Annotated in this window: 45 protein-coding genes, 1 tRNA gene and 2 pseudogenes (1 of these 48 running past the window's edge); 27 read left to right on the forward strand and 21 right to left on the reverse strand. The window is 47.0% G+C overall.

Translation table 11 applies throughout. From position 1 onward, the window contains the following. Window positions 1-761 (forward strand): transposase (locus WC647_13245; GenBank protein ID MFA6223274.1); only part of this gene is annotated, 761 nt, incomplete at its 5' end. Window positions 762-822: 61 nt separating this feature from the next. Here WC647_13245 and WC647_13250 read toward each other — a convergent pair. The 3 genes from WC647_13250 to WC647_13260 form a co-directional block, all read right to left on the reverse strand. Next, window positions 823-1,428 carry a tetratricopeptide repeat protein gene (locus tag WC647_13250; protein MFA6223275.1) on the reverse strand — a complete coding sequence of 202 codons (606 nt, stop codon included), beginning with the start codon at window positions 1,426-1,428 and terminating at the stop codon, window positions 823-825. 2 nt (window positions 1,429-1,430) lie between these two features. After that, complete coding sequence (locus tag WC647_13255; GenBank protein ID MFA6223276.1) at window positions 1,431-1,790, reverse strand: helix-turn-helix domain-containing protein; 360 nt, start codon at window positions 1,788-1,790, stop codon at window positions 1,431-1,433. Window positions 1,791-2,271: 481 nt separating this feature from the next. Beyond that, window positions 2,272-2,499 carry a hypothetical protein gene (locus tag WC647_13260; protein MFA6223277.1) on the reverse strand — a complete coding sequence of 76 codons (228 nt, stop codon included), beginning with the start codon at window positions 2,497-2,499 and terminating at the stop codon, window positions 2,272-2,274. Window positions 2,500-3,192: 693 nt separating this feature from the next. Between WC647_13260 and WC647_13265 the strand changes: the two genes are divergently transcribed. Continuing rightward, window positions 3,193-4,983: a hypothetical protein gene (locus tag WC647_13265; GenBank protein MFA6223278.1), complete on the forward strand. Its 1,791-nt coding sequence runs from the start codon at window positions 3,193-3,195 to the stop codon at window positions 4,981-4,983. A gap of 380 nt (window positions 4,984-5,363) precedes the next feature. Continuing rightward, the gene (locus WC647_13270) at window positions 5,364-6,950 is read left to right on the forward strand and encodes a PAS domain S-box protein (protein ID MFA6223279.1); all 1,587 of its coding nucleotides are present in this window, start codon (window positions 5,364-5,366) and stop codon (window positions 6,948-6,950) included. A gap of 21 nt (window positions 6,951-6,971) precedes the next feature. Here the strand turns inward: WC647_13270 and WC647_13275 are convergent, their stop codons facing one another. After that, on the reverse strand, window positions 6,972-7,505 hold the full coding sequence (locus WC647_13275; protein ID MFA6223280.1) for a hypothetical protein: 534 nt from the start codon (window positions 7,503-7,505) through the stop codon (window positions 6,972-6,974). A 297-nt stretch (window positions 7,506-7,802) separates the two neighbouring features. On the opposite strand from WC647_13275, the gene WC647_13280 reads away from it, so the two are divergent. The 8 genes from WC647_13280 (at window position 7,803) to WC647_13315 (ending at window position 16,972) form a co-directional block, all read left to right on the forward strand. After that, window positions 7,803-8,330 carry a V4R domain-containing protein gene (locus WC647_13280; GenBank protein ID MFA6223281.1) on the forward strand — a complete coding sequence of 176 codons (528 nt, stop codon included), beginning with the start codon at window positions 7,803-7,805 and terminating at the stop codon, window positions 8,328-8,330. 18 nt (window positions 8,331-8,348) lie between these two features. Then, window positions 8,349-10,706, forward strand: a complete 2,358-nt coding sequence (locus tag WC647_13285; GenBank protein MFA6223282.1) for a response regulator — start codon at window positions 8,349-8,351, stop codon at window positions 10,704-10,706. Between the two features lie 665 nt (window positions 10,707-11,371). Further along, window positions 11,372-12,409: an efflux RND transporter periplasmic adaptor subunit gene (locus WC647_13290; GenBank protein ID MFA6223283.1), complete on the forward strand. Its 1,038-nt coding sequence runs from the start codon at window positions 11,372-11,374 to the stop codon at window positions 12,407-12,409. Between the two features lie 107 nt (window positions 12,410-12,516). Then, window positions 12,517-13,020, forward strand: a complete 504-nt coding sequence (locus tag WC647_13295; protein ID MFA6223284.1) for an ABC transporter ATP-binding protein — start codon at window positions 12,517-12,519, stop codon at window positions 13,018-13,020. Beyond that, window positions 13,017-14,210, forward strand: a complete 1,194-nt coding sequence (locus tag WC647_13300) for an ATP-binding cassette domain-containing protein (GenBank protein MFA6223285.1) — start codon at window positions 13,017-13,019, stop codon at window positions 14,208-14,210. Before WC647_13295 ends, WC647_13300 begins: the two co-directional genes overlap by 4 nt. Beyond that, window positions 14,207-15,367 (forward strand): ABC transporter permease, encoded by a 1,161-nt coding sequence (locus WC647_13305; GenBank protein MFA6223286.1) that lies wholly within the window; start codon window positions 14,207-14,209, stop codon window positions 15,365-15,367. Before WC647_13300 ends, WC647_13305 begins: the two co-directional genes overlap by 4 nt. 11 nt (window positions 15,368-15,378) lie before the next feature. Beyond that, entirely contained in the window at window positions 15,379-16,488 is a 1,110-nt protein-coding gene (locus tag WC647_13310) for an ABC transporter permease (GenBank protein MFA6223287.1), read from the forward strand. A 277-nt stretch (window positions 16,489-16,765) separates the two neighbouring features. Beyond that, on the forward strand, window positions 16,766-16,972 hold the full coding sequence (locus tag WC647_13315; GenBank protein MFA6223288.1) for a dodecin family protein: 207 nt from the start codon (window positions 16,766-16,768) through the stop codon (window positions 16,970-16,972). A gap of 215 nt (window positions 16,973-17,187) precedes the next feature. Here WC647_13315 and WC647_13320 read toward each other — a convergent pair whose 3' ends face one another. Then, window positions 17,188-18,279: an SDR family oxidoreductase gene (locus WC647_13320; protein MFA6223289.1), complete on the reverse strand. Its 1,092-nt coding sequence runs from the start codon at window positions 18,277-18,279 to the stop codon at window positions 17,188-17,190. A gap of 553 nt (window positions 18,280-18,832) precedes the next feature. Between WC647_13320 and WC647_13325 the strand changes: the two genes are divergently transcribed. The 5 genes from WC647_13325 (at window position 18,833) to WC647_13345 (ending at window position 23,660) form a co-directional block, all read left to right on the forward strand. Further along, entirely contained in the window at window positions 18,833-19,108 is a 276-nt protein-coding gene (locus WC647_13325) for a hypothetical protein (protein ID MFA6223290.1), read from the forward strand. A 213-nt stretch (window positions 19,109-19,321) separates the two neighbouring features. Next, window positions 19,322-20,524: a glycosyltransferase gene (locus tag WC647_13330; protein ID MFA6223291.1), complete on the forward strand. Its 1,203-nt coding sequence runs from the start codon at window positions 19,322-19,324 to the stop codon at window positions 20,522-20,524. 69 nt (window positions 20,525-20,593) lie between these two features. After that, window positions 20,594-20,836, forward strand: coding sequence for a transposase (locus WC647_13335; GenBank protein MFA6223292.1), 243 nt, complete (start codon window positions 20,594-20,596; stop codon window positions 20,834-20,836). 334 nt (window positions 20,837-21,170) lie between these two features. Further along, window positions 21,171-21,626: a PAS domain S-box protein gene (locus tag WC647_13340; protein ID MFA6223293.1), complete on the forward strand. Its 456-nt coding sequence runs from the start codon at window positions 21,171-21,173 to the stop codon at window positions 21,624-21,626. Between the two features lie 63 nt (window positions 21,627-21,689). Next, window positions 21,690-23,660 (forward strand): PAS domain-containing protein, encoded by a 1,971-nt coding sequence (locus WC647_13345; protein ID MFA6223294.1) that lies wholly within the window; start codon window positions 21,690-21,692, stop codon window positions 23,658-23,660. Between the two features lie 457 nt (window positions 23,661-24,117). Here WC647_13345 and WC647_13350 read toward each other — a convergent pair. From WC647_13350 to WC647_13370, 5 genes and pseudogenes are all read right to left on the reverse strand, one after another. Further along, window positions 24,118-24,711: pseudogene (locus WC647_13350) on the reverse strand (site-specific integrase). A gap of 15 nt (window positions 24,712-24,726) precedes the next feature. Further along, on the reverse strand, window positions 24,727-25,233 hold the full coding sequence (locus tag WC647_13355; GenBank protein ID MFA6223295.1) for a hypothetical protein: 507 nt from the start codon (window positions 25,231-25,233) through the stop codon (window positions 24,727-24,729). A gap of 10 nt (window positions 25,234-25,243) precedes the next feature. Continuing rightward, entirely contained in the window at window positions 25,244-25,882 is a 639-nt protein-coding gene (locus tag WC647_13360) for a hypothetical protein (GenBank protein ID MFA6223296.1), read from the reverse strand. A 158-nt stretch (window positions 25,883-26,040) separates the two neighbouring features. Then, window positions 26,041-26,439 (reverse strand): annotated as a pseudogene (tnpA, locus tag WC647_13365) (IS200/IS605 family transposase). A 478-nt stretch (window positions 26,440-26,917) separates the two neighbouring features. After that, window positions 26,918-26,993, reverse strand: a tRNA-Lys gene (locus tag WC647_13370). Window positions 26,994-27,195: 202 nt separating this feature from the next. Between WC647_13370 and WC647_13375 the strand changes: the two genes are divergently transcribed. After that, on the forward strand, window positions 27,196-28,287 hold the full coding sequence (locus WC647_13375) for a DUF362 domain-containing protein (GenBank protein MFA6223297.1): 1,092 nt from the start codon (window positions 27,196-27,198) through the stop codon (window positions 28,285-28,287). A gap of 172 nt (window positions 28,288-28,459) precedes the next feature. Here the strand turns inward: WC647_13375 and WC647_13380 are convergent, their stop codons facing one another. Continuing rightward, complete coding sequence (locus tag WC647_13380; GenBank protein MFA6223298.1) at window positions 28,460-28,891, reverse strand: hypothetical protein; 432 nt, start codon at window positions 28,889-28,891, stop codon at window positions 28,460-28,462. A gap of 304 nt (window positions 28,892-29,195) precedes the next feature. Between WC647_13380 and uvrA the strand changes: the two genes are divergently transcribed. Next, a complete protein-coding gene (gene uvrA, locus WC647_13385; GenBank protein ID MFA6223299.1) occupies window positions 29,196-32,051 on the forward strand; it encodes an excinuclease ABC subunit UvrA in 2,856 nt (951 codons plus the stop codon). 77 nt (window positions 32,052-32,128) lie between these two features. Here the strand turns inward: uvrA and WC647_13390 are convergent, their stop codons facing one another. Beyond that, window positions 32,129-33,808, reverse strand: a complete 1,680-nt coding sequence (locus WC647_13390; GenBank protein ID MFA6223300.1) for a long-chain fatty acid--CoA ligase — start codon at window positions 33,806-33,808, stop codon at window positions 32,129-32,131. 174 nt (window positions 33,809-33,982) lie between these two features. On the opposite strand from WC647_13390, the gene WC647_13395 reads away from it, so the two are divergent. Further along, complete coding sequence (locus WC647_13395; GenBank protein MFA6223301.1) at window positions 33,983-34,450, forward strand: hypothetical protein; 468 nt, start codon at window positions 33,983-33,985, stop codon at window positions 34,448-34,450. A gap of 20 nt (window positions 34,451-34,470) precedes the next feature. Here the strand turns inward: WC647_13395 and lpxC are convergent, their stop codons facing one another. The 8 genes from lpxC to WC647_13435 form a co-directional block, all read right to left on the reverse strand. Beyond that, on the reverse strand, window positions 34,471-36,579 hold the full coding sequence (gene lpxC / locus WC647_13400) for a UDP-3-O-acyl-N-acetylglucosamine deacetylase (protein MFA6223302.1): 2,109 nt from the start codon (window positions 36,577-36,579) through the stop codon (window positions 34,471-34,473). 669 nt (window positions 36,580-37,248) lie between these two features. Next, on the reverse strand, window positions 37,249-39,795 hold the full coding sequence (locus WC647_13405) for a response regulator (protein ID MFA6223303.1): 2,547 nt from the start codon (window positions 39,793-39,795) through the stop codon (window positions 37,249-37,251). Beyond that, the gene (locus WC647_13410) at window positions 39,792-40,850 is read right to left on the reverse strand and encodes a chemotaxis response regulator protein-glutamate methylesterase (protein ID MFA6223304.1); all 1,059 of its coding nucleotides are present in this window, start codon (window positions 40,848-40,850) and stop codon (window positions 39,792-39,794) included. Before WC647_13410 ends, WC647_13405 begins: the two co-directional genes overlap by 4 nt. A gap of 16 nt (window positions 40,851-40,866) precedes the next feature. Continuing rightward, window positions 40,867-43,257 carry a hybrid sensor histidine kinase/response regulator gene (locus WC647_13415; protein MFA6223305.1) on the reverse strand — a complete coding sequence of 797 codons (2,391 nt, stop codon included), beginning with the start codon at window positions 43,255-43,257 and terminating at the stop codon, window positions 40,867-40,869. An 11-nt stretch (window positions 43,258-43,268) separates the two neighbouring features. Beyond that, window positions 43,269-45,341 (reverse strand): methyl-accepting chemotaxis protein, encoded by a 2,073-nt coding sequence (locus WC647_13420; protein ID MFA6223306.1) that lies wholly within the window; start codon window positions 45,339-45,341, stop codon window positions 43,269-43,271. A gap of 47 nt (window positions 45,342-45,388) precedes the next feature. Then, a complete protein-coding gene (locus WC647_13425) occupies window positions 45,389-45,955 on the reverse strand; it encodes a chemotaxis protein CheW (GenBank protein MFA6223307.1) in 567 nt (188 codons plus the stop codon). Window positions 45,956-46,011: 56 nt separating this feature from the next. Then, window positions 46,012-47,445, reverse strand: a complete 1,434-nt coding sequence (locus tag WC647_13430) for a CheR family methyltransferase (GenBank protein ID MFA6223308.1) — start codon at window positions 47,443-47,445, stop codon at window positions 46,012-46,014. A gap of 92 nt (window positions 47,446-47,537) precedes the next feature. Then, window positions 47,538-48,008: a chemotaxis protein CheW gene (locus WC647_13435; GenBank protein MFA6223309.1), complete on the reverse strand. Its 471-nt coding sequence runs from the start codon at window positions 48,006-48,008 to the stop codon at window positions 47,538-47,540. 403 nt (window positions 48,009-48,411) lie between these two features. On the opposite strand from WC647_13435, the gene sucC reads away from it, so the two are divergent. The 7 genes from sucC to WC647_13470 all read left to right on the forward strand — a co-directional run bounded on the left by sucC (window position 48,412) and on the right by WC647_13470 (window position 55,001). Next, entirely contained in the window at window positions 48,412-49,584 is a 1,173-nt protein-coding gene (gene sucC / locus WC647_13440; protein MFA6223310.1) for an ADP-forming succinate--CoA ligase subunit beta, read from the forward strand. 16 nt (window positions 49,585-49,600) lie between these two features. Further along, window positions 49,601-50,473: a succinate--CoA ligase subunit alpha gene (sucD, locus tag WC647_13445; GenBank protein MFA6223311.1), complete on the forward strand. Its 873-nt coding sequence runs from the start codon at window positions 49,601-49,603 to the stop codon at window positions 50,471-50,473. Window positions 50,474-50,508: 35 nt separating this feature from the next. Beyond that, window positions 50,509-52,062 (forward strand): acyl-CoA carboxylase subunit beta, encoded by a 1,554-nt coding sequence (locus WC647_13450; protein ID MFA6223312.1) that lies wholly within the window; start codon window positions 50,509-50,511, stop codon window positions 52,060-52,062. Window positions 52,063-52,089: 27 nt separating this feature from the next. Continuing rightward, window positions 52,090-52,485 (forward strand): cobalamin B12-binding domain-containing protein, encoded by a 396-nt coding sequence (locus WC647_13455; GenBank protein ID MFA6223313.1) that lies wholly within the window; start codon window positions 52,090-52,092, stop codon window positions 52,483-52,485. Between the two features lie 170 nt (window positions 52,486-52,655). Continuing rightward, window positions 52,656-52,835 (forward strand): Rho termination factor N-terminal domain-containing protein, encoded by a 180-nt coding sequence (locus WC647_13460; GenBank protein MFA6223314.1) that lies wholly within the window; start codon window positions 52,656-52,658, stop codon window positions 52,833-52,835. Window positions 52,836-53,123: 288 nt separating this feature from the next. Next, on the forward strand, window positions 53,124-53,966 hold the full coding sequence (gene panB / locus WC647_13465; protein MFA6223315.1) for a 3-methyl-2-oxobutanoate hydroxymethyltransferase: 843 nt from the start codon (window positions 53,124-53,126) through the stop codon (window positions 53,964-53,966). A gap of 108 nt (window positions 53,967-54,074) precedes the next feature. Continuing rightward, the gene (locus tag WC647_13470; GenBank protein ID MFA6223316.1) at window positions 54,075-55,001 is read left to right on the forward strand and encodes a ketopantoate reductase family protein; all 927 of its coding nucleotides are present in this window, start codon (window positions 54,075-54,077) and stop codon (window positions 54,999-55,001) included. A 91-nt stretch (window positions 55,002-55,092) separates the two neighbouring features. Here WC647_13470 and WC647_13475 read toward each other — a convergent pair whose 3' ends face one another. Further along, window positions 55,093-56,052, reverse strand: a complete 960-nt coding sequence (locus WC647_13475) for a hypothetical protein (protein MFA6223317.1) — start codon at window positions 56,050-56,052, stop codon at window positions 55,093-55,095. Window positions 56,053-56,900: 848 nt separating this feature from the next. Between WC647_13475 and nrdD the strand changes: the two genes are divergently transcribed. Continuing rightward, window positions 56,901-57,671, forward strand: partial view of an anaerobic ribonucleoside-triphosphate reductase gene (gene nrdD, locus WC647_13480; protein ID MFA6223318.1) — the 5' end (the start) only. It continues 1,335 nt past the right edge of the window; 771 of the gene's 2,106 nt are visible here — the first part of the coding sequence; the start codon lies at window positions 56,901-56,903; its stop codon lies beyond the right edge, outside the window.

Consider the following 57,671-nt stretch of genomic DNA (forward strand, 5'->3'; position numbering starts at 1 on the left):
TCATCAATGTGATTGAAAAGGTTTACACCGCCACGGATTCTCGAGGAGTTTTTGTGCTTGATCGTGGAGGAGACCGGGATGCGCTTTACAGACATCTACTCAAAAAAGAGACCCCTTTTCGTTTCATTATACGCCAGAGAGGAGACCGTCATATTTTAGCTGGTTCTAAACGACAGACGCTAGAATTGGCTCAGACGCTCAAGACTCCTTACCAAGAGACGGTGATAAGAAATAAAGACGGTAAAGAGAAGGTATACATAATCCACTTTGGGTTTCGCAGTGTGCGCTTACCAGACTATCCCGACAAGCCATTGTGGTTGGTAGTGGCGAAAGGATTTGGAGATAAGCCCTTGATGCTTCTGACCACTGAACCGATGAGGCGTAACCGGGCAGTGATATGGAGGGTTGTGCAGGCCTATTTGACGCGGTGGCGTGTCGAGGAAACGATCCGTTTCATTAAACAGAGTTACAGACTGGAAGATATCAGGGTGTTGACGTATCAACGAATCAAAAATATGGCCGCATTGGTATTGGCGGTATGTTTCTTCGCTGCGGTTCATCTTGGTCGCAAACCTAAACTGGAGATCCTGGCTCTTCATGCGATAAACGCCGCCCAACGCATTTTTGGAATCCCTGATTTTCATTACTATGCAATTGCTGATGGCATTAAAGAGATCCTTAGCAAGGCTGGTCAAGGCGCAATTTTTCATGAAAAGAAGAAGGGAACGCCTAATCCTCAACTCTCACTCGGGCTAACCTAAATTTTTTGGGGAAAGTCCTGGACCGTTTTATGGTCTTCAAGCGGCTCCTTTTGCCGATTTTTTAAGGGATCTCCGCTTTTTCTTGTAGAGTTGCTTCCGCAATAGCCAAATCTTTATTGGCCTCATTCATGAAACCGAGCTGTACCCTAAGTTTGGCCCTTTCACGATAATAATCAGAGTTCTGGGGGTCAAGTTTTATCGCAGCGCTAAGATGGAGGAGAGCTTCTTCGAAATCTCCATGCTTTCCAAATTGTATGGCCTTTTGGATATGAAGGGGAGCGTTTTTGGGATCAGTGTCATAAACATATGGTGTTTCATGCGAAAAACGGCTTTCAATATGAGCCGAAGCCGCTGTTACAGCAAAATAAATCAAGTCGGCAGTCTGAATACCTTTGATAATGATAGCAGAGGACTTGGTTTCCACGAATCTTCTATACTCGGATTTTTCTTGGCCCCAGAACAGAGTATATTTCGACGCTCCAGGGACCGGTGGCCAGGAAACCATCAAACCCTGATCCACCGGTTCAAAACTTAATTCATTAGGTGGGTTAGGTGGGATTGTGCAGACTGACTCGCCGGGTTGATCGGCGCACGAAACGATTCCAAACAAGGTGGCTAGAAGAAACAAAGCGTAAAAGAGTGAATTATGGTTACGAGCGGAAAACAAGTTCAAAAAACCCTATGAGGGGAAAACAGTTCCCTACGGACGGCAATGTGTCTTTTAAGGGCTAAAAGAGGGTTCCTTTCCTCTTCGAGGGCCAGTAGAACCGCATGGCGCCACTTTTTCGCCACTCCATTAATGAGAGTTTTGTACAACTCTTCCTTATTATTAAAATATTTATACAATGTCCCCATCCCGAACTCCGCCTCTTTTGCGATGTCATGCATGGAGACATCGTGATACCCCTTTTCTGAAAACAGTCTTAGCGCTGTTTGGAGGATCTCGGCACGTTGTTGCAAATTTTTTCGTTCCCGGCGGGGGAGGTTTTCCGGCTGTCCATCGAGTTGATCAAGTAGGGAAAAGGCCATAGTTTTCTCCTTCGGAACGCACGTTCTGAATGTGACGTCAGATTCTAACGTTACCGCTGGCGGTTGTCAAGACGAAACCCACTGTTTACATGAAAACAACCGTTATTGTCGGGTCTATGGCAAAAATGAATAAACCAATTTTCAGAAGAAGCTTGCTGAAAGTAGGCTTCTTTACGACATTGTTGAACGGAACTGGTACCCTCCACCCCGTTCGAGAGCGGCGGCCCCCTTAGCGCAGCTTCACGTTACCGCCGTAGCCCTGCTTCTGGATTTCGACGACCTTGTTGTGGTCGTCCACGAACACGGTTCGCATCCAGTGGTCCTTCAGCTTGGATGGTTCCACCAAAGCATGTGAGACAATGAAGACCTTGTCGCCAGGCCGGAAATGCCGGGCCGGCGCGCCATTTAAGCTTATGACGCCGCATGAGCCATAGGAGCCGTAAAGCCGATAGTTAAGGGAGCTATTATCAGGTGAAGGCGTTTAAGCCATGAGCTTCGCATTTTGTGTCTCCTTTTTGTTTATCGAGTTTGTCGGGTGTGGGAATCCAGTGATTTCACTCAGGTCGTATATTCCTGTGACGCCAAGATGGGAATAGGTTTCCACGGTTCCACATTTAACCTTGAAGCCCGTTATATGGCCGCAATCTATGTCGACCCCTCTCGGGGTATGAGACGAATAACAATGTTCTCGCCCTCCAGATCGGTTCACTTTCGACCGCCAGCATTTTGCCTTTGTATCCTTTTGTGCGTTGAAGATAATCTCGAAACCGCCCATGACATCCTCAGATCGGGATTGGGTACTAAAATCGCACCACAAACGAACACAATTGACCTACAATAAGACGCCAGATCAATGTATAACCCCTTGATAAAACACACATCAGGAATTTAGTGGTCCGATTGTCGGGTACATTTACTCGCCTCACTTCTGTTATAAATGCTTTGTAACTCACAGAAGGTTTCTTGTCGATACGTAACTAACCAATTAACTTAGGTTTTTATGACGATTGTTCTGTTTAGTCCAGTTGGCACGAAATATGAATTACGTTCGGCCTGGGTAAAACTATTCCTAATTTCCCTAATCTGAAACGTTTTTGAGTTCGCTGGATCATGCTTGGTAACTGTGGCCATATTTTTGGAATTACCGTCCCTAGCCAATTTTTGACAGAACTACTTGGTATTGAAGAAAAAGTAACGTTTTTATCCGTAGCGAACTAAATAACAGCGCAAAGGAAAAAGTTATGAACATTTCGCAAAAAAAGCCGTCGCCGGAGTGTACAACACCTAGTCTGAACGTACGAAAAGAACTGAAACCGGACGAGTAGGGCACGTCAGACGGGAAGATATGCAAATTGCCTCCAGTAGCAGCGCTTTTTTCGCTGTTTAGAGGAAAAGCTGCTCAGTGTTTGTTGTTCCTGCCCAACAGGCTGCAGGCAAAAACCAACCTCATTTCCAGGGAGACATTACCGTGACCATGAAAAAAGGACTAGTCGGCCGTACATTGGGAGCCTTGCTCGCGCTTGCTCTCGGGAGCTGTTTCAACTATTCGTACACATGGGCTCGCGATTCGGACCCCACGCCCGTATCTCAACAGGAACAGATCGGAGCAATCAAACGGATACTGGGGAGCGTATCCATCAGGAGAGTGGGCGAGAGCCGCCCTCAACCTGTCAAGGAAAACGACCCTGTATTTCTTCAAGACATTTTGCGCACGGATCGCGCCGGCAAAGCCTGGTGGCGATCGGGTCGTAAGGGGTCGCCCCAACAAGGCGACGCATCACTCGGTAATAGTTCATCGCTTGAGTTCGTCAGATTTGACCAGGAGGGATCGTCGTCTGACTTTTCCGGGGAAGTCGCCCAGGGAATGGTCCGATTCATAAGAGACCTGCCGAAATCGACGCCGCGGTCTCACTTTATTATCTCCACTCCTACGGCTATCATTGAAGTCTTGTCCACCGATCGACCGGCGGATTTTGTCGTGGAAGTAAGTAATGACCAGAAGCTTACTACAGTGTACGGAATCTGGGGGGCGGTCAAGGTCAGACAGCTATTCGCGGAATACGTTCAAGAGCGCATTGTGCGGTCGTGTCAGAGAGTCGATGTGGAGGAGGACAAGGAACCTCAGCCAGTGATTAGCGTTTCTCCGGAAACCTTAACTGAACTGATCCGAAAAACCACTATACCCAAGACCTTGCCGGAAGAGGTTCCTTCGTGTCGAGATTCGACTGTGGTTGAACCACCGGTGATTGACGAAGAACCGCCTTATGTCTTTGGACCACCGGTGATTGACGAAGAACCCCCTGATGACGTGCGATGTCCATGCCCTCCCGGCCAGGAGCTGGTCGGAGGCGCCTGCGAAGGGTGCCCACGGTGGAAAAAATACAGTCGTAGAACCTGCAGTTGTGTTTCCCGATGCAGGCACGACAAGCAGTGCCGCCGGTGCGAAACATGCCGGAATGGTTATTGTGAGCCAATCCACAAGAAATGCCCTCCCGGCCAGAAGTGGGACAGGAAGACCTGCGCTTGCGTGGGAGAATGTCGTCCTATTCACTGCCAAGAAGGCTTCTGGTTTAACCCGCAGACCTGTCGCTGTGAACGGAAGCAGCCCTGCGACAAGAAATGTCCTCCTGGTCAGACGTTGGACGAGAAGACCTGCACTTGCGTGGGATGTCGTCCTATAGACTGTCAAGAAGGTTTCTGGTTTAATCCGAAGACCTGCCGCTGTGAACGGAAGCAGCCCTGCGACAAGAAATGTCCTCCTGGTCAGACGTTGGACGAGAAGACCTGTACTTGCGTGGGATGTCGTCCTATAGACTGTCAAGAAGGCTTCTGGTTTAATCCGAAGACCTGCCGCTGTGAACGGAAACAACCTTGCGACAAGAAATGCCCTCCTGGTCAACACTTAGATGTTGCCGCCTGCAAGTGCGTAGGGGACACGACTGTTCCCACGAAAGGCTGTTCTTCCGACAGCGAATGCGGGCCGCGCTCAGTGTGTCGGCACGGCAAATGCGTACCGAAGGAAGGTCATGTGGACATACCCTCCAAGCCTGAACGTGAACGACCGGTGGAACGTGTACATCCATCCAGGCCCGAACGAGAACAACCAGTAGAACGTTTCCACCCATCGAAGCCTGAACGAGAACAACCGGCGGAACGCGTGCAGCCGTACCAGAGGAAGGACCAAAGACAGTGACGAGCCACAAGAACGCGGAATTACCCGGACACCTCACTTAAGTCTGGACTGGACCATGTTCTTGACTGATTGTGGCAAGGCACGCGAGTCGTAGCCCCGCTCCCCGCAATGACACGTGAGGCAATGTCATTGCGGGCCAAAATGAACAATCTCCTCTGTCGCTCAAATGCAGCGACTTTGTGCGTGGATCCCAAAGCACGTACGTGAACAAAAGTCCACTTTGTACTCGTTCAGACATTTCCCTAGAAAAAAGTTGTTGATTACTATACAAGCAAAAAATTGACAGTTAGGTTGTCTTTACCAGATGGTTGACACCGAAAAATCTTACGCTCAAAATTCGGCCCATCACATGCCTAGCTTCCCCTCAGGAGAAGACTGCCGTGCAAGACCAAAACAAGACCACGCAACAGCTTATTGATGAATTGGATAAGATGCGTCTGAGGGTAGCGGAATTAGAGACTGTTCAAAAGTCGCTGAATGAAAAGGGATCACGATATCGTCAGATAGTTGATAATATAAGCGAAGCTGTTTTTGTAATTCAAGACGGTTGGATCAAGTTCGCGAATGATAAGACTTCAGAAATCACCGGATATTCGAGGGAAGACGCCTCATCCTTCGCCGCCATAACCACCTTTGTTCATCCGGATGATCGAGAAATGGTCGCTCAATATCATGCAAGTCGACTACGGGGGGCTGAAACCCACTACCGGTATGCTTTCAGAGTTGTCCGCAAAGATGGAAACGTACGGTGGACAGAGATGAATTCATCCTCAATAATTTGGAAGGGGAGACCGGCGTCACTCTGTCTCATGGCTGACATCACCGAGCGCAAACAGGCGGAAGTCGAGACCTCGCGGTTAGCCTATATCGTCGAGTCCTCAGATGACGCCATCATTGGTAAAACCTTGAACGGCGATATCGTTAGCTGGAATAGAGGCGCAGAAAGGCTGTATGGCTACAAGGCAAACGAGGTTGTTGGACAACCCATTTCCATCTTGGTCCCGCCTGAACAATTCGACGATCTTCCTAATATTCTGACAAGGATAAGGCGAGGAGAGGACGTCCGTCACTTTGAAACCAAGCGTCGAACGAAAGATGGCAGGATCGTAGAAGTGTCCTTATCCATCTCCGCAATCAAGGACACAGAGGGCTGCATTCTTGGCGCATGTTCCATTGCCCGCGACATTACCGAGGCCAAGCTATTGGAGGAGGAGCGGTTGGGTATGCAGCGCAAGCTTCTCCGCAGTGAGAGGCTCGAGAGTCTCCAGGTAATGGCCGGAGGTATCGCACATGTTTTCAACAACCAGTTAGCGGTGGTCCAGAGCAACCTCGAGTTGTGTCTTACAGATCAGACTCTCGATTCTGAGACCCGATACAGCATCAATATGGCTTTAAAATCGGCCAAACGATTGGCGGAACTCACTCACCAGATACTGATCTACACGGGCAATGCCTTCAACGTCTATGTAGATGTGGACATAAACAAGTTGGTGAAGAGAAATGTCGCCCTTCTCAAATTGCGCATGCCAAAAACTACGACACTCCATTTGAAAATCCATAAGAATCTTCCATTTATTCGCGGGGACGTGGATCAAATAGAGTTGGTAATCATGCATCTGGTCAACAACGCCTCCGAGGCTATTGGTGATACTGCGGGAGACGTGACAATCAGAACCGGTGTCATGGATTGCGATGAAGAGTATCTTAACGTTAGCCGAATTGAAGAGAAACCTGCGCCGGGTCGGTTCGTGTTTCTGGAAGTTACAGACACTGGCTCTGGGATGGATATCGAAACTCAACACAAGCTTTTTGATCCGTTCTTTACAACCAAGTTCGCTGGTCGAGGCCTTGGGATGGCCGCAGTGATCGGGATAGTAAAGGTTCATCATGGAGCTATAATGGTAGATAGCGAAGTTGGGAAGGGCGCTACAATACGTGTTTTGTTTTCAGCGGCGGTTTCAGCCTAGATGTTATGAAGGCGCCGGATTTTATGACCCATGGGGGACCGTGCGGGTCGAATCACAAACTCGATCAACTCTAAGTAACACAACTCCATTAACTAATTCGGTTGATATAAGAAGGTGTATGTCCGCATTCTCCGCACCTGCCATTCGGTGAAGGCATGCCGGCACCTTCACATGAGTTATTCCAGTTTTGAATGTGTCCGTGACTGTTCTCCTGATGGCGCAGGCGCTGCAGTGAGCAGTCTTTCCGCATCCTTCAGGCAGTCTGGCGTGTTCACACTCGAACACATCACCTCCCTTGTAGCCTTCTATGGCGGGCAATTCCTTTTGGAGCAATTCACGTGCCCGTCTGTTGGCGGTTTTAACATTTACATCCCCGTTAACCACCAGAATAGGATCTCCGAGACCATCAAGATATTCCTGCAAGGGCATGCCGAGCTGGGCGAAGAGATGAAACGCGCATTGCTCACAAATCCCGTGAGAAACATCATGTTGAGAATCAAAATTGGTTTCCACCACTCCGAGATCTTTACCACACCAAGCGCAGACTTTTTTCATGCCAGACCTACAATCAAGGCGCCAGGATAATTATTAGTGAGTTGGTTGGATTGTGCCCATCAACCATGACGTTCTCTCTAATCTTCGCTGGAGTCTCCTGGGACAAAGCGTCTTTCAGTTAAAAATACTATATACCACGGGGCAACCTTTAGAACTCATTATCATACTATCCTGAAGCGGCAAAAAGTACTTTGGCAAACAGCTCCGGGAAATGATAACGTAATCATAGAAGATCTGGCAATGTTCAGATGTGAAGGCGATCTCTATTCCCCCCTCTTTTGAATAGGAGGTTCCGTAATGTTTAAGGAAGAACGCGCCGAATATCAATTTCAATGGAAAGATCTCGGAAATATCGAAGAAGGTCGTCCGAACCTTGGTCCTTCCACTCTAGTGTCTGTTTACAGGTTGATGCAATATACTTTGAGGGATGTTCTGATTACCAGGTATGGAGTTGAGACCGCTAATGAACTTTTCGTGGAGGCCGGCAAACTTGCCGGCGCGGAGTTTTCCAAGAATATGCTCGATTTAAGCGTGGACTTTGAGGGGTTCGTGGCGCAACTTCAGGAGAGACTGAGAACGCTCAACATCGGTATCTTGCGAATTGAAAAAGCCGACATATCCAAAATGGATTTTGTGTTAACCGTCTCGGAGGATCTGGATTGTTCAGGTTTACCAATTGTGGGAGAGACTGTCTGTGATTACGATGAGGGATTCATTGCGGGAATCTTGACCGCTTACACCGGAAAGGATTTTGAAGTAAAAGAGATCGACTGTTGGGCTACCGGTGACAGAACCTGTAGGTTTACAGCAAGACTGAAGCAATAGACTTGTATAGAGGTACAGTTGTCCTTACTGGACAATATTAGTCAAGCGATACTCCAATTGACCCGTGGCGAGATTCCAGACACATTGAATGCTCAAGGGCCTCAGGTGTCTGAAGATGTGGCGCGACTTGCCGACGCTGTTAATATCCTAATTAAGAATTATGCGGACTCCCAGCATTTCTTGATGTCACTCTCCGAGGGACGTCTCGATGTTGAACCCCCTCGTAGAAATTTTCTCATTTCCTCATTCAAGCAACTCCAAGCTCACCTGAAACATTTAACCTGGCAGACCCAACAAGTCGCTCGAGGTGATTTGAATCAAAGAGTCGACTTCCTTGGTGATTTCTCTGTTGCTTTCAATTCCATGATCGATGCGTTGAAGGAGAAAAGGCTTATAGAAGAGGACCTCAAGAAAGCCAATCAATATTTGGATTCGGCAAACAGAGAACAAAGACGGCTGCTATCTACAGCAGCAACAGCCATATTAACGTTTGACTCTGCCGGCATAGTTACTGGAGTTAACGAGGAGTTTTGTCTAATTACAGGGTATGCGACAGACGACATCATAGGTAAAACATCCACTGTTCTTGGCGAAGAAATGAGCGCCGGGCCTTTTAGCCTGTTTAGATTGGGGTCAAAGGATCGTCTTGTCCGACACCAGTGTTCCATACGAACCAAAGATGGACGTGTCTTGACTGTTTTGGAAAATGTCTCTGTAGAGAGAGACGATGAGGGAAGGATTATAGGAGGAATAGAATCTTTCATAGATGTCACTGAATTGATCGAAGCCCGGAAGCTTGCGGAACAAGCCTGTGTAGCCAAGAGTGAGTTTCTGGCGAACATGAGCCACGAAATTCGGACTCCAATGAATGGAATCATTGGCATGACCGAACTCGCTCTAAACACTAAAATAACGGAGGAGCAGCGAGATTACCTTGAGTCGGTGATGATCTCGGCTAATTCTCTCCTTGGATTGATCAACGATATCCTGGATTTTTCCAAAATTGAAGCCGGCAAGCTGGAACTGACTCCGATGCAATTCAGTTTGCGGGATTGTATAGCGGACACCATGACCACTATGGCGATAGGCGCCGACAATAAGGGGCTAGAATTAGTGTACAGTGTTCCTACCAATATTCCCGACGCTGTTATCGGAGATCCTGGACGACTTCGGCAGATTCTCGTCAACCTGATTGGCAACGCCATCAAATTTACAGCGGAGGGAGAGGTTGCCGTCAGCGCCAAATTGGAAGTCGAAACAGATGAGGAAATTTGTATACACTTTTCCATTGCCGACACTGGTATAGGGATCCCGTTTGAAAAGCAAGAGAAGATATTTAACGCTTTTGAACAAGCTGATGGCTCGACTTCAAGGGTATACGGTGGCACTGGCCTAGGCTTGTCAATTACGGCCCGATTGGTCGAGATGATGGGGGGTCGAATCTGGGTCCAGAGTGGAACGGATAAAGGAAGCGTTTTTCACTTCATGGTCAGGCTGTTACCCTCGACTGAACCTGCGTCTAAGCGCATTCCGTTAGATGCCTCAAGCCTTAAGGGTGTTAACGTGTTGGTTGTGGACGATAATGCTACTAACAGACGCATCCTCGAAGAATCTCTCAGAGCCTGGGGGATGAACGTAACCTCAGTTGATGGAGGGAAATCGGCTCTTGAAGAGATGAAAAGGAGTGAGATCGCGGGGAGCCCCTTTGCAATCGTTTTGGTTGATTACATGATGCCGGAAATGGACGGATTTGAATTAGCTAAAAAAATCAAGGCTGACCCGAGTATCGCCAATACAACAATGACAATGCTCACGTCGGCGGGACAGCGTGGTGACGCCGCCAGGTGTCTGGAGCTGGGAATATCAGCTTACTTGCTCAAACCGATTAACCAAAAGCAGCTCCTGGAGACAATGTGTGGTTCATTACAGAAAACCGCTGTTACCAAAACCAGGCCTTCCTTGTTGACACGTCATTCAATCCGCGAAAGCAAACGGAGCCTCAATATTCTGTTAGCTGAAGACAACTTGATAAACCAGAAATTGGCTGTTAGCTTGATACAAAGGATGGGGCATAAAGTGTCTGTCGCACAGAACGGTAAACAGGCGCTTGAGGCAATTGAAAGAGAGAAGTTTGACATCATACTGATGGATGTTCAGATGCCGGAAATGGACGGTTTGGAGGCCACCCAAGCTATTCGTACAAAAGAGCGGTTGATCGGACAACAACGTATTCCCATCATAGCCATGACAGCATATGCTATGGCAGGTGACCGAGATCGATGTCTTGACGCCGGTATGGATGGATACGTTTCCAAGCCCATAAATACTCAAGAACTATTTGAAACGATTGAAAATATGGAACTACACAATAACTGAGTGATATATGCAAAAAAACAGTCAAGTTAAAAGAAAACGTTGTCGGCTTCGGGCGCGAAATCGTTTTGGGGCCGACCCCGAACTCAGACCTAATTGCTCGTGCAGCGGACAAGCGTGCTAAGTACCACTGCCAGAGTTGATTTAAATACAAGAAGGCGGTGTCCCTGCAGCAAGGGTCCAGCAAATCGTAAATCTGTATGCCCTTGTCCTTGACTAAATAATTCTAACCATTCGGTGTGTTGATTGTTATTACTGGTGGGCCAACCCTAAAAGGTAATTATTCCAGCATATTAAGGAGTTAATTTATCGTCCAGAGCATCCCTTTAATGTGATACGTAAAGGTATAGATGTATCTACTGGAAGTTTTAAAGCTTGTATGACCTGATATTTCCTGAACGGCCTTAATGTCGCCCGCAATCTGGTATCTTTGGGCGGCAGATGTGTTTTTTATGCTATGAAAACGACATTCGTTGTCAATACTCCGAAATCAAACAATTGAGAGAAAATGTCTAACGGTTTGTGACAGAACGGAGTGACATTTGTTTTGACTGTTTTGAAGCAGCTTATGCGCCTAAGCCAGCGTCCATTTTTTCTAGACGATTAATGGGATTTATCGAACCACTAGGCAAGATAAAAATATGGCATAATTCCAGCGAAGGTCAATTATGAGTAAAAAAGTTATCCGAATCTTTGCCCTGTCGACCCTGATAGTAATCGGTTTGGGGGGAGGTTTCTGGTGGTGGCGTCTCCACGGGCAGCCGACCCAAACAGGCCAATTAGTCCTTTATGGCAATGTGGACCTTCGTGAAGTGAATCTGGCATTTAACGGCAGTCAACGTATTGCCTCGATTTACGTCAAAGAGGGGGACAGGGTTACCAGCGGCCAATTACTAGCCGAACTTGAAACGCAGCGTCTAGAAGACGCTGTCAAACAGGCCGAGGCTCTGGCGGCGCAACAGGGTGAAGTTCTTAAGAGACTTGAGGCCGGCAGCCGGATCGAGGAGATCCGCCAGGCGGAGGCTAACGCCAACAAAGCCCGAGTCGACGCAGATAACGCCCAACGGACATGGGAACGCATACGCGACCTCTTTCACGAACATGCCGTATCCCAACAACAGTCCGACGATTCCGAAGCGGCCGCGAAAGCTGCCCAAGCCACCTCGAAGGCTGCCCAGCAGGCTCTAAACCTGGCCTTGGCCGGTTCACGCGTCGAAGACATTGAAGCGGGGCGAGCGGCGTTGAGCGCTGCTCAGGCCAACATGGCACTGCGCCGGCAGGAACTAAAAGATGCTCGGCTTCATGCGCCGACCGACGGTATCATCCGCGACCGGATACTTGAACCGGGTACCATGGTGACGCCTCAAAATCCAGTCTTGATCCTTGCCCTGACCAACCCACTCTGGGTCCGGGCATATGTCTCCGAGCCGGACTTGGGCAAACTTCGCCTCGGCATGAAAGCCACGATCACCACAGATAGTTATCCTGGAAAGCTCTACGATGGCTGGGTCGGTTTCATCTCGCCAACGGCGGAGTTCACCCCTAAGACCGTTGAGACTACCGACTTGCGTACACGCCTGGTTTATCAGGTACGAGTCTTCGTACTTCAGGGGCAGGACGAATTACGGCTGGGGATGCCGGCCACTGTCACCATCGATATTGAACAAGCCTCAAAGCCCGATCGTTCGAGCGCCGGACAGTCCTGATGTTAACAACGGATTCGATTCCCGAACCGGACAACACGGCAGGTCAGGCGCTCGATTTCAAGGACGTTACGAAGGTTTTCCAATCGGGTAAACGGATCGTGGAAGCCTTGCGGGGGATTAGCTTTCAGGCGCTACCCGGCATTATTACCGGTATGATCGGCCCCGATGGCGCGGGGAAGACCACAATCATGCGCCTGGCCGCCGGTTTGCTGATTCCCAACTCCGGCCGGATTACCTTTTTTGGTGTCGACGTCCAACAACACCCCTCACGAGTTCAATCCTCGCTGGGTTACATGCCGCAGCATTTTGGACTCTACGAGGACCTTACTGTTCAAGAAAATCTGGATCTTTACGCCGACTTGCAGGGGGTTGGTCATGAAGAGCGGCCGGCCCGCTACTCTCAGCTCTTGGACATGACAGGTCTGGCGCCGTTCACGTCGAGGTTGGCCGGGCGGCTTTCCGGAGGGATGAAGCAGAAGCTTGGCCTTGCCTGCACGCTGGTCCGTTCTCCTCGTCTCCTGCTGCTCGACGAGCCAACTGTAGGCGTAGATCCTGTGTCGCGTAGAGAGTTGTGGGCCATCGTAGGAGGCCTGGTTAAAGCGAGGGAATGAGCGTCCTGCTCAGTACGGCCTACCTGGACGAAGCCGAGCGTTGTAGCCGGGTTGTGCTGTTTCACGAAGGACAGATCCTGGGGGAGGGATCCCCAGGGAATTTCAGCGCCCCGATGAAGGGTCGAACATTCAGTATTTCTGCTTCTGGACTTGCGAAACGCGCTATTCAACAGCGTTTGATGGACAATCCCTTAGTTGTCGACGCCATCATTCAGGGAGAACAGGTCCGCGTCGTTGTGAAGTCAGGTGCGCAAACAGATGCGGAATCTTTGCTTCCCGGCGCCGCCGACGTCATACTGCGTGAAGTTGAGCCGCGCTTCGAAGATGGCTTTATCTCGCTGCTCCGCGAACGAGTGGCCGAAACTTCACAGAGGATGTCATTCGATATCCGCGAACTGTCATCCCGGCAAGCCCTCTCAGCGTCGAGCGGACCGGTAATCAAGGTCCAGGATCTGGAGCGGCGCTTCGGGGATTTCTTCGCCGTTCGGGATGTCACATTCGATGTTGGTCGCGGCGAGATCTTTGGACTGTTGGGGGCCAATGGAGCGGGCAAGTCCACAACGTTTCGCATGCTCTGCGGCTTGCTGCCGGCTAGTGGGGGAACTTTAAGGGTCGCCGGTTTGGACCTGCGTCACTCGGCCGCAACGGCTAGAGGCCGCATCGGATACATGTCTCAAAAATTTTCGCTTTACGGCGTCTTGAGTGTTCGCGAAAATTTACAATTCTTCGGCAGCGCCTATGGTCTTGATCGTCGGCGCCGAGCAAGGCGGATCGACTGGGCTATGGAACAGTTTGGGCTTGAACCGGTTTCTTCGGTCACCAGCGCCGATCTGCCACTGGGCTACAAGCAGCGCTTGGCCATGGCTTGCGCTTTGATGCATGAGCCTGACATCCTGTTTCTTGATGAACCCACATCGGGGGTAGATCCTCTGGCTCGCCGTGAATTCTGGCGCCGCATAAGCGCCCTAGCCGAACGTGGGGTCACCGTGATGGTGACCACTCATTTCATGGAAGAGGCTGAATACTGTGACCGGCTGGCCATCATGGCCGCCGGTGAAATTCTCGCCCTGGGAACTCCAGAGCAGATCAAGGACAGGATGCGGACTGATTCCCAGCGGGAACCTACCATGGAGGATGCTTTCATCGGCCTACTCAAAGACTACGAGAGAATGAAAGCGAACGCGGCATGAGCGAGACGAGCCAATCTTTGCCTCCTCCTCCAGTCCGCTTCGGCGCCTTGATGCGAATGAAAGGCTTGATCCGAAAGGAATTTCTCCAGATCCTACGCGATCCTAGCAGCATAGCCATCGCCTTCCTGATGCCTTTCTTTTTGCTGCTGCTTTTCGGTTATGGGGTATCGCTGGATGCTGAGCACGTCCCTGTGGCCTTGGTAGTGGAGGCGTCAGATCCCGAAACAGCCAGTTTGACAGGCTCCTTTATGGCTTCGCGTTATTTCGCTCCGACCGTCTACTTAAATATGTCCGAAGCCATCGCAGCCATGAATGATCGTCGGGCGGACGCGATCGTCCATCTGCGCTCAGACTTCGGACGGCTTGTTTATGCCTCTGGCGGCGCTCCTATCCAGGTGATTATCGAAGGCTCGGACGCCAACACAGGTCGCCTTGTATCGGGTTATATCGAAGGCACGATTCAGATCTGGCTGGCCCAGCAAGCCCGACTCAAGGGCCAATCCCTCCAGGCGCCCGTCGATATGCGTCCAAGGATTTGGTTCAATTCCGATGTTCGCAGTCAAAACTTCCTGGTGCCAGGCCTGATTGCCGTCATCATGACCCTGATCGGAGCCCTGTTAACGTCAATGGTCGTGGCGCGAGAATGGGAACGCGGAACGATGGAAGCCCTCGCCGTGACACCTGTGACAATGACCGAAATCCTTCTGGGCAAGCTTGTTCCTTATTTCATTCTCGGCATGGGTGGGATGACACTGGCCGTTTCCATGGCGTATTTTTTGTTCGAGGTCCCTCTTCGAGGTTCGCTGTGGCTTTTAACCGCTACATCGGCCCTTTTTCTCCTGGTGGCGTTAGGAATGGGTTTACTGATTTCGATCATTGCTCGTAATCAGTTCGTGGCTGGTCAGGTGGCCATCATAGTGACTTTTCTCCCTGCTTTCCTGCTCTCCGGCTTCATTTTTGACATCACCAGCATGCCGACGGCGGTCCAGGTTATCACGCACCTGATTGCCGCCCGTTACTACGTGGCGATTCTCCAGACAATCTTCCTGGCCGGCGATATTTGGAGCGTCATTGTTCCCAATACCATAGCGCTGTTCGTGATGGCTGCCTTCTTTCTCGGCGTCAGTCGGCGCAAGGCTCGTAAACGATTGGATTAGGAGCTTAACTGATGTGGCGGCGCATCGTAGCGCTTATGAGAAAAGAATTTCTGGCGATCCTCAAGGACAAAAAAAGTCGGATCGTCTTGATAGGTCCTCCCATTATCCAACTCCTGGTCTTCGGATATGCCGCCACATATGACCTCAACCAAGTCCCGTTCGCTGTCTACAATGAAGATCAGGGCGGCGCATCCAGAGATCTGCTCGCCAAACTGCGTCTCTCACCGACCTTTCATGAAGTCGCAATAGTCACACATGATGATGAAATCGCCCCCCTGATAGATAGCAAGAAGGCGCTGCTATTTATTCACCTAGGCCCCAACTTCAGCCGCAACCTCGGCCAAGGCATACCTGCTCCGCTGCAAGTCATCGTGGATGGCCGCAACTCCAATACTGCCATGATCGCTCTAAACTACATCCAATCGATTGTAGACGCGTTCAACCAGGAATGGGCCGTCGTCGAGGGGCTAGGAAAACCTCGTGCGCACTTGGTAATCCGAGCGTGGTTCAACCCCAACCTGGAAAGCCGCTGGTTTATCGTGCCGGGCATCATCGGCCTGCTGACACTGGTGGTCACGATGCTGGTCACTGCTCTCTCAGTTGCTCGAGAACGGGAACAGGGAACCTTCGATCAACTTCTCGTCACACCGATGCGACCGACGGAGATCGTCCTTGGCAAAGCTCTACCTGGCTTTATCATTGGTTTTGCCGAGGCGACGTTGATCATGGTGGTCGCCGTCTATTGGTTTCACGTTCCTTTGCTGGGTCATCTGGCGACCCTTTATATGGGGCTGTTCCTTTTTCTTCTTTCGGCGATCGGGGTGGGACTGATGATCTCCTCCATCTCCGTGACCCAACAGCAAGGATTGCTAGGCGCATTTCTCTTTCTCGTGCCGTCGATTATTCTCTCTGGATTCACCACACCCATAGCCAACATGCCTCAGACGGTACAATACCTCACTTATATTAACCCCTTACGCTATTTCATGGTCGTCCTACGGGCAGTCTTCCTGCAAGGCGCTCCTTTTTTGTCCCTGCTGAATCAGTTCTGGCCTATGGCCTTGATCGGCATTGTGACCCTAAGTCTCGCAGGCTGGCTTTTCCGGCATAGGATGAATTGAGATTACTTATTCCGTAGCGCTGCACAACGAATGTCCCGAGACTGGCAGAGATTTCGGCTCTGCGAATGACCATTGGTACAAGACGCCTTGTGACCGTCTCTCCACGATAATTGCCAGAATGGCCCCAGAAGAGAATCCTGTTATTGGCATGACCATTACTTTGTGGTGTTTCTCAATATTTTGATTTTATGCTAACAGATCAAGTTCTGTGGTTGACAATTTGGCGCCTGATTCCCTACTCTCTAACACGGTGAGGCATGCTAGTCAGGAGGATACTATGTCAGGACGAGTCGCTCGAGTTACTGAGGTGATTGCGGGTTCGCCTAACAGCTTTGATGAGGCCATAAAGCTGGCTTTTGAACGCGCAAACAAGACTTTAAGAAACATAACCGGCATGAAAATTGTTGATATGAGTGTCATGTGTGAGGCAGGAGAGATACAGGAATACCGTATTCGTGTCGAGGTGATCTTCGTTTTAGAATAAGTATTGAGTCTATTCAATGTCGCGATGCTGCTTCACCAAACATCAATTATCATCCTTCGTTGAACCCCTTGGAATATTTAGTCTTTGCATCTCAACACCCACAATTGTTGATTTAGATAGAAAAGGTCGCTGACGTAACGGTTAATCCACCGCTGTAATCGACTTCTTTAGCCATTGTAAACATCCTCATGTATGAAGGATCGAGCGATTAATTTCTATTGTCGCGATTGCCCCCAGTCCTTTTCAATACCGTAATCAATTATCTTATCGAGATAACTGGAAGTAATAGGGGGAACTGTAAGATCGCCGATTACAGAATCGGTATTCGCCCGATCAAACAATGGATTACTTGCGAAGTGTAACAGAATAGTCTGCATTTGACGCCAAACCATTCGCTCAATCCTGTTCCGGGGCTGTACAAAAGACGCCCCGACCCCGGCGAATCTCAAGCCGCCTACATTGAATCTATTGCAAACATGTGAAAGGGTCCATTGGTGCGTCGGCGGGTTAGAGTGGGTTAGGTGATATATATTGTTATGATATTGAGGTTTTTCCATGATTCTAACGGCCGCCTTAGCCACGTAATCGACAGGTATAACATTAGTCACACCATCAGGATTAGCGGGAATGTCAATGTTAAGATTTAAACGGTCGAGGTTTTTCGAATCGGCCATGAGTCTATCAAGAAGATGCGCTGCTTGAAACAGGATATAATAGCCTCCAAAGGAAGTGCATCTTCCCGTCTCAGAGTGCCCGATTATAACTGACGGTCTCAAAATGGTGGCTTTGCCCATCCAGATTTGTTCCGCTTCCCACTTACTTTCCTCGTAAACGTTTACGAAATCACCTCTTGGATGATTAACTTCTGTAACGACCTCTCCCTGTATCAGTCCGCAAACGTATGCGGTGCTGATAACGTGGACATTCAATGGCTTACGTTCAACGAGCTTATATAGAGCTGTCGTGGAACCCAGATTTGTTTTTAAAGGTTCGCCGCTTTCGTCCATATGTAAACGGGTAGACGCCGCGCTGTGCAGTAATGTGTCAACTTCGTCAATTCCTTTATACTCTTGACACCATTGTTCCCACTGCTCGTCAGCTTCCAGTATTTCACCTTTGAACCATTTGAGAGATTCGGCGCTTCTGGGAAGTCCTAGACTGCTCAAAAACCTTATGGTGTCCATTTTTCGCGATTCGCTTCTATAGTGTGCCCATACACTGTGCCCGCGGTCTAATAGCTCCACTAATAGGTATTCTCCAAGGAATCCTGTTCCTCCAGTGAGAAGAACATTCATAGTATCGGACATGGATCCTCCGCAGGCGGTTAAGCTCTGCCCAGAAAAAATTCCAATTTAATATATTAGTTTAACCTAACCATCGGTAGTAATACAAACTAAAACCTGTCTAACGACGTACCGAACGGCATCATGTCATTTCACTCGGATCTAAGAGTTAACTATTTACAAGGACCAGCATTATAATACCTTGGCGGAAATATTCCAGTTTTCTGCTTGCAGAATTTTTTGATTACACGCCATGCCTAATGGGCTTAACTATATGGTTAAGCTAATTTATTCAATCAAGGGTGTTAAATGTCTTCACACATGTGATTCGGTTTCATTAGCTTTTTTGTTTCGACCCAATGATATTTCTTACTTTCCGCACCATTCGGTGGAAGTGAGAGATGATTTTCCTTTGGGTACTAAATTTGCGCGACAGGAGGACAGGATTTTGATAAGTAAGAAGCATTGTCACGCGGACGCTCGCTTTTTTCGTATTGTTGCGGCGTTTGTCAGTAGCCATGTCCAAAAGGGCTGATTTGCGGAAGGATTTGCATTTTTATCCGGATTAAGATCGAGATTGGGAATTGAAGAGTCCTTTCGGTGTCAAATCATTACTGAACGTCAAGGTGATGTAGGCGGCATTGTGTGTATTGCACGTATAATCAATCGCTTGAAGGCGCCCTATTGGAAGTATATGAGGATCGGCAACGTAGTAGGAATAAAAACAGGGATCAGGTTTATATTCAAGCCGGTGGATACAGCGGCCTGGATTAGAAAGGCTTTGATAAGGCAGTCTTATTCCGGTAGGCTGGTAACAAGATTCGAGGAACCTATCGCCTCGCTGAACAGTTGATTTCAGAGACTTTGGTTCCTGTGCGTGATTTTCATCTATTTATAATCATGATGTTTTTTCAGACTGACATGCCAGCTAAATTATTCGGGAAAGTAATTTCTCAATAACGGGTAAGTCCATGACTGGGTGTTTTAGCTTGGCCTGTTGGTCGAGGTTATGGCAGATTGCTGCTATACAGAGTGATGTATTTGAGTTTGCAATGAGGGCATTCGTTTGAATTATATTTCTCTAGCGTTAGGATCGGCCATTCTATTGTATATTGTTTATTTTTGGTCCATGCGTATGCGTGAGATAACTGATAGTTGGAGATGGGTCCCAGTCCTTGACCCTAACAAGGATACATCCCTCCCCAAATCGCCGCCCCGTATATCGGTCATAGTTCCGGCTAATAACGAAGAAGCCTTGATTGGAACCTCTCTGCGATCGATACTTGATCAGGATTACCCTAACCTCGAAATAATTTGTGTTGATGATAGATCCACGGACCGGACCGCTGAAATAGTTGGAAAGCTATTTGAGGGAAGAACAAATTGCCGCCTTGTGTCAATAACAGAGCTGCCTGTCGGATGGACCGGCAAGAGTCACGCTCTTTATGAAGGCGCCAAATACGCTTCAGGTGAATGGCTGGCATTCCTGGATGCGGACAGCTCATTGCATAAAGCCGCATTGAGGCAGTGCTTACACGAGGCCATACAAAGGAAGATAAACTTTGTAACGCTTTCTCCCAAGTTCATCCTGAACACTTTTTGGGAAAAAGCGCTTATTCCGATATTTGCCGCCATGGCGGCAATTCTATTTCCGCTGGCCAGGGTCAATGATCCCGGTAGTCCTGTTGCAACAGCTAACGGAATGTTTTTTCTTATCAGTCGCATGGCCTATGAAAGAATCGGAGGACATCGCAGTGTAAAAGATCTTGCGGTCGAAGATATTGGAATCGGGAAAAGGGTTAAAGCCACGGGCCTGGGCATACTGTTTGCCAATGGCCGAAACCTTCTACAAACCAAGATGTATTCCAGTTTTCGAGAAGTGTTAGACGGTTGGACACGAATACTGGCCGGGGCAATGAATTACAAACTCTTAACGGTGCTGAAACACTTATGCGTACATATCTTGGTCGGTTTGCCCTCTTTCGCTCTAGGGACTTTTCTCTATACCGAGTCGGCAATGGAACTCTGGCCTAGTTTGTGGTTCCTGTTACCCTTGGCCTGTCTGTTACAATTAGTTTTAATCCCATGGTTCTTTCTTGATCAGGCAGGATTACCTAAAAAGTATTTGGTTTACTTCTCACTTGGAAACTTGATGCTTATCTGGATTTTTGTCGTGATGATTAAGAAGATTATTTTCAGAGACGCTTTACAGTGGAGGGGCACAACTTACGACCGAACTCGTTATCAGTCAAAGTCACTTGATCCATAAGTTCTTCAGCTTTCCTCGACCGATAGAGGATTCACACGCTTTACGACGGTCAATGATTCGGAAACATCTTTGGTATTAAGCTATTCCGACACACAAGTATGCCAAACTTTTCTGGATCACTCCAACTCCGACATCACCCTTAAGCGCCCGAAGAACGTCCTCACTTTGGACAACGCGAGCTGGCATCGCAGTAAAAAAATAAAGTGGGGGCGATTCGAGCCGGTGTTTCTTCCACCCTACTCTCCGGATCTCAATCCCATAGAAAGACTAGGGCTCGTGATGAAATCAGAGTGGCCCTTCTTTATTCGGTGAACGCATACGGATGCCAGGAAAAGTGACTCAGAAAAATAAGAGTCCGTTTCTGACTGCAGCAAGGGTGCAGCAAACGCCATTTTGCGAACCCATCAACCACCAAGCAACAAGTAACTTCTTGTATAAGTCTGGGCAGACTAACCCAAGCCTGTTTGTAAACATTTGATATCATTAGGTTCGTGATTTTTTTACCTCAGTTTTACCCCGGGTTATTGAGAAGTAACTAATTAGTTTGACAAGCATATAATTTCACTAGATAAGCAATAATAAGGGTTATTACGATCAAACCCTTCCACCACTCGCATATGTAGCTTCCCGTTAAGAGGAACCTTCCATGCAAGACCATGATAAGACGAAAGATCAGCTTATTGATGAATTGAATGAGTTGCGCCGTAAGGTGGCTGAACTTGATGCCGTTCAAAAGTCGTTTACTGAAAGTGAATCACGATATCGTGAGATAGTTGATAAAACAAGCGAAGGGATTTTCGTGATTCAAGACGGGTTAATCAGGTTCGAAAATCAAGCGTGCCAGGATATTTCCGGATATAGGTTTGGAGACTGGTCATTCTCTAGCCTCACAGATCTCATCGTTCATCCCGAGGATCGGGAAATGGTAGACCGCTACCATACAGATGGAGTTAGAGGAGAGACCGTCCCTAGCCTGTATGAGTTTAGGATTGTGTCCAAGGACGGAACGACAAAGTGGATGCGGATGAACACCTCCGGAATTATGTGGGGAGGGGAACCAGCGAGTTTTAGCGTCATTACCGACATCTCCGAGCGTAAATAGGCCGAAGCAGAGGCGCATGATATCGAACGGCGGCTGGAACTTGCCCTTACAGGGGCGGATCTGGTGCTGTGGGACGTCAATATTCAGACTGGTGTGGCTGCGTATTGGCCAGAGCGCCTCTCTACGTCCGGATACTCGATTGATGAGATTGCGCCCAACATTACTGCTTGGGGAACACGAGTCCATCCCGAAGACAGCAATCGGATAAGAAAGGCCTTCAACGCCCATGCTAAAGGTAGGCTTCCTCTATTCGAATGTGAATACAGGCTCCGGGCCAAGAACGGCCGATGGAAGTGGATATTGTCCCGGGGGAAGATAGTGGAGCTAGATAGCGGCGGCAATCCTCTGAGAATTATAGGAACCAGTTTCGACATCAGTGCACAGAAAAATGCAGAATTGATTGTGCAAAAGTATCATGAGCAGCTCGAAAGGCAGGTAGAGGAGCGTACCGCTGAACTGGAGCGGGCGTTACAAGACCTGAAACAGAAAACAGAAGAACAGGCCCTTCTTCTAAATACGATAGATGTTCAGGTCTGGTACCTCACCGATCCCGGGACGTATGGTTTAGTCAACCAATCTACGGCTGACTTCCTTGGTGTACAACTCGAAACAATTCCAGGAAAGCGACTGAGCGAATTCTACAGCCCTGACGTGGTAGCTGTTTGGGAGGCTAGTAATACGGAGGTTTTTCAATCTAGACAAACCGTCTATACAGAAGAATTGACACCAAACGCCGCAGGGGAACCAAGATGGATGTCAATCACCAAGACCCCTAAGCTGGATCAGTATGGCAACGTAGAATATGTTGTGTGCGCCGGAACCGATATTACTGAGCGCAAACGCTTAGAAGAAGAGAACCTTGAGATGGAACGCAAGCTTCTCCATGCTCAAAAGCTCGAGAGTCTCGCTGTGATGGCTGGAGGTATCGCACATGACTTCAACAACCAGTTGGCGGTAGTCTTGGGCAACCTGGAACTGGGCCTTATGGATTTGGCTCCCGATTCGGTGGTCAGACCGAGCGTAATGAACGCCATTCAGGCGGCCAAACGATCAGCGGAACTCTGCCGCCAGATACAGATATACACAGGCAACACCTTTTATAACCCTTTAGATTTGGATCTCAACGAGTTGTTGAACACAAACCCCATTCCAATGCAATTGCGTGTTTCCAGAAATGTCACTCTCAACTTGGAAAGCCACAATACACTTCCACCCATTAAGGGAGATCCGGATCAAATACAATGTTTGGTTACGAATATTCTGGTCAACGCCTCTGAGGCGGTTGGTGATAAGAACGGCGAGGTTCGACTTTCTACAGGAGTCATTGATTGCGATGCGGAGTATTTGAGCCGTAGTCGCATCGAAGAGAAGCCCGAACCAGGTCGGTTTGTCTTTCTAGAGGTTACCGACACTGGTTACGGCATGGACGCTGATACTCAGCGCAGGCTCTTTGATCCATTCTTTTCGACCAAATTCTGGGGTCGTGGCCTTGGCATGTCCAAAGTGATAGGGATAACGAAGGGACATCATGGCGCCATAATAGTGGACAGCGAGGTTGGGAAGGGAACTACAATACGTGTTCTGTTTCCTGTGCAGGAAGAGGTCCAGGACTCATTTGTTACACACAACAAAGCTGCGGAAACTAAATCACCGGTGTCCGACATTGCCAGGCGAAAAACTATTCTTGTAGTTGAGGATGAGACAGGGGTTCGTGATCTTGCTGTTAGACGACTAGATGTCTTAGGCTACGACACGATTGTGGCTGGGGATGGAGAGGAAGGGGTAAATGTTTTTCGAGAGCGCCCGAACGAAATTGATCTGGTGATGCTCGACTTCAAGATGCCAAAAATGAATGGAGTTGAAACATTCGGGGAACTCATACGGATCAAGCCGGATGTCAGGGTTATGCTTTGCAGTGGATACACTGAAGATGTTGTAATGCAGAGCTTTCCGGGACAACGTCCTGCCGTTGTCTTGCATAAACCCTATAATATGGAGGAATTGAAGACGGAACTGGATCGTTTGTTAAGCTAGAGAGGGATGTCGGTAAAATCTAACCATAGACGCAATCCTGGGGCATTTCTATCTCGATGGACTTATAATATTTATCGAATTGGATGAGAACGTGGCTCTGTGGCCGTCTCAGAGAGCCTCAGTTGATCGTTTTTGTTATAGTTGAATGGGAATGGTGTTCAGCTTACCAAGCTACCTAATTGTAGGACTATAAGACAGGGGGAGGGGGTTTAGGTTCAGTATAGTGAACCATGTGATGAGTTTTTTATAAAACCCTGGGAAATAAGGGAGGCTGTAAACTTAATTCTGGCTTCAGAAAAAGTCTGCGAATCCCGATCACGCAAATCTCACGCAATAGCGATCTTTAGACCTAATAAAACACTTAGTAAAATTACTATAACAACTTAATGTAATTAAATATTATCTGTGGGCCGTCGGGGGCTAGAACCCCAAACCTACTGATTAAGAGTTAGTAGGATTAAAAATAATACGGCTTCATTACTCGTTTTCCACGATCCGTAGGACACTGGACATCTAACACTTCAGCAGTCGCTTTAAGTTTGTTATCTAAGAAGTGTGCGTATCTTTTTGTCGTTGACTGTTGTCGGTGGCCTAAAAAAATCTGTGTTGCGTATATATCGCCGGTAGCCGAATAAATTCTTGTCCCTGCGTCGTGACGTAAATCGTGCCACCGAAACTCACTTGAAATACCCGCCATTCTCTTTGCCCGTTCAAAAGGTTTTCGCCAATCCACCCTGTAAGTCCTACCCGAAGGTGTAATTCAAAAGTAGTCGGTCTTGTTTTGAGGTATGCCTTGAAGAATTGACCGGCAAGAGTCGTTCATAACCGTCCTCTGTGAAAGTCCACCCTTTTGTTGAACAGTGATAATCCCTGTCTCAAAATCAACCTCAGACCGCTTTAAGTGAATGACGTTTGTCTTTCTCATCCCTGTGGTCATGGTTACAACCAACATCTCGTAAAGTTTTCGGTGTGTCGCTTGAGCGGCTTCGAGGAGGTGAGATCGTTCTTCATCCGACAAAAAAGCTACACGTCCATTTTCGGGAGAATACATCTTGACACCGCTAAATTAGTTTTTAACCTGATCAACCGAATAGTTCCATGCGGCTTTCCCTGCGGCCAGGTGTCTATCGCAAGTCGCCTCTGAAAGACCAGCGGTTCGTAAATCACTTCTAAAAGAACGAATGAGGGCAGGGGTTGTTTCCGAGATTGAATTGTCTCTCCCAAAGTAATCCATGAATCGTTCAAAGTATAATCGGTTGTCAGAGGTATATCTGTTAGATGCGTTTTCTGCTTGCAATTTGGTGAGGTAGCGATCAGACAAGTCTTTCCAGGTAAGTTCGCTTCCAACCCGCTTTTTGCTTTTGGCGTCAACTATTCGCTGTTGCTCCGCGTCTTTCGCCTCTTTCAGCGTAACTTTTCCGAGAGATTCTTTTTTGGATACTCCGTCGTGATCCCAAAATCGTAACCAGTAACGTAATCCGGAAAGTGGGATCTTGGCATTACACTTTGAACATACCTTCCGAGCCAGTCCATTTGGAGTGTGACAATGTGGACACTCGCTTGAAACGGCCATTTTAGCCCTCCTATCGCTTGTGATCGGGTGGGCTTAACAGGTCTACGATCTTCTTCCTGCCAGTAGGGTCCAATATCCTCAATATCTCCAATAAACGTCTGGTGGTAAGGCTTTTGGGTATCTCTGGACTAGACATTCCCTGAAACCAAACCTCATCGGTCAATCCTATCCTACGCGCAAATTCGGACTCTGTCTCCTGGTTCTCTTTTAACGCTACAAGCCGCTTCAGGAAGTAGTTTGGGGGCAAGTTGCGCGCATATTTCTTTTTATGTGTTTCCTCTTGCTTACCTGTGTTTTTACTTAATGTGATTTCTTGCGGTATAAATTTGTAAACTGAGTAAAATAATTCATCATATTCATCTTTAGATAATTCGAGGAATTCCCTCAATTTAATTAAGGTATCCACTTTAGGAACTTGTCCCTTTTCCCAATCTCTAAATATCTTGTGGTTAAGGCCCATCCTATGACCAAATTTTGTATTTGATTCCCCAGGATCCCTGTATTTATTGAGAATATCAATAAACGATCCTCCATGGCTTGTATTGTGAGTTTCCATTGCGTGCCACCATAACGAAGGAATTACAGCCCTCTTTTCAAGATTATTTGGAACCATTAATATCAGATTGTTATCAAGCCCAAAATAGGGCACAGTGCAGGACACGTGAAAAAAGGACAATACCAAATAACCCGTTGCCCCATTTGCCGCCTAAGTAGCCTATTTTAGGGTGTTACGACACATTTTGTCAAAGTTAAATGACTCCCGGCAGAGGCGGGAGCATTATTTTGTTAGCCCCCAAGGGGGCCTGATCAATCGCCCCCTGAAGGGGGCGTATCAAGATGAACCAGATTTAGTTGCTCCAGGCGTGCATCTTCGGCCTTTTGATCCCGAATGTATTTTTTCACGCTAGCCTCGTCCAACGCCACTGTTGAAACATAAAAGCCACGCGCCCGAAAATTCTCTCCTGTAAAGTTTCGCTTTCAGACCGTGAAATTCGTTGCAATTGAGATAGCACTCTTACCCTTGATGTATCCGATCACGCTCGACACATCATATTTCGGTGGAATGCTCAAAAACATATGAACGTGATCCGAACACAGGTGGCCTTCCACAATGTTGGATTCTCTTTGCCTCGCCAACTCAAGGAACACATCACCCAAATGCTTTCAAATCGCTCCATAAATTTGTTTCCGCCGTCGCTTGGGAATGAAAACAACATGATACTTGCAATCCCACTTTGTGTGGTTAGGCTATGTAGCCTTTCATAACAACCTCTCAGAAATAGATTTTGGTGTATTCTGGGAGGCTTGCTCCTACTGGAGCGATCGGTGAAACCTTTGAGAGTCTCCCCGGCAAAGCCGGGGGCTTGCCACTTTTTGGTTAAGTCTTAAAGTGCTTGATATTACGTTCGGAAGGCTATAACCTAAAATTAGAACTAAAAAGCCTAACAATCTGATAAGATGGTACTATTGGGTCCGCCATACAGGATCCGAACCTGTGACCTACTGACAAATAATCAGTAGGTCTTTCTAACTTACTTTTTCCTGTTGTTAGGACACACTTAGGACACATTTTATAAAAACAAGGAATGTAAATACTTGAAATTACGTAAAGACAAAAGTAATCACGCTGCAACAAAAAAAGCCTCCGTGTGGAGGCTAACTATTTATTTTATTACGTTTTTTCTGGTGGGCCGTCGGGGGCTCGAACCCCAAACCTACTGATTAAGAGTCAGTTGCTCTACCAATTGAGCTAACGGCCCTCAGGAATTTGTAAAACTACCTATTGCCGCAGCGCTTGTCAAGAATTATCCCGCGATTGTGACGGGACATCGATAATTTTATCCCTCGATTCAATAACGCTCTTAGTCCATTAAATACTTTGGCGAGGCTGTATGAGGTTGTATTTAAGCCAAATAATGGTTACACAATATGCATAGTCATAAAAATATTAAGAAGGCCCCGATGACAAAAAAAGCCATAGTCGCAGTTACGAGGACCAAACCGGAAACTGTGCTTGAAGATATCAAGCTCACCATGGAACGCGCTCATTTCACCGAATTCCTTGATCCTTCAAGGACAGTAATCTTGAAGGACAATATTTCCTGGCACTTCCCCTTTTTGAGCGCAAATACCACACCGTGGCAACTCGAGGGGGTGATCATCGCTTTGAAAGAAGCTGGATACAAGGACATAGTATGTGTTCAGAACGAAACAGTGGTCACAAATGCTTTTAAAGGTGAGAAATTTAATAAGTACATACCGATATTTGAAAAATATAAAATAAAGGTCCTTTATAATTTTCGTGAGTCCGATATTAGGTGGATCAAGTATAAACCCAAAGCGAAGATGAGAGTCTTGGACGACATTTTTCCTGAAGGCATAAGCATTCCGGAATATTTCCTGGGGAAAAATATCATTCATCTGCCCACGGTGAAATGTCACATATATACAGGCACGACGGGTTCGATGAAAAATGCGTTCGGCGGGTTGCTCAATTCCAAGAGACATTATACCCACTCGGTGATTCACGATACGCTCAACGACCTCCTCGACATTCAAAAGGAGATCCATTCGGGAATTTTTACCGTCATGGACGGCACGGTCGCAGGATGTGGGCCCGGTCCAAGGACTATGATTCCAATTGAAAAGGATCTTATGCTTGCTTCGGGCGATTGCGCCGCGATAGACGCCGTGGCCGCAAAGCTGATGGGGTTTGATCCTATGAGCCTTGATTTTATCCGTATTGCTCACGAATCCAACCTGGGGATAGGGAACCCGGATCAAATAGAAGTGGTGGGAGAAGATATCTCGAGCGAGAACTGGCGCTTCTCGGTTGGTAATAATGCCGCTTCCGCAGTGGGGAAATTCATCTGGTTTGGGCCTTTAAAGCCTCTTCAGAAATTGTTTTTTCACACCCCTCTAGTTTACGCTTTTGTATTCGGTTCATTCTTTTATCATGATTATATTTATTGGCCCATGAAAGCCAGACCCCAGATTGAGGCGTTCAAAAAAACTTCTAAATGGGGAAAACTCTTTGATTCTTATCCAGAATAATTGGGAGCGTCCATGGTCTCTTTGCGCCTGACCGTAAACCGGGGCGCTACTAGCGGATGGGAAGCAATTCACTTCGCGAGAACAGGCGTTGGTTTGAAATATCCAACGCCGTCCAAGCGGAAGACTGATTAACATCGCAATGGCGGTCTAAGAGCGGGTGATTGTCTGACCTCTACCGTTTTTCATGGAAAAAGTTAGATTTGAGATGCTGGTTTAGCTCAATGCGTACTTCGGCTCGCATGGTCTTTAGAGCCGCTTTCCATGCCTCAACCTTATCAAGCGCCTCAGCTTCCCACGGGAGCCGCTCTTCCGGGCTCTTCGCAAGGATATCACGTTCGAGTTCCGCAGGGACGGGTGGCTCGAGCAATGATTCACATCGGTCTTTGATACGTCTGATAAGTTTTAGAAGGCGGAGAAGATCTTCTCTAGAAAGATTCTTTGGAGGTTTTTGAGATGCGTTTTTGGGGATGAGGTTTAGCTGGTCTAGTGCAACTCCATTCTTGATAGCGGTGTTAATAATCCTTTTTAAATGACGATAATTGCTCTCGAAGTCACCGGGAGGTTCGGGTACTCCAATCGCCGCATCGGAATAAGTGAACAACATATCCATACCTCCTACTGGAAAAATAAAGCCCGAAAGGCGTCCGATTTCCGCCTCCCAGAAAATACTGCGGAGATAGCACGACGACCTTTGGTAGTCAACAAATAGTTTATGTTTTTTTAATATAATATTGACTAAATGGATTAAAACCATATGTGGTATGATAAATACCAATATAATTACGTAGACTTGGATAAAAGCGCGTCAAACACATTATCCAAGATATTGTCATGTCCGTTTCCCGAGACTTTAACCTCGACGCGCTCATTCTTGAAACTAAACACCTTAAGGAGATACAAATCTTTTTATGGCTTCTAAAACCATATCAATACGTGGGGCAAGAGAGCATAACCTCAAGAATATCGATCTCGAGATCCCAAGGGATAAATTCGTCGTTATTACAGGTCTTTCCGGGTCGGGTAAGTCTACGCTCGCTTTTGACACTATTTACGCCGAAGGGCAGAGACGCTACGTTGAATCTCTGTCAGCGTACGCGAGACAGTTTCTGGAAATGATGGATAAGCCGGATGTAGATCTAATTGAGGGATTGTCTCCCGCCATCAGCATTGAGCAGAAAACCACTTCAAAGAACCCGCGATCGACTGTTGGGACAGTGACAGAAATTTACGACTATCTCAGGCTACTCTACGCGCGCGTCGGTATTCCCCACTGCTGGGAGTGCGGAAAACCGATAAGCTCTATGAGTATTCAACAAATGACGGATGTAATTTTGGAATTTCCTCTAGATTCGCGTGTCCACATCATGGCGCCCATTATCAAAGGCAGAAAGGGCGAATACAGGGCCGAAATCGGAAAGCTCGTCAGAGATGGCTTTGTCCGCGCAAAAATCGATGGCAGCCTCATTGACCTTTCACCAGACATACGTCTGGAAAAGAACAAGAAGCATGACATTGATGTTGTGGTTGATCGTCTTATAGTGAAACCCGGATTGGAGCGCCGACTCGCGGATTCTCTTGAAATAGCGGCTAATCTTGGTGAAGGAGTGGTGATTGTAGAGGATCAGGATGGGCGGACGCATCTTTTTAGTGAACATCTGTCCTGTCCTGAACATGGTGTTTCTATCGGAGAGATTTCTCCCAGGCTGTTTTCGTTTAACAACCCTTATGGAGCTTGCGAAATGTGCGGCGGGTTAGGAGTCAAGACTCATTTTGATCCTGACCTTGTTGTTCCTGATCCTGATCTGTCGCTTATAGATGGGGCCCTTGCCCCATGGAAGAAGAAAAACTCTGTATTTTTGAATCAAACAATTCAAGCTATAGCGAAGCATTATGCCTTTGACCCGGCGACGCCTTTCGGCAAGTTGTCCGGGCCCATTCAGGATATGTTGTTATATGGTTCAGGATCTGAAGAGATCGATTTCAATTATGAAAGAGACGGTAGACGGCACTACTTCCGAAAAGTTTTCGAAGGGGTAATTCCAAATATGGAGAGGCGCCGGATGGAATCCTCTAGCGAGGACGTTCAGGATGAATTTGGCTCATTCGTAAGTGAAATTCCCTGTCCATCGTGTCACGGAGCGAGACTCAAGCGTGAAGCCAGAAGTGTCCTGATAGGGGGAGTCCCCATACATGAATTTACGGCCATGTCTGTGCGTCGTGCTGTGCAATTCATGGAAGAACTTGTACTTACTCCAAGAAGCATGGAGATTGCCAGGCGTGTGATCAAGGAAATAAGAAACAGGCTCGGGTTTCTTGATCGTGTCGGACTAAATTACCTGACTTTGGATCGGAGTTCCGCCACTCTCTCAGGGGGCGAGTCGCAACGAATTAGATTGGCTACCCAGGTTGGGTCCTCGCTGGTAGGTGTGTTGTACATTCTTGATGAACCGAGCATAGGTTTACATCAGAGGGATAATCAAAGGTTGCTTTCCACGTTAACAGATTTGAGGGATCAGGGAAACACTGTGCTGGTCGTGGAACATGATCCTGAAACAATACTAAGTTCGGATTATGTGATAGACATGGGACCAGGAGCGGGAAGACTCGGGGGGGAAGTGGTATTCGCGGGGTCACCCCAACAACTATTGAATTCTGAATCCTCCATAACAGGCCGTTACCTGTCGGGCAGAGAAACAATTCCCATCCCATTGAAACGCCGCAAGCCCAAACGTGAGAAAATAGTTATCAAGGGCGCTCGAGCGAATAATCTGAGGAACATCGATGTAACAATCCCACTTGGTATCTTCACTTGTGTTACGGGAGTTTCCGGATCTGGGAAAAGCACTCTTGTTATTGAAGTTTTACGAAAGGCCCTCCAGGCCAGAAGTCAGAGAAGCTTTAACAAAATGGGTTTTGTGGACAAGATTGAGGGATTGCCATATGTCGACAAGGTTATAGAGATAGACCAGAGTCCTATAGGAAGGACTCCCAGATCAAATCCCGCTACATATACCGGAGTTTTCGGGCACATCCGTGAGCTTTTCTCCAGTTTGCCTGATTCAAAAATGCGAGGTTACAAGCCCGGACGATACAGTTTCAATGTGAAGGGCGGGAGATGTGAGTCCTGTCATGGAGACGGAGTAATAAAGATCGAAATGCATTTTCTTCCTGATGTTTACGTTAAATGTGATGTGTGTAACGGTAAGCGTTACAACAGAGAGACTCTCGAAATAAAATTTAAAGGGAAAAATATCACCGATGTTTTGGACATGACGGTTCAACAAGCCGCCGAATTTATGGAGAACATTCCTCCTATTTTCAACAAATTGAGAACACTTCAGGAAGTGGGATTGGGATATATAAAATTAGGTCAGCCCGCTACGACTCTTTCCGGGGGTGAGGCTCAAAGAATAAAACTGTCGAAAGAGCTTTCCAAGAGGGGAACGGGGAGGACGCTCTATATTCTCGACGAACCTACAACCGGTCTCCATTTCGCGGACGTGAAAAAGCTGCTTGATGTTTTGACCAGTCTTGTCGACGCAGGTAACACGGTCTTAGTGATTGAGCACAACATGGATGTGATTAAGGTTGCGGATTACATCATCGATCTGGGACCGGAAGGAGGGGATCAGGGTGGTGAGGTATTAGCGCAAGGCTCCCCGGAAATAATATCTGAAACCCCAGGTTCCTATACCGGAGTCTTTCTTAAGGAGGTTCTGGCAAATCAGAAAGGATATCGCTCCTTGATGGTCGGGGCAGCTTAAACAAGATTCGCAAGATGGATTTGGGGTGGCGTCCTTCTTGAGTAAGCCCGGCATGCCACCCCAACATCCTGAAAAACTTATGAAGTCTCTTTTTGAGCTTTCTCCTCTTCCATACGTTTCAGTTCTTTTCTCAGGATCTTTCCCACTGCGCTTTTCGGCAACTCGTTCACAAACTCTACATATTTTGGAACCTTGTACTTGACCAGGTTATCTTTGCAGTAGTCAATTATTTCAATTGGTGTGGCAGTTTCTCCTGATTTTAAAACAACATATGCCTTGATTCGCTCGCCGGAATATGTGTCAGGGACGCCGATGGCGCAAGCCTCCATGATCTTCGGGTGGGCGAAAAGCACTTCATCTACATCTCTTGGGTAGATGTTGAACCCCCCTGATATGATCATATCCTTTTTCCTGTCAACAATCGTCAGATAACCTTCTTCATCCATGACAGCAATATCGCCAGTTAGAAGCCAGCCGTCGCGAAGAGTCAATTCAGTCTCATCCGGTCTATTTATGTATCCTTTCATGACTTGCGGGCCCTTTATGCAAAGCTCGCCTGGTTCGTTGAATGCGGTGATTTCCTGATTATAATCGTCTACAGCAACGAGTTTCGCCCCTGTATTGGGTATTGGTAACCCAATTGACCCCGGTTTCCTTTTGCCCCCCAGAGGATTGATCGTCGCTACAGGGGTAGTTTCCGTGAGTCCATAACCTTCGCAGATCTGAGCCCCTGTAAGTTCCTCAAATTTGCGTATGGTTTCCAGAGGTAACGGAGCCCCGCCTGAAAAACACCCCCTGATTGACGAGATGTCATATTTTTTCAGATCCGGGAAATTAATCATTCCGTTGTAAAGAGTCGGAACAGCGGGGATATAAGTGGCTTTACACTTCTGAATCGATTCAAGGATTGCTTTAGGTTCAGGTTTGGGAATCAGGATGTTTGCATAGCCGTAAAAAACCGCCATGTTCATGGCTGTTGTCAATCCAAAAGAGTGAAAAAACGGCAGACATCCCACTACTGTTTCGGCTCCATCATTAAATGCGTAAAACCATGATCTACACTGTTGAACATTGCTTGACAGATTGGCGTGGGTTAACTCAACGCCCTTGGATACGCCCGTAGTGCCACCGGTATATAGTAATAGAGCCGTATCGTCCCATTTGGATTTCACCGGATTTTTTGTAGGAGAATACTTTTTCAGTAGATCGGTAAATTCATAAACATCCTGCACGTTCGGAGTTTTAAGATGCATGCCCTTTCTGACGAACGGGAAGAGCTGTTTTAATGGGAAAGGCAAGTAGTCTCTGATGTGGCAAGATACGATCTTGCGGATTTTTGTTTTGCTCCTCAACGCCGCCATTCGGGGAACCAGGAGGTCCAGACAGACAAGTAGGGTCGAATTTGAATCGTTATACTGATGCTGGAGTTCACGATCAGTATACAGAGGATTATTTAAAGCTACCACTGCTCCTGCGCGTAGGGCTCCATAAATGGCCACGACCATCTGGGCAATGTTAGGGAGCAATGTGGCTACGGTGTCCCCGGGTTTTACGCCCAAATCCGTTAATGCGGAGGCAAAACGTGACACCATTTCGTCAAGTTTTTTGAAAGAAATCTTTGTGCCCTGAAAAATGAGCGCCGTATTGTCAGGGAACCTTTGCGCGGTTCTAGTCAGCGCTTCCGTCGGATTGATTTTTTCGATATCAATTTCCGGTGGGACGCTTGATGCATATGATTTTAGCCATATCTTGTCCATTTAATCCTCCTGGAACCAGATAAACCCTTAATTGGTTATGATTTCTCAAAATTAACTTGTGGAATGACTATAAAGAATAAGTATAACTTATTGCAACGCGACCTACAAAGAAAAAAGGTTCACACAGACAAGGAAATGGTCAAATATCGCCAAGATGATGATATAATACCAAACATGATCAGAATTATCGCTCGCGAAATCGGGATTTTTATTTTTTCAGTTTCTATCTTCCCGATAACATTCCTGCTATTGCTTTTGAAAGGCGATATCAATCGATATGGCCTTACTCTGATTTACCGAGAGATCATTAATCTCGGATCACATTCTCTCGAATCAACGCTCTCTTTCTTGGCAAGGTTGTTTGCTCCGTACCTTGCCATCCAGGCTTTTCGAGCTTATCAGTGGTCAAAAAAAGGAAAGACACCCAAGAAGTGGGCCTATCTCTATTTTGCGTTGTTGATGGGTTGCGCAGGGGTGTGGTTTGCGTGTAAATCTTGGGATCTATTCTATTTCATGTTTGAGCTTGGAGACATTCCTGGAGAGTTGGCCCAGTTCTTTCGTTTGGAATATGTCCATTTACTATGGGCTGTAGCAGGGTTTTACCTCTCTTTGAGGTTTCTCCAGAGCGCCTTCAGATCCTGAGATCTTCTCCTGAAAAGGGACTAAAGTATTCCCAGCTTTTCGTTTATGAGCCTCAACATGGCGATGTTTTCGGAGTGCCCTGTCTGTACAGCGACTATTTTCCCGACTATCGGTTTTCCCAGCAAATAAAAATCACCTAGGATGTCGAGGATCTTGTGTCTCACGTATTCGTCTTGAAAGCGCAGCGGCGGGTTAACCACCTTGTCGTCATCGAGAAGGATCAGATTGGATAGTTTTCCTCCGCCGGCCAGCCCCATCTCGTCCATAATTCGCATGTCGCGTACGAATCCGAAAGTTCGTGCCGGCGCAATCTCAGACTTAAAGTCTTCAACTCCTGAGAGCCTAAAAGTCATATCAAGCTTTCCGATAGGCTGTGGGTAATCCATGTGATATTCTACCGAAAAAGCGTCAGACGGCTCAATCCGCATGCTTTTGGGGCTTCCGTCGGGTAAAGTGATTTCAAAAGACTCTGTAATATCAATTTGTTCAACTAATTCGTCCTGTGTTATTATTTCGGCGTTTTCAACAAGGTTACAGAATTCAAGAGCGGATCCGTCCATAATCGGGACTTCTCCTGCAATCTTTACGAGCAAATTTGTCAATCCGTACACGTGAAAAACCGCCATTAGATGCTCTATTGTTCTAGCAATCGCGTCATGGCCCCTGAGACTCGTACACAAATTGGTGGATTGTACAAATGGTAACAGAGCAGGCACTGTGCCACCGGATGTTATGTGTCCAAAATTTATGCCTGAGTTTGGGGGTAGGGGAGATATCGTAAGTCCCGTTTTTTGACCGGAATGAAGCCCTTGGCCATAGATTACCACTTTGCCTCTCAAAGTCTTCTGCATGAGATGCTCGGGTTTTAGTCCTAATCCTTGAAGCGTGTCCCGTTCGGAAAGGTCAGACCTTGCTGGGGGTGAGGAAGGGCGACCCAAGGGAAATGAAAATCTTGGAACTCCTTGCCTTACTGATTCCTCTGATTCTGATTTCGTGTACGCCGGCAGAAGCAACTCGTTGATGGTTAGAGTGTGTCCTGACGTGTTCATTACTGTATGTTCCACCAGTATCTTCAGTTCCTTGATATTGCCTGGCCAAGTGTGAGCGGACAGTCTTGACAATGCAACGTCCTCCACTTCCCTTATATCCTTGTCGAATTCCCTGGACGCCTCAGCCAAAAAGTGCCTTACCAGTAGAGGAATATCTTCAGGACGTTCTCTAAGAGCAGGAGCACGAATTACCCGCTGCGCCAGGATGTTCATTGCGTCATCGGAAAATCCGGACGCTATCATCTCCTCAGGAGACTTTTTGGAAGTTGAAAGTAGCCTTGTCAAGTTCACTCCGGGAATCGCCTTTTGGGTACCTGCGGCCATTGTGACCAACATTCGAGCCAGAGGGATTTCAAGTCCAGGCGCTAATCTGTCGATACCTACCAACAGGAGAGTTCCTCCTGCCGCTATTTTAAGTTTCCCGGTCCTTGAAGACTCACCATCAGACCCTCGCCCATATAGAACCTCTCCAAGATTATCTTTCGTGAATTCGTCACAACTAACTTTGACTAGCTTATGGCGGTCTTTTCCGGACGAAAAGTGAATCATTCTGGCAATGAATTCCTTACCTGAGCCCTTTTCTCCGTAAATGAGCGCCGAACCGGATTCGTGAGCCGAATTTTCAATGGATCTCCTGATATTCGCCGCTAAATGGGAAGCTCCGATTAGCGGGCCGGGATTACCGGACAAGTCCATGATCTCGGACATGATTTTCTTGGAAGAAACGGCTTTGTCAACTAAATGAAGTGTGTCTTCAAGATTCAGAGGCTTCTCGAGGTAGTCTTCCGCCCCCAGTTTAATAGCTTTTACGGCGGTCTCAATGGTACCGTGTCCACTCATCATGATCACGTGACACTTGGGAGCAATACGCTTGATAGCCTTTAGCGTCTGCAAGCCGTCTATACCTGGAATCCATATGTCGAGAAAAACAATATCCGGGGAGTCGCTTTGAACGATGTGCAGCGCATCCTGCCCATCACGAGCCTTCAGAACCTCATGACCTTCGTCGGCCAATATTGCGCCAAGTGAAGTTAGAATCTCCTCTTGGTCGTCTACTATCAGCACACGTCCCTTTTCCATGTTTGTCGGAACTCTCTATAAATGATTGAATAATGTCAAAACGGTCGTAAATCGGCCGTCAGCGACTATAGCCGCTTGACGAAATATTATCAACCCGCAAAGTTTTGATCACGAAGATTAGTGAAGGGTTTTTCCTGAACTAACAGTTATGGTGGGAGAGGGTTGGAGCGCTAGGTAATTTGGTACGGCAATCTCAGGAGTTTTAGAACACTCCTCTGAAAGTCAGTCTAGATTTGCTCTGCCGCTTAGTCCCCTGTTTATCGTTGATGATCAATTTCTGTCTTTGAAGACTTTAGTGAATTCTCAATATCCTTCATGCGCAGGGATGTCCGAGTCGGGATGTCGGCACTTTGACTTTTCTGCGGGGCTATGCCGGAACATGATGGTGAATCCTCAATCATATGACATAATTGATTGTTAGATATTATCGATGGAGTTTGATCCGCGGCTAAACACGGTTGTATAATACACGATATAATAGAGACTAAACTAGCAATCATGACGAAAAACTTCATACCTCAACTCCTCAAACGCCAATAAAACGTGACAAATCCGCCACAACATCAAAAAAGCTAGGTGATTACATATCACAATTAGGCAAATAATTAAAGAAAAATATTCAGTTTTTTGGAGCTGCAGAGGCCGATTTACGGTCGAGATGATTTAAGATCAAGCGCCTTCAGGGAATTCCTGCTGAATTCTGCAGATAGCTTCCACGAGTTCATGATAATTTATAGGTTTTGAAATGTAGTCGTCCATTCCGGCCTCCAAACAACGTTCACGATCCCCTTTCATAGCATGGGCTGTTAACGCTACTATCGGAGTGTGTCGGTTCAGACTCTTTTCCTGTTCCCTGATCCGCTTTGTGGCTTCAAGGCCGTCCATAACCGGCATTTGAACATCCATGAGGATTACGTCGAATCTAGCTTTTCGGATTGAATCCAAGGCTTCTTGTCCGTTGGTGGCAATGGAAACATTGTGGCCTAAACCCTTCAGCATGTATGTGGCCAACTTCTGATTAATGAGATTATCTTCAGCGACAAGTATCTCTAAACCGGGTTTCAACTCTTGGTTTGCGCTTGACCGAATCTCCTCATCATATTCGGGTCCATGGGACTCAGATGGTTCGACCGTCTTTAGCAAACCTGCCAGGAGTTCGGCAGGTCCGAGCGGTTTTGATATAAGCCCCGATACCTGGAGTTCATCACACAGACTCGAATCAGGATTGATGCCTCTAGGAATAAGGAGAAGCGCTTTTGATTGATTGGCAAGATTCCTATCCCTGAAATCCCTAAGCAGTTCCAATCCGTTAGTGTTTGGCAAAGTCATATCCGCCAAAATAAAGTCAAAAAGATGTCCTTCATTTTCGGAAGAAGAAAGAATGGACAAAGCTTCATCAGCGTCTTGAGCAGATTGAACCCGCATCCCGATTCTTGAAAGCGCTTCTTCTATCAGCCTACGGCTCGTAGCATTGTCCTCAACCAATAATACGGAACGACCAACTAGGGAACTCATGGAGCCTTGAACATTTGATTCCAGTTTGTGTCCGGGTTGCGATTCCATTTTGACCGTGAAGTAAAACACGCTTCCTTTACCGAGTTCGCTTTCAACCCAAATATCTCCATCCATTATTTGACAAAGCTGAGAAGAAACAGCCAATCCTAAGCCAGTGCCGCCGAACTGCCGAGTGGGCGAAGAATCAACTTGCTCGAAAGCCTGAAAAATAGTCTTTAACTTTTCATTAGGTATACCAACGCCTGTGTCCTGGATAGCAAAATGAAGTTTTACCGTCGTGTCTGACAAAGGTTCAGCCCTGACAGCAACAAAGATTTCCCCCTGATCAGTAAACTTGATAGCGTTTCCTATCAAATTTATAAGAATTTGCCTCAACCTTCCTGAATCTCCGATTAATTGATCAGGAGTATCCTGTTCCACATCATAAAGTAGCTCTACTCCTTTAGAATAAGCCTGAAGCGCCAGGTTGGATACAACGTTCGAAATCGACTGTCTGAGGCTGAAAGCCTCGGGAGAAAGCGACAGTTTGCCTGCCTCAATCTTGGAAAAATCCAGGATATCATTGATGATATTGACCAGATCTTGAGAAGAAGATCTAATAGCCTCGATGTACTCCCTCTGATGCTCATCGAGGTTGGTGTTCAGGGCCAACTGAGCCATACCCACGATTCCGTTCAACGGTGTGCGTATTTCATGGCTCATGTTTGCAAGGAACTGACTTTTAGCTCGATTGGCCTGTTGAGTTTGTTCCCGGGCTTGAACGAAGTCGGTCACATCCAAAACGCTCAGTATCATACCCTTGTAGGTGTCGTGTTCAAAGATGGGCTGGATTGTCATGGAAAGATCACGGCCAAATATCTTTCGATCTACCAACACTCGATCCTGAGATAGTCCGCTCTTGAACCTGGACACTACCCCTTTAATATGGTCAAGATGCTGACTATGCTCATGAACTTCCCAAATAGTTTCACCCAGAATTTCGGACTGTTTTGTTTCAAATAGATCAGCGAATCTACTATTCATCTCTGTAATTACATCATTTTCGTCGGCGAACACTATGCCGGCGTCCAGGCATTCAATCAGCGTCCTAAGTTTGTTTGCCTCAGCAGAAACCAGTTCGTTAGCCTTTGTGAGTTCAGCGTTGGTTCTTTCAAGGTCATGATAGTTTTGAACCGCTGTCTCGTATGATGAAAGTAGCAGGTCGACAATTTGAATACGATCTGCCGCCAGAAAATGTTTCCGGCCGGCGAAAAAAATTTCAATACCCAAACCAGCGCTCGATCTGGCCCTGATTTCGCGATTGACGATTATGTATTGGATCCTGGATACAAGGAGCTTTTCCTGGTATGGCTTGGTGATAAAATTGTCGGCTCCTGCCTCTAAACCTCTAATAATGTCTTCAGGGTCCGACAGTGAGGTGAGAAGAATCACGGGAATGTCTTTAAGACTTTCATCCCCTTTGATCCTTCTACAGAGTTCGTAACCGTCCATCTCGGGCATGATTACGTCGCTGATAACCATGTTTGGACGGTAGGTCTGAAGTTGTTCCAAAGCAGATTTTCCGTTAAACGCGACTGAAACTTCAAATCCTCTGGTTTCCAAAATATGCTGGAGTCGAATGGCCTGAGTGGGACTGTCTTCCACAACAAGGATTTTTGTGTGGTAATTCTCTGTCAAATTTTGAAATATTTCTGAGGTCATTTCTTTTGGCCTCCGCCTACCAGTCTTAGAAGCAAAGCGGCTATTTTATCGGGGGAAGCTATGTGGGATGCTCCGCCTAACTTTATGGCCTCTCCGGGCATGCCATGGACTACGGAGCTTTCTTTGTCTTGGGCTATGGTTATTGAGCCTTTGTCCCTGAGCATTTTCAGTTCGTTGGCCCCATCTTTACCCATACCTGTAAGAAGTATTCCGACAGCCCTGTTTCCAAATATCTTAGCAACCGATCGAAAAAGATAAGAGACAGAAGGCCTCAGCCCATTTTCAGGTGGATCATCGGTCAATACGACATGGTTGGACAAATCTACTCTCATGTGGGATCCATCCGGAGCTACATATACGGTACCCGCCTCCAGGCGGTCCGTATGTTTCGCAACTTTAACGTTGAGAGGGGAAGAGCGATCCAGCCATTCTACAAATCCGGCGGTGAAATTCTTGGCAATGTGTTGCACCACAACGATGGGCGCGGAAAAGTTTGCAGGCAGGCTCCCCAGGAGTTCCTTAATTACTGGAGGTCCTCCTGTTGAAGCTCCTATTGCCACTATTCCATACCGGTCCGGACTCGGTTCTTTCGGTATGTGATTCGAGGTATGGGAGGGCGCTACACTGGACCTGGTTGAGGGCCACCTGCGAACCACCTTCACCTCTGACATGAGTTTTACGGTGTCAATAATGTTTTCAGCGTCTTTTTTATAATCCGCTTCTGTAGAATATCTCGGTTTCTCAAGCGCTGCGACGGCCCCGGCTTCCATGGCGGACCAGGCCTTGGCGACATCTTTAGGGTCCCAGCTTCCTGTTATTATGACAATTGGAACCGGGTTAGTTTCCATAATCCGCCGAGTGGCTTCGAACCCATTGATTCGAGGCATCTCAATATCCATAGTAATGACATCAGGTTTATTGGCCGCGGCGAGTTCAATGGCCTCTTTTCCATCTTTGGCCTCACCGATGACAACAATTCCAGGATCGGATTCAAAAATATGTTTTAGAAGATCCCGCACTACAGCGGAATCGTCCACAATCAGCACTTTGATCATATTAACACGCAGTCTCCTAAATAAGTCGTCTGATCACGGATAAGAGGTTATTCTGCTCGAATCCACTCTTAACAATGTATGCGTTAGCGCCCACGTCAATCCCTCGTTCCTTGTCTTCTCTCGATTCCAGTGAAGTCACTATCACTACTGGCAGATTCTTAAATTTTTCTTCAGTCCTAATTTTTGATGTGAGTTCGAATCCATCCATTCTAGGCATTTCTATGTCCGAAACTACCACATCGAAGTTGTTGGTTTTAAGTATGGTCCAGGCGTCTACACCGTCCACAGCCGTTTGAACCTCGTAGCCGGCTGATTCTAGAATATTCTTCAACAACATTCTAGAAGTGATTGAGTCTTCCACCACGAGAATCGATTTTTTAACGTGTTCCAATTGAGATTTGCGGGTATGAGCCGCCAAACTGGGTCCAGTGATTCTCATGGCTGATAGAATAAGGTCGGAAACATTTAGGATCAGTGCGACCTGTCCCGAACCCAACACCGTGCCTGCCGAGACATTTCGAACACGTGACAGTTGGCGGCCGAGGTTTTTCACCAAAACTTCCTGCTCATTTAGGATCGCATCAACACTGTATGCTATTTGTTGGTCTGAAGCCCCCAGAACCAATATGGACACAAACTGGAGTTCTTCATCGACGCCTGTTTCCGAATCCATTTCCAAAACGTCCGCCAAGCGGACTAATGACAGCACGCGACCGTTCATCTCAATAGTGTCACGGTTCTCCACAGTCTGAATAAGGTCTTTTTTGACACGCCCAACCCTCAGGACGTTTGCAGTTGGAATCACGAAAATTTCCGACTCCACCTTTACAAGAGTTCCCCTAAAAGTGGCCAGGGTCACTGGAAGCTGGATGCGAAAAGTAGTTCCAGATCCGAGTATTGAATTGACCTGAAGCGTTCCTCCGAGTTTGTCAACTTTTTCCCGAACAATTGCCAAACCTAGACCACGTCCTGATAGATCCGTTATTATCGGGCTTGTAGAAACTTCCGATCTGAAAATGAGGGACATGGCTTCTTCATCGCTGAGCCCCCTGATTTCTTGCTCGGATATGAGATTTTTCCGTAGGGCAGATTGTTTCACCTTGGCGACATCTATTCCCTGGCCATCATCTGAAACTATTATCTGGGCTTTCTTAGCCCCCAGTTGGGAAATCGATATTGACAAAGATCCCTCGGCCGGTTTGCCGGTGTGCGTTCGGACACTTGGTTCTTCCATCCCGTGATCTACAGAATTTCTAACAAGGTGGATCAGAGGATCCTTCATTTCTTCGAGGATTCTACGGTCTAATTCTGTGTCTCCTCCATCTAGGGTAAGTTTGATGGATTTTTTCTGATCTCGGGCCAAATCCCTTACCAGGCGGGGAACGATCTCAAGGAGGGTAGAAGATGGCAACATCAATACGCTTTTCATGTCATCGAGCAGGTCGTCCACCATCGTTGTGGCCTGACGTGAATCATTTTCCGCCATTGAAGTCAGTGTCTTTATCCTGGTATCTAAAGCCCGCAACGCTTTTTCATTTGAATCAAGGTAACTCAGGATTTTAGCTAGCGGCGATTTGAAACTGCCAAGAGCGTCTCGATATTGTGGACTTTCCAACATGTTCTTCATTATCCGGGCTTCAGGATATGTTTTGCTCCAATGTTTGCGATACGAATCCAGACTTGCTTTGACCTGTCTCATGTCTGTTACTCTCTGGTTCGCTGCCATCTTGATGGCTACCATTTCTTCCACTTGATAGAGAAGAGAATCCAATTTTGATGTCTTGATTCTGATAGTTTCAGATTGTGAAAGGCCTTTGGATTCAGATTTGGGTTTGACTGTTGTTTTGCTCGTTGGTTCGATGGCATTGGGAGGAACGGTAACCTGTCGCTGTTGAATATCCTCCTTCTGGAGAACTGCCTGTGATACCGGCTTCGCTTCCGGCGTCGGGGCCGAAGGTCTTATGTTAGAGAGTGTCTCTAGATGTTTCTGATCTAAATTGTTGGGATGTGGGCCAGTTCCGGAACTTATGTTGGCAAGTCTTTGAAGCAGATCACCTATCGGCAAAACATCGTCGGACGACACCAGTTTTGATACGGCTTCGATGGAATCGAGAACGCTATCGAGTATCGAGGTTTCCGGTTGGATCTCTCCCTTTTTCAATAAGGAAAGAACGGTTTCGATCGACTGGCAGATTTTCTCTACATCCCGAAGGCTTACGGCTCTGGCCGCCCCTTTTAGACTGTGCGCCTCACGATAAATCGTTTCTAGTATAAGGGCCTTTTCTTTTGGATCAGGACCCTTGTCCAGATCCAAAAGCCCTGAAGAAATAGTCTGGATATGCTCTGCCGCCTCCAGTTTAAACGTGGCTTTGAGTTTCTCTAGAAATTCCTCTTCACTCTTGTCCATTGTCCATTTCCTCAGACTCTGAATCTGTTCACAAAGTCTTTGAGTCTTTGACCTAGTTGTTCGAGGTTTCTCGCCGCAGTTTCAAGCTGTCTTGTTCCTTCGACATTTTGTCTCATGGCCTGGTCGATGCTGCCCATGGCTCCGGAAACCTGCTCCACGCCGATAGACTGCTGCTCCCCGGACGCCACTACGACAGTCAACGCTTGGGCTGCGTCATGGACACTCTTGGTAACTTCTTCGATTGCTGACCCGGCCTCCTGAGATTGTCTTGATCCGGCGTCCACAGCCCTGTTCCCTTGTTCAGTAGCCATGACGACTGCGCTAATTGAACCCCTGATATCTTCCAAAATGGTTCTGACCTGGTCGGTAGCCTGTCTCGACTGATCCGCGAGTATTTTGATTTCCTGGGCTACGACAGCGAACCCTTTTCCCTGTTCGCCTGCTCTGGCTGCCTCAATTGAAGCGTTTACAGCCAGAAGCTTGGACTGCTCTGCCAAATCTTTTACAGCGGATATTATCTCTTCAATCGAAAGACTTTGCTCGCTGAGACGTACTACCGTTTCTCCGATAGACTCCATTTGACCCTTAATATGGCTCATCCTGTTGATTGTTTCCTCTGTTGCTTTCTTGCCGGACTGAGCTATTTGAAAGGCTGTTTGAGAGCGTTCGGATACTGACCTTGCCTTGTCGCTTGAGAGATTTGCCGTCTGCTTGAGTTCTTCTACCGTTGTCATTGTCTCGCTAACGGCGGAAGATGTTTCGGACGCGCTGGCAGCCAGTTCTGAAGTTGTAGAGGAAATCTCTGCAGACGCGGACATGAGGATGTTCACGCCATCCAGAATTTCCAGAGTCTGCGAACGGAGATTGTCAACCATAGAATGAAAAGCCCTTGTCAGTTCACCAATCTCATCTTTTCGTTTCTCGATCGTCACATCAATAGTGAGATTCCCATCACTTATGCTCGAAGCCTGCTCCGCCATTTTTCTGATCGGTTTAGAAACGCCGCGGGCGGCAAAGAAAGCTAGTACCGCAACTATTGCCCCAATGACGAGCGCCATCATGAGAATTCGCCACACAAGGGAAAGCGTCGGGGCCAGAGCTTCTTTCTCATCTATATCGGCTATTATCCCCCAGTCGAAGTCAGCCCCAAGATTTTCATCTTTGTTGATCGATACGGGGAGATAATATACCAGAGATGTTTCACCGAGCATGTCAGGGGCTACCATGGCCCCACTTTCCCCCCTCAGCGCCAATGTCGCCGGTTTGGTCTCATCCTTTTTCTTTATGAAAAAGGAAGCTGACTGCTGGCGAGATTCGGAACGCATCAGGTGATCTTGTCCCACCAATCGTGTTTCACCACTTGTCCCAACGCCGGTAGTCTGTTTCATGATGTTTATGATTCTATTCGGTTTTATGCCGAGAACGAGGATCACGTTAACATTACCATTCGTGTCCAACACACAAGGTACAGCCATGAACATCAACTGCGAAGCGGAAGGTCCGAATGTGGTGAAGTCGTTTGTAGCAGGTTTTCCGGTTCTAGTGACTCGTTCTGAAACCTTCGCCAACCCTGAGTCTCTATAAGGCCCACTTCTCAGGCTGGTTCCCACGTCGGCTCGGCGTTGCAGGGAATAAAGAATTGATTCTGATACTCCGTCGACCAGGTATATGTCATCATAGCCACTCGAATGACTGCCGTTAATTTCGATGAACCTTTTTAATGTTGGATCTATGTCTCTGTTCAAGGTTCTGTTGTCCTCGGGCGAAGCTCCTGAGTCCATTGATTGCAGTCCAGTTCCTTTGGCTCTATTCGCTATCTGGTCCTGCAACTGTTTAGCCGCAGCAACAATGTTGTCCAACGACGCTATGAACTTGGTGTCCATCATGGTTCGATTTAGGAAGTCCAGAATCTCGGTCTTACGCATATCAGCAGTCTCATGAAGCTTTTCGAATTCAAAATTTTTTGGCGCTGTAATAGCGCTCCAGTATGAGAGAGTAGCGACCAAAGCTATCGGAATCAGTGACACGGCCAGAAAGAGCAGGATCATTTTTGCCAAAAGGCTACGGGCAAAGAATTTGATCATCGGAGTTTCTCCTTTTTAGACCATGCTAATTGTTGCGGGTCTCGTTGTCAGGTTCCTATTGTTTCATGAACCACGATAGAATCATCCATAAGTAAATTCTCAACGTTTATAATGACGATTCGATCGGTGGTAAGTCCGTATAGATATTTTTCCTGGATTCCTCTCAGAGTTGGCAAGTCTCGCTGAATTTCTGCAATAGGAAAATGTCTGACTCCCAATACGTCGTCGGCGAGGATGCCGACCTCCATATTGCCCAGTCCTATGATTACGACCTTTCCATCCTCCAGTGATTCCGGATTCGGCAGACCAAACAAACTTCTGAGGTCAATGACTGAAAATATCTGTCCGCGAAGGTTTATGATCCCTTTTACAAATTTTGGCGCACATGGAACACGAGTTATCTGTTTAAATGGGCAAACTTCTCTTACTGTTTCCGATCCTACAGCGTATTTTTCCGATCCGATCCCAAAAACTAGAACCTCAATGGTTTCTAATTCCGAAGAAGGGTTTTCTGGTTTCCTAGCTAAGGCAACCGCCCTGTCATGAAATACCTGGATTTTATCGAGCGACATTTTGGGAAAAGATGATTGAATTTTCTTGCCAGATCCATTCATTGTCCCTAAATCTCCTAACGTGAAAATTCTGGAGCATTGTTAAAGCCTCTTCAAAGCTATGCTCCAATACCGTCCATTGTCGATTTCACCATCTGTTCAAGATGGGCTGCTGTTTCACCGTCTGAATCCGGAACCACATCTTCAGGAGACAATCTTTTTAAAAGGTTCATAGCGTTTCTCATGTGTCTGAGCGCTTCAGTATTATTGTTAAGTTTTTTGTGAATGGTCCCAAGTGTTACATTGGCCATGATATGATCCGGATCAAGAAAAAGAACTTTTTGGAGCCGTTCAGAGGCTTCTTGAGTCAAATTGGCAGCTTGCAATATTGAAGCATACATGTGGTGATAGGTGACATTAATCTTGTCAGCCTTTATGGCTTGCTCAATGGTGTTTTGGGCCTCTACAAGCATTCCCAGGTTTGCGTACGCTTTGGCTAATAGATATTGACTCTGACCGTGAATCTCGGATTTGGATTCACCTACTGCAGGGGATTGTTTAAGTATTGTTACTATCTTTAGGTAGTCGGATTTGTCAAAAGCTTCCATAGCAGCAGCGATGCATTCTTCGAGATTGTCTGGATGGTTTTTGTCCGATTCGGGGAAAACAGGGGTGGAGGCCTCTGAAGATTTGGTTTTGGGAGCTTTTTCTTTCATCAACCGGTCTATAATCCACCGGTTATTATCTTTTGAAGATGTCCGAATAGCGACGGGTTTGGAAATTAGTTGGACGCTTCGATGCGAGGGTATCTTTTCCCTCGTCTGTCTGCGGAAACAAATCGCTCCTGGAAATGTAACTACCTGTAGCTTCCGGTGAACAATATGTGGAACTTCGCTGGGGCTAAGGATCAGCCATCCTCCTTCATTAAGCCACAACAGAATATTTTCCAGTATTGTGTTTCGAATCAGAGGGGTGAAATACATTAGAGTATTTCGGCAGAGAATCAAATCGAAAGTTCCAAATTCTTGCAAGATTGATGTGTAGTCAAAAGACACTAGATTGAGTCTGCGAAAATCAACCATGGCTCTTGTTAGCGGATTCAAGAGATACCCGGAGCCAATTTTGGAAAAATAGTCCCTTTTCAGCCAATCTGGGGCCCCGCGAAACGACCACTCTTTGTAAACTCCTTTTTGAGCCTTCTTGAGCGATTCATTGTTGATATCGGTTCCCAGAATTCGTATGGACAAGTCAGGTCTGGTCAGGGATTTTCTTTTTAGGAGAATTGCGATTGAATAGGGCTCTTCACCGCTGGAACAACCAGCGCTCCATATTTTCAACGTCTTGTTCGGTTCTGCCTTGGATTCTATGAGTTGTGGAATGATTGTCGACTCTATAGCCTCAAAGGCCTTCATGTCTCTGAAGAAAAACGTTTCTCCTATTGTAAGAAGGCTAGCTAGTATATCGATGCTTTTGTGAGCCTCAGAGGAGTTTCTGATCCAATTTGCGAAGTCTGCTGGAGATTCAAATCCGTGACTCATAGCAGCCCGGGACAATGTTCTCCTCAGCGAACCCCAATTCTTTTCTTGAAAATCCAGCCCCATTTGGTTCCGAACGAAATCGCAAAATGTCTTTAATTCTGAATCAGTCACGACGGGAATTTGTTCTTGTCCAGCGCCAAGGCGGGGACCGCGGTCTTGGAAGGACCACACTGAGCTATCAATTTGTCAAGATTTATGACAAGAACTATGGAATCGTCAAATCTTGCCGCAAAGTCTATGTAGTTGTTTTCCTCCAGATAGCGTTTTTCGGATGGTAAATCCTGCACCGCCAGAGGGACTACACCTATTACAGAGTCAGCGACCAATATCACCCTGTTGAGAGAGGTTTTCACTATTATAAATTGATCAGACAGCTCGACTTCTTTTTCCGGGATTCCGAGGACCTTTCGTGAATTTACTACCATCAGCACAGGGCCCTGTACATCTACAAGACCAAGGATGTATCGCTCCGCTGAAGGCAAAGGTGTAACTTCCACTGCCCGTACGACTCTTTCTACATCCGAAAGTGTTAGGGCGAAGCGTTGATCATCAATCTGAAAAATGAGGAAGTTATTCATTGGATTACTCATGCTTCGCTGATGTTCGATTTCATTTTGAATGTACGGTTCACATCGTTGAATGAATTGGTCGTCACAGATCAATTCTGCGATAATAATATGAAGATTCATTTAGCTATAATAATATGCAACGTAATTGTAACATGAAATAGACTAAATATCAAATAATATAAGAGTAAATTGCCATAACATAGTATATTCACCGATATTTATATCATATCCGAATGGCTGTATATTCCCGGAACTTTTAGCTTGCAAAGCCGGACGTCTAAGGGTAAATTCAATGCAACCGCCTATTAATCCTTAAACAGATCTTTACTTGTTTATGTTGAACTATTGCGTCAGGAGTTGAGGCAAATGACGCAGGCAGTGGAATAAAAAAAACGCCGGGGGCAGTTCTACAATGAACCTGCACGAATTCCAGTCAAAGAGAATTTTGATGGAAAAGGGTGTGAGTGTGCCGCGAGGGACGGTGGTATATGATGCCCTAGAAGCCTTGGTGGCCGCCAGAAATCTTAAGTCCGACAAAGTGGTTCTAAAAGCTCAAGCTCATTCCGGGGGCCGTGGAAAAGCCGGCGGAGTGGCTGTAATGTCAATTGATGAGGATATCAGGTCGGAAGCTCGTAGAATTCTAGAAATGACTCTTGTAACGAATCAGACTGGGCCTCAAGGAAAGCCCGTCAGCGCTCTCCTTGTAGAGGATGCGCCTCATATAGATGAGGAAATGTATTTGGGAGTGGTGCTGGACAGAAACGATGGACATGTCACTATAATGGCCAGCCCTGCCGGTGGCATGGATATAGAGACAATAGCAAGGGAATCTCCTGAGAAGATTTTTACGGTCAAGGCTCATCCCCTGAGAGGCCTGTGCCCGTTTCAGGCTCGTGGGCTGGCTTATAAGCTGACCAGCAAAAATTTGGTTGCGAACCAAATAGCTAAAGCGGTAACAGCCCTTTATGAAATCTTTATCGGATATGACTGCACCCTCGTAGAGATAAACCCTCTTGTGATATCTGGAGAGACAGTCCTGGCTTTGGACGCCAAAATTAACCTGGACGACCATGCCTTGTTTCGGAGATCCGCAATGGCTGAACTTCGTGATCGATCGCAGGAGGACCCGGTTGAGCTTTCGGCTCGTCAGGCAGGACTAAGTTACATAAAACTGGAAGGTGATATAGGGTGTATGGTCAACGGCGCCGGCTTGGCAATGGCTACCTTGGACCTCATCTCTATTCATGGAGGGGCGCCTGCGAATTTCCTGGATGTTGGGGGCGGAGCTAGCGAGCAGGTTGTAGCGGACGCTACGAACCTTCTTCTCGATGATAAGAGGGTGAAAGTGGTTTTCATAAATATATTCGGTGGAATCCTGAGATGTGATGTCCTCGCTCGCGGAGTGATTAAGGCGATCAATCAAAGAGGTTTAAAACTGCCTGTAATTGCCCGGATTGAAGGCACCAACATAGAGTTAGGCCGGAAACTATTTCTGGATTCCGGTTTGCCGATCGAGATGATTCCTTCTCTGGATGAAGCCGCGAGATTGGTGGTGGCTAAAGCCAAAGAACTCAACGTAAGTTAATAAATGGAGAGCTACAATGGCCATCCTTGTAAATAGAGATTCTCGAGTCATCTGCCAAGGTATAACCGGTCGTAATGGTACTTTTCACTCTATAGCTTGCAGGGATTACGGGGCGAATATGGTGGGAGGAGTAACCCCAGGCAAACAGGGGACGTTTGTAGACGGCATACCAGTATTTAATACGGTCGAGCGAGCTGTCCAGGAAACTGGAGCCAATGTATCTCTGATCTTTATACCAGCCGCTGGGGCGAAGGATCCGATATTGGAGGCAGTGGAAGCGGGTATAGATGTTATTGTTTGCATAACGGAAGGTATTCCGCCACTCGACACCGCTTCAGCCCTTTATACCGTGAAAGAGAAAGGTAAAGTGCTGATTGGGCCAAACACTCCCGGAATAATTTGCCCGACTGAAAAATGCAAGGTTGGAATAATGCCGGGTTATATTCATTCACCGGGGCCGGTGGGAGTTATTTCCAGGTCTGGTACTCTCACTTATGAGGTGGTTGATCAATTGACAAAAGCCGGGATGGGGCAAAGCACATGTTTGGGACTGGGTGGAGACCCCGTAGTGGGACTTAGTTTTGTCGATTGTCTCAAAATGTTCAACAGTGATCCCAAGACCGAAGCAGTTGTTCTCATTGGAGAGATCGGAGGAACGGCTGAAGAACGGGCTGCTGAGTTTATAAAGACTGAATTCAATAAACCTGTGGTAGCCTATGTGGCGGGACGACTTGCCCCACCGGGAAAAAGGATGGGACACGCTGGGGCCATAATTTCAGGGGGATCCGGTACCGCACAGGGCAAGATCAAAGCGCTCGCCGACGCTGGAGTGTCGGTTGTGGAAAATCTTACCAGGGTTGGTCAGGTTGTTAGGGAAGTCCTTTCCTGAATTTAGCATATTTAAAGAGTCCAGAGGAGCTGTTTATGTCACTTTTAGATCAAAAATTCCGGGAACTTGAAAAAAGACTCGAAGAAGCGGACAAGGCAGGGGGCCCTGAAAAAACCGCTAAACATCATAAAGCAGGAAAGATGACGGCGCGAGAACGGGTTCTTCAACTTGTTGATGAAGGATCATTTGAAGAAATCGACAAATTCGTGGTACACCGTTGCGTAGATTTTGGAATGGAAAGGACCCACATTCCAGGAGAAGGAGTGGTCACCGGATTCGGTCGAATTAACGGAAGAGGAGTGTACGTTTTTGCTCAGGACTTTACAGTTTTCGGCGGTAGCCTGTCATTCACTCACGCGCAAAAAATATGCAAGGTTATGGACCTGGCTTATAGAAACGGTTTCCCATTAATCGGCATCAATGATTCCGGAGGGGCCAGAATCCAGGAGGGCGTCGAAAGCCTTGGCGGCTACGGAGAGGTATTCTACAGAAATGTCAGAGCATCGGGAGTCATACCTCAGATTTCAGTAATTATGGGGCCGTGCGCGGGCGGAGCCGTTTACTCTCCAGCCGTTACCGACTTCATCTTCATGACTGAAAAAACGAGCTACATGTTTATTACGGGGCCGCAAGTCATCAAACAGGTGACAAGCGAAGAAATCGATTCGGAGAGTCTCGGCGGGGCCAAGGTTCATGGAAGGGTTTCAGGGGTTTGCCATTTTCATTTTCCCACGGAGTCGGAAACTCTTGACAAGGTCCGGGAACTCCATTCTTTCATCCCCGACAGCAACAGGAAAAAAGTTCCAAATGTAGGTTCCGATGACCCGTTTGATCGCGAAGTTCCTGAATTAGATACTGTCATACCTGAGAATTCCAGACGACCTTATGACATGAAAAAAATTATCATGCCAACTCTGGATGATAAGAAGTTCCTCGAAGTTCACGCTCATTATGCTCGAAATCTTATCACTGGTTTTGGTCGTCTTGGTGGCAAGACTGTCGGTATAGTGGCGAACCAACCCAATTGGCTTGCCGGATGCCTGGACACCGAAGCTTCGGTAAAATGCGCCAGGTTTGTAAGGTTCTGCGATTCATTCAATATTCCATTGTGGACCTTGCTTGATGTTCCTGGATACCTGCCCGGCACGCAACAGGAACATGGGGGCATAATTAAACATGGAGCGAAGATACTGTACGCTTACGCAGAAGCTACGGTGCCCAAAGTCACTCTTATAACCAGGAAGGCTTACGGAGGAGCGTATGTGGTCATGTCAAGCAAGCACCTTCACGCTGACATAAATCTAGCTTATCCTACCGCTGAAGTCGCTGTAATGGGACCTGAAGGCGCTATACAGATCCTGTCCCGAAAAGAAATAGAAAGCTCTCCCGACCCGGCGGCGAGACGGGGCGAATTGATCCAGAACTATATCGAGAAATTTGCGAGTCCGTATCGAGCGGCGGAACTTGGCTTTGTAGATCAGGTAATTTTCCCGAGAGATACAAGGGCGACTCTAATAAAGGCTTTTGCCCAACTGGAAAACAAGGTCGAGGAAGAACCCAAAAGAAAACACGGTAATATACCATTGTGATTGCTACAGTTTCTTAGAGGTGTCTATATGGAAAAAAAAATTAGAGTCGTCGTGGCTAAACCAGGTCTGGACGGGCACGATCGTGGGGCCAAGGTTGTAGCGCGAGCGCTTAGGGACGCGGGTATGGAAGTCATTTACACTGGTTTGCGTCAGACTCCGGAAGCTATTTTCAAGACCTGCGTGCAAGAGGATGCGGACGCTTTGTGTCTAAGTTCCCTGTCGGGGGCTCATGATTATCTTTTTCCACGTATCGCCAATCTCTTTAGAGATCAGAAAGTGGAGGATGTTTTGATTCTGGGGGGCGGTATTGTGCCTGAAGAAGATATTGAAGCTCTCAAGAAAGCCGGAATCTCGGAGATTTTTGGACCTGGGACGAGGACAGATGACATAGTGCAGTTCATAAAAACGCATCTAAAGAAATAGTGTTTCGATTTAGAACAGAATACGATAAACTGAATGCGTTGGATCACAACGCGAAATGTGTTGTGTAATTGGTTTATATAGTAGTAGTAAAAATGTAGATTTTTTGAATTGATCTTATTAGTATTCGGATAGTCCGATAGCTGACGTCTTTCAGTCAGGAGAGAATTATAATGACTTTACGAGAGATCAGGACAAAAGCCAGAGACTTGGGTGTCAAGAATTACACGAGATTCAAAAAGGATGGGTTGATCCGGCAAATACAGCAGGCTGAAGGTAACGCCCCATGTTTTAAGGGCATCAAAGATTGTGGTGAACTAGAATGCGCTTGGCGCGGGGAGTGCCAGGCCTAGAAATCATCATTCGTTATGTAGACTCTTTTGGCGCGGATTAAGAACCTTATCTAAATTCGCGCCAAAAAGTCATGTTTGTCACTTTACCCATCGAATTTCCATCGCTAATGCTTTACACGCCGTTTTTGCATCCGTCCGACACGGCGCCATTCAGTCATTGACTTACAAATAGGTTTCTGCAAAAATTTTTGAATTGTAGAATGTTATCCAAGTCGGGAGTCACTGCCGGAGGCGGACATCATTCGTGATCAAATTAAATTTAGAAGAAGTCCTTGAAACGGAGGGACTATGGCGAAAATTACGATTAACACACTGAGAGAAAAAAAGGCCAAAGGCGAAAAGATGACTTTTCTCACGGCCTATGATTATCCTTTCGCAATTTTTGAGCAAAAAGCAGGGATAGATGTTGTCCTCGTTGGCGATTCAATGGGTATGGTAGTTCTAGGTTATAACTCTACACTGCCTGTGACCATGGATTTAATGATGCCACATGTGCAGGCCGTTCGGTTGGGCGCCCCTGATGTATATCTAGTAGGTGACATGCCATATATGAGCTACCAGATATCGAAGTCCGAAGCGATCAGAAACGCCGGCAGGTTTATGGCCGAAGCCGGATGCGACGGAGTGAAACTTGAGGGCGGTAGAGAGATGGCTGAAACTGTTAGAAGTCTTACCGATGCTACCATACCTGTTATGGGACACATTGGTCTTACTCCTCAGGCGGCGGCCCAGTTGGGAGGATTCAAGGCCCAGGGAAGAGATTTAAAGACAGCCCAAAGACTCATTGAAGACGCCCGAATTCTTGAAGAAGCAGGAGTGACGAGTCTCCTCATGGAGGGTGTGCCTGCCGAACTGGCGGAAATAATCACCAGACAGTCATCTGTCCCAACATTTGGCATAGGAGCTGGACCGCACTGTGACGGACAAGTTTTGGTTATTCATGACATGATTGGGATGTTCGATCGGTACACTCCTAAGTTTGTGAAGAGGTACAGGGAGATTGGAAATCAAATCATTGAAGCTCTTGAAGAATTCAAAAAGGATGTCACGGAAGGACAGTTTCCAGCAACAGAACACTGCTATTCAATGCCAAAGGAAGTGGCTGAGGAACTTGACCGTCTCTACAAATAATAGCCCCTTGGACGTGTCCAAGGTCGATTGACCTGTCTAGCGGAATATCGACCCGGCATAGCTAGGACACCGCAAACAAGAGTAATTCAATTAAATGGGATTTATTGTATGAAAATCGCAATAATAGGAGCTGGCTCTCTTGGGTCGGTAATGGGTTCGTTGCTGTGGGAAGCCGGGCTGGACCCGATGCTCATAGAACGGAACCAAGATGAAGTCGATCATGTGAGGGAAAATGGCATATGGATTGAGGGAGTTTCTGGCGATCGACTCGTTAAGCCTAGAATTTCCGTAGACACCGTCGAGCTGGAGAAGGCGGATCTTGTTATAGTATTGGTGAAATCCTACGACACTCGGGCCGCCTGTCAAACTATAGGCAAACTGATATCCGACCAAAGCGCCATTATAACGGTTCAAAATGGAGTTGGAAATTTCGAGATACTAAATCAGGCTTTCCCAGGCCAAGTCTTGATAGGCGTTACTACAATGGGGGCAATGACGCTCGGATTGGGTATGGTTCGGCATACTGGATTCGGTCCCACACATATCGGTGAAGTAGATGGTCGACTCTCAGATCGGGCGGTTGCGGTAGGACGCGCTCTTCAAATGATGAACGGAGGGCCGGTTGATGTTGTCGATAACGCCCTAGGTTCGGTTTGGTCGAAACTGATCATAAACGCGTCCATTAATGCTCCCGGAACATTGCTTCGGCTCCGTAACGGCGACTTGCCGATTACTGACGAAGGACGAACTTTGATAAGAAGGATTGTTCACGAATGTGTAAACCTAGCGAACGCTAAAGGGATCAATTTGATTTATGATGATCCTGAGGATCAAGTGATCAAAGTTTGTGAGGGGACGGCTGGAAACTTGAATTCTATGTTCCAGGACGTCATGGCTTGTAGAAGAACAGAGATTGACTTTATAAACGGAGCTGTGGCCTCGCAAGCAAAAGCTCTTGGACTGGAGGCCCCTGTGAATGAGACTCTGGCTTTGTTAATCAAGTCCATGGAATCCACCTATGGGATCCGGGTTTAGAACTAGGTAAATCTTTTAAACTCGGGAAAAAACGATAAGGACGTCGGTCCCACTTAGGGCGACGTCCTTTTTTTTTCAGATAGCGATGGGACTAAAAAAGTGAGCTTATGAAAGCGAATGGCAGCCCGATAATTTCGACTGCTGTTGACAGCAAATCAGCCCCTGACGCATCGTCTCTTTGGTCTGATGGGTAGGGCGACGGCGCTGTAACAGGAGCGCTTGCAGGGGCTAGTTTTATCGTGACGCCATCTCTTACAATCCTGTCACCCATATTAGGCGCTCCGAGCGAAGGCCGAGGAGCTGATGTGACATAATGGGACGGCATCATCCCGTTGGGGGCGTTTGTAGACGCATTGAAACGGGAAGGGGCGCAGATTGTAGGTGATGTCGGGAAATTACGGTTTTCATATGTTCCTGCCGGGAGTCTCCAGGAATTCTGGGTCAATGGATGAACCTTACGAATTGGTTTAGGCGAAACTGCGTATTGAGGTCCTGGCGAAACTTTCCTTATCTTTGTCGCGGCAGGTTTTTTGGAAGTCTTCTTTGGTTCCGCGACTGCCGTCACTTTTTCTTTAACGGGTTTAGCCTCTGTCACCACAGGCTTGGCCTCAATCTCCTTCGTTGGCTCAGACTTTTGTGGAGGCGGAGAAAGCACCAAGTCTTTTTCCAGATCGCCTTCCAGGTCCATGGAATCCTGTCTCGCTTCGGCGACAAGACCGGAAGTTCCAAGTCCAACTGCTTCGACACGAGGCGGAGGCGCCATAGCTGCGCTTGATTTGGGCTTGAACGCGATCGCTGGACGAGCGCTCACACGTTGATCGGAGTTTGCAGCCACATTTTCGGCCTTTAGGTTTATTGACTGCGTATCCTCATCTACAATGGTCTTAAGTCCGGATTTGTACTCTGCTTTGACTACCGCGCCAGGTTTCAGATACAGGGGAGTCGACGCCTGACTCGCCGCCGCGTTCGCTAGCGCTCCGAGATTCCCGGCGCAAACCCACGACGCCGTCAATATCAGGATGACCGCGGTAAATGACAATTTTTTTAACATGAGAATGTCTCCTTTCGCCAGACCACCCTGACGGAGGGTCTATTGAAAAATTGGAATTTGACGGGTGGGTTGAATGCTCCCTCCTCCCCGATCGATAGGAGGGGCATAGCATAACAAATACCGTGTGTCAACAGAATGTTATCTATAATAATTAAAGTAATAGATTATGTATAAATGACTATGCGTTAAAATATTATGACTTTATTTGGTTGATTGTCTTTGAGATATGTCCAATCCGATGAAACGCCTTTTGCAGGCACGAGAGTCCATGACTCAATCTGAATCAGTATAGATAACTCACTGTTATCAGAAGGTTAATTAGTATCTTCCTGTTTGGAGTGAGCTTTTCGTCCCATATACGTTCCTGGTGACTTTTGGATTTCAAAAAGGTCTAAAACGCGCCTCATGGGCTGAAAGCTGACAATCACTCGTAGTTTAAGAATTAGTAAAATCAATATGATATGCGTATTAGGTTAACTTGCTTGACAAAAAAAATATCGGCTGGAATATCACCCACCTAGGTCTCGCGGACTTAAACTTCCTGATTTTGTTCTTGACACACTATATGTTGTGGTAATAAGAGTTAGCTCCACAAAATGAGCTGTTTTGGTGGATGAATGCAGCGCTTCTACCGGTTTGGTTTCAACAGGTTCCGGTAGTTTTCTCGAGTCACTATCAGCTTTCGAAGTATTTTCGTTGAAAACATAGGAGTAGGTAACCATCGTTGATTAGCTTGCGATTTTAGCAAGCTAATCAAGGGATAGGTTTCTAGAGATATAAACCCGTTATAACAAATTATTATTACTCTATTAATTGGTTACATAATTTACCCAAGAAAGGGGAATCATATGGCTAGCGTGGCGGAATTGAATGAATTCAGAAAAGATGCGCAAAAAAGATACGAAACCACTGACATGGCCCTCTTTGTTAGGACCTCAAGCGAGGCCATGGATGGGTGGGATACGACTCGGATAGTTGACGCTCTGCTGAAAGAGACGTTTATTGACGGTGGCACTGCGGAAGAGATCAGCCTCGAAGTTGAAAACGATATCAAGAGAAGTGGAATTAAGGTTATAACCGCTCCTCTTGTCCGTGAAATGGTTAACGCAAAATTGCTTGAGCGCGGTTTGGAATCGGCCCGCAGACTCCACACGAGATTGGGATCTCCACTTTATGATGTAGATGAGCTTATCACACGGCCCAACAAGGAAAATGCAAATGTACCCCATGGCCCTGAGGCCACAAACCTGACTTTGGCCGAGAACATAAAAAAAGAGTATGCGTTGTTGACGGTATTCGATCAGACGGTCGGAGACGCCCACATGCGTGGGGATATTCATCTTCATGACCTTGGTTTTATCGATAGGCCATACTGTTCAGGTCAATCCCTTGAGTATATTAAGAAATTCGGCCTCAATTTGCCGAATTCTCTGGCCATGGCCAACCCGGCGAAGCACCCTGAAGTTCTTTTAGCCCACATGGTGAAATTCGCGGCGGCTCTTCAAAGTCATTTTGCCGGAGCTATAGGCTGGGACGCCGTGAACCTGTTTTTCGCTCCTTACTTGAGGGGGCTTGACGACAGTGAAGTCCGACAACTGGCTCAAATGTTGATTTTTGAA

It is taken from the genome of Desulfomonilaceae bacterium (genome assembly GCA_041662605.1).
GTDB lineage: Bacteria > Desulfobacterota > Desulfomonilia > Desulfomonilales > Desulfomonilaceae > CAJBEZ01.

Bases quoted from the DNA above. Each gene is read 5' to 3' on its own strand.
- WC647_13255 (MFA6223276.1), bottom strand. From the start codon at position 1,790: ATGGCCTTTTCCCTACTTGATCAACTCGATGGACAGCCGGAAAACCTC.
- WC647_13275 (MFA6223280.1), bottom strand. From the start codon at position 7,505: ATGAAAAAAGTCTGCGCTTGGTGTGGTAAAGATCTCGGAGTGGTGGAA.
- WC647_13280 (MFA6223281.1), top strand. From the start codon at position 7,803: ATGTTTAAGGAAGAACGCGCCGAATATCAATTTCAATGGAAAGATCTC.
- WC647_13290 (MFA6223283.1), top strand. From the start codon at position 11,372: ATGAGTAAAAAAGTTATCCGAATCTTTGCCCTGTCGACCCTGATAGTA.
- WC647_13300 (MFA6223285.1), top strand. From the start codon at position 13,017: ATGAGCGTCCTGCTCAGTACGGCCTACCTGGACGAAGCCGAGCGTTGT.
- WC647_13305 (MFA6223286.1), top strand. From the start codon at position 14,207: ATGAGCGAGACGAGCCAATCTTTGCCTCCTCCTCCAGTCCGCTTCGGC.
- WC647_13310 (MFA6223287.1), top strand. From the start codon at position 15,379: ATGTGGCGGCGCATCGTAGCGCTTATGAGAAAAGAATTTCTGGCGATC.
- WC647_13315 (MFA6223288.1), top strand. From the start codon at position 16,766: ATGTCAGGACGAGTCGCTCGAGTTACTGAGGTGATTGCGGGTTCGCCT.
- WC647_13320 (MFA6223289.1), bottom strand. From the start codon at position 18,279: ATGTCCGATACTATGAATGTTCTTCTCACTGGAGGAACAGGATTCCTT.
- WC647_13340 (MFA6223293.1), top strand. From the start codon at position 21,171: ATGCAAGACCATGATAAGACGAAAGATCAGCTTATTGATGAATTGAAT.
- WC647_13355 (MFA6223295.1), bottom strand. From the start codon at position 25,233: ATGGCCGTTTCAAGCGAGTGTCCACATTGTCACACTCCAAATGGACTG.
- WC647_13375 (MFA6223297.1), top strand. From the start codon at position 27,196: ATGACAAAAAAAGCCATAGTCGCAGTTACGAGGACCAAACCGGAAACT.
- WC647_13380 (MFA6223298.1), bottom strand. From the start codon at position 28,891: ATGTTGTTCACTTATTCCGATGCGGCGATTGGAGTACCCGAACCTCCC.
- uvrA (MFA6223299.1), top strand. From the start codon at position 29,196: ATGGCTTCTAAAACCATATCAATACGTGGGGCAAGAGAGCATAACCTC.
- WC647_13390 (MFA6223300.1), bottom strand. From the start codon at position 33,808: ATGGACAAGATATGGCTAAAATCATATGCATCAAGCGTCCCACCGGAA.
- WC647_13395 (MFA6223301.1), top strand. From the start codon at position 33,983: ATGATCAGAATTATCGCTCGCGAAATCGGGATTTTTATTTTTTCAGTT.
- lpxC (MFA6223302.1), bottom strand. From the start codon at position 36,579: ATGGAAAAGGGACGTGTGCTGATAGTAGACGACCAAGAGGAGATTCTA.
- WC647_13405 (MFA6223303.1), bottom strand. From the start codon at position 39,795: ATGACCTCAGAAATATTTCAAAATTTGACAGAGAATTACCACACAAAA.
- WC647_13410 (MFA6223304.1), bottom strand. From the start codon at position 40,850: ATGATCAAAGTGCTGATTGTGGACGATTCCGCTGTAGTGCGGGATCTT.
- WC647_13415 (MFA6223305.1), bottom strand. From the start codon at position 43,257: ATGGACAAGAGTGAAGAGGAATTTCTAGAGAAACTCAAAGCCACGTTT.
- WC647_13420 (MFA6223306.1), bottom strand. From the start codon at position 45,341: ATGATCAAATTCTTTGCCCGTAGCCTTTTGGCAAAAATGATCCTGCTC.
- WC647_13425 (MFA6223307.1), bottom strand. From the start codon at position 45,955: ATGAATGGATCTGGCAAGAAAATTCAATCATCTTTTCCCAAAATGTCG.
- WC647_13435 (MFA6223309.1), bottom strand. From the start codon at position 48,008: ATGAATAACTTCCTCATTTTTCAGATTGATGATCAACGCTTCGCCCTA.
- sucC (MFA6223310.1), top strand. From the start codon at position 48,412: ATGAACCTGCACGAATTCCAGTCAAAGAGAATTTTGATGGAAAAGGGT.
- sucD (MFA6223311.1), top strand. From the start codon at position 49,601: ATGGCCATCCTTGTAAATAGAGATTCTCGAGTCATCTGCCAAGGTATA.
- WC647_13450 (MFA6223312.1), top strand. From the start codon at position 50,509: ATGTCACTTTTAGATCAAAAATTCCGGGAACTTGAAAAAAGACTCGAA.
- WC647_13455 (MFA6223313.1), top strand. From the start codon at position 52,090: ATGGAAAAAAAAATTAGAGTCGTCGTGGCTAAACCAGGTCTGGACGGG.
- WC647_13460 (MFA6223314.1), top strand. From the start codon at position 52,656: ATGACTTTACGAGAGATCAGGACAAAAGCCAGAGACTTGGGTGTCAAG.
- panB (MFA6223315.1), top strand. From the start codon at position 53,124: ATGGCGAAAATTACGATTAACACACTGAGAGAAAAAAAGGCCAAAGGC.
- WC647_13470 (MFA6223316.1), top strand. From the start codon at position 54,075: ATGAAAATCGCAATAATAGGAGCTGGCTCTCTTGGGTCGGTAATGGGT.
- WC647_13475 (MFA6223317.1), bottom strand. From the start codon at position 56,052: ATGTTAAAAAAATTGTCATTTACCGCGGTCATCCTGATATTGACGGCG.